Origin of the sequence: Eubacterium sp. AF36-5BH, from assembly GCF_003460505.1 — a bacterium.
Taxonomy (GTDB): Bacteria; Bacillota; Clostridia; order Lachnospirales; family Lachnospiraceae; genus Eubacterium_G.
In genome coordinates this window covers 1-57,671 of the sequence record NZ_QTVG01000010.1, presented here as the reverse complement: position 1 = coordinate 57,671, position 57,671 = coordinate 1, and the positions used below count along the sequence as shown (strand labels likewise).

Genomic DNA, 57,671 nt, shown 5'->3' with positions numbered 1-57,671 from the left:
TTCCAAATTCCATCTTTTTAAAACATTTAGAAAAACATGTAGCGAAAGCAGAGGCGATTATATATGCCAACAAATAATTACATTGATATTATGGAAAAAAACCATATGGAAATTCCATGGCATGATTATACCAGTGATGACAGCAATACATTAATTAAAGAGTCAGGTTTGATTGAAAAAGCATCTGTTATTGGCAGAGTTGGTTTAATTATGCTTTCCTGTGGCACAGGTGCATGGCGTGTAAGAACTTCAATGAACAGACTTTCAAAGGAACTTCATGTTACATGTACAGTTGATGTTGGACTTATGTCCATTGAATTTAACTGTTTTGACGGAAAAGACTGTGTTTCACAGTCTCTTAGTATATCTAACACAGGGGTTAATACTTCAAAGCTTTACAGAATGGAACAATTTGTTGACAACTTTCCAAAGGAAGACGCCCATTTAACCGGTGAAGAAATTCACAAACGACTTGATGAAATAGAGAAAATTCATACATTGTATTCTCCTGTTAAATTAGGTCTTGCTGCAGCTCTTGCCTGTTGTGGTTTTACATTTCTTCTTGGAGGCGGGCCAATTGAAATGCTTTTTGCGTTTATTGCAGCCGGTGTTGGAAATATTGTCCGTACAAAGCTTATAAAACATCATTTTACATTATTTTTAAATATAGCAGCATCGATTTCAATCGCATGTTTGGTTTATGCCATTTGTTTTAATGTTGCTGAGTCTGTGTTTGGTATTGCCCATGTACATGAAGCCGGATATATATGCTCCATGTTATTTATAATTCCCGGCTTTCCATTTATAACAAGCGGTATTGACCTTGCTAAGCTAGATTTACGTTCAGGTCTTGAACGATTAACATATTCAATAATAATTATATTAGTAGCAACAATGTTTGCCTGGATTATGGCACTTCTGTTAAAGCTACAGCCACAGGATTTCACAACAATACACATGAGTATAATTTTACTATTAATATTAAGAATAATAACAAGTTTTTGTGGTGTATTTGGTTTCTCAATTATGTTTAACAGTTCTATACCAATGGCTACAACAGCCGCCTGTATTGGTGCAGTTGCAAACACACTCCGTTTAGAACTTATAGATTTTACACACATGCCTTACTCTGTGGCAGCTTTTATTGGTGCCCTAACAGCCGGGCTTCTTGCTTCTTTCATAAAAAGCAATAATGGATATCCACGAATATCCCTTACCGTTCCTTCCATTGTAATTATGGTTCCGGGACTTTATTTATACAGAGCAATTTACAATTTTGGCATTATGTCACTTACGGAAGCTGTCTCATGGTTCTCATTAGCTATTATGATTATTATGGCTCTTCCATTAGGATTAATTTTTGCCAGAATATTAACTGATAAAACTTTCCGTTACTGCACGTAACGGTGTGTTTAAAACATAGATTGGCTTTTCCCTTTTTCAGTCAATGTTTTATTCACAAAGCTATGTGCTTTACTATATTCTATGAAACTTGTGGAGGAAATATAAATGAATTACAAAACACATGGGCAAATGTCTGAATCTATCCTAACTGCCGCGTTCCTTTCAATATCAGGCGGTTTACAGGATGCCTACACATATTTATTTAGAGGCAAAGTTTTTGCAAATGCCCAAACAGGTAACATTGTTCTTTTAAGTCAAAATATTATGGAAAGGAATTGGCACCTGGTAATTCATTATATGATTCCACTTGTTTCTTTTGCAATTGGGATTGTTGCAGCAGAAATTATTAGAACCAAGTTCCAACGAGTTCAGCAAATACATTGGCGCCAATTAGTTCTTATAATAGAAATTTTTCTACTGCTATTTGTTGGGTTCATACCTGAAAATCTCAATATGCTTGCTAACGCTGTAGTATCTTTTTCCTGTGCAATGCAGGTTCAAACATTCAGAAAAGTAAATGGCTATGCCTTCGCAAGTACAATGTGCATTGGCAATATCAGAAGCGGTATGGAATCTCTTTGCGTCTTTGGCAGAACCCGTGACAAACATATTCTATTTAAGTCACTTTGCTACTTTGCAATAATTGTTATGTTTGCATTTGGTGCAGGACTTGGTAGTGGATTAATTTCTACATTTAAATTTTACACAATCTGGTTTTCTTCCATCTTACTTTTTGTAAGTTTTCTGTTTATGTTTATTAAAGAAGAAACTTCCCCTAGAATGTAAATATATACTTAATTCCATAAGAAAATCCAACACTTTTAATTAATCAGTGTTGGATTTTTTATTTATCTTTTTTCACTTTGCTTATTTATATCACTGTGGTCTACGAGTTTTTAAATACGGAACTTTCTCCTGCCACTTTTTCGGGGGTATACAAGGCAGTTTCTTACATTTTTTCGGGGCACTTTCAACCAAAGCTCTACACTTTTTCGGGGCACTTTTGGGTAAGATTCTACACTTTTTCTGGGCATCTTAAAGCAAATCTCTACACTTTTTCCGACCAAATCTATTTATTCCAATGTAAACACTCCGTCTCTTCCTGCTATAATAGGTGTTTCGTAAAACTCTTTTACAGCCTTTAACATATACCATGTATCCTTTATTCCTGCTGTTTCATATGGTGAGTGCATTGCCAACTGAGCAAGCCCAATATCAACAGTGTTAATTGAAACGTGGCTGTTTGAAATATTTCCAAGAGTTGAACCGCCTGCTATGTCTGAACGATTTACATAAGTTTGAATTGGCACGTCAGCCTTTTCACATATTTCCTTAAACACCGCTGCCGAAATTCCATCAGTTGTATATTTCTGATTAGCATTGTATTTTATAACAATTCCCTGATTCATATAAGGTCTGTTTGTTGGATCTGCTTTTTCCATATAGTTAGGATGAATTCCATGGGCATTGTCTGCTGACAACATAAATGACTGGGCATAGGCTCTCATTAAATCTTCCTCATCCTTTCCAACGCACAAAGCAATTCTTGTAAGAACATCAGATAAAAATGTTGAATCGGCACCCTGTTTAGTAGTGCTACCTACTTCCTCATTATCAAAAATCGCACACACTGCCACGCTTTCTTCATTTACATCACTTCTGTTTATTAACGCACCCATACAGCTATAAGCACACATAACATCGTCAAGTCTTGGTGCAGAAATAAATTCATTATTTGCTCCCCAAACTGTTCCTTTTTCTCTGTTATACAAAAACAAATCACTGCTTATAATTGCCTGTTCATCTGTATTTATTGTCTCGGCAATAATACTGTTAAATACATCTTTGTTTTCGCCTTCACCTATAAGCGGTAGCATGTCCTTTTGTGGATTATATTTTACTCCGGTGTTTGCCTCCCTGTTCATGTGAATTGCAAGGTTCGGTATGGTACACAAATCTCTGTCCACATTAACAAGAATTGGTTTTAATGCTGCCCCCTCTTTTACAATCACACGACCAGCTACAGAAAGTGGTCTGTCAAACCATGGTGCCATAAGCATACCACCGTATTTTTCAACATTAAGGGACACATAATTATTGTCCTTTATTATTTCAGGATTTTCTTTTATTTTAAAAGCCGGTGCGTCGCTGTGAGCTGCAGCGATTTGGAAATTAGTAAAATCCAATTCTTCCGGCATACAAAAAGCTATAATTGATGAGCCATTTCTTGTAACGTAGTATTTATTTCCTGAAAAAAGTTTCCACTTGTCTTTCTCATTCAGCTTAATAAAGCCTGCATCATCCAGAATTTTTGAAAAATTATCTACCACGTGAAAAGCACTTGGGCTTTTTTCTATAAACTTCATAAGGTTATTTGCTATATCAAAATATTCGTTATCCATTTTTGTTTCCTCCGTAAATTTTTGCATTATATATTTTCCTGCCCACATTTTTTAACTATTATTTTTATAATATTATATATTATATTGAAAGTTTTATAAACGATTGTATAATATTCTCATATTAACATTATAGTATTTATTTAAGCATATCAAAATGATTAATGCTTTAATATTTTTTTAAACAAGCAAAAAACATACGAGAGGAGGACGATGTAGAAAATACATCAGTAAATTTTATGTTTGCAGATTATCATGTACATTGTGAATACAGTGACGATTCAGTTTACCCTATGGAAACGGTTGTAAAAGATGCTATCCAAAAAGGCATAAATGAAATTTGCTTTACGGACCATGTAGATTATGGTGTTAGAGATGATTGGGATAGCGGAAAACCTATTATTTATAGAGACGGTAGTGCTATTGTCAACGTAAATTATCCATTATATGTAAAGCAAATTAGTGAATTGCAGAAAAAATATTCAAAAGATATTTCCATTAAGCTCGGCTTGGAATTCGGAATTCAAACTCACACTATTCCACAATATGAAGCTTTGTTTAAAAAATATCCTTTTGATTTTATTATTCTTTCCATTCATCAGGTTGAGGATAAAGAATTTTGGACGGGAGAATTTCAGGAAGGAAGAACTCAGCAGGAATATAATGAACGTTATTATGAGGAACTTCTTAACGTTGTAAAATCCTACAAAAACTATAGTGTCTTAGGGCATCCTGACCTTATTGTACGATATGATGAGCAGGGTGTTTATCCTTTCGAAAAAGTTAAACCTATTATTACGGAGATTATTAAAACCGTTATAGCAGACGGCAAAGGAATAGAATTCAACACTTCATATCATAGATACGGTTTAAAAAACACAACCCCTTCTATTGATATTTTGAAATTGTACAAAGAATTAGGGGGCGAAATTATTACTATTGGCAGTGACAGCCATAAACCTGAACATTTAGGTGCTTACATTGATGAAGCGAAAGGAATTCTAAAAGAGATTGGCTTCACAAGATTTTGTACTTTTGAAAAAATGAAGCCAATTTTCCATGAGTTATAATCATTTGTTATAATTTTATTAACAATACCCTCTTTACAGTTCGCTCATCGTACGATAAAGAGGGTATATTTATATGCCGAACATTTCCCTGCAAATTTTCTTCCCTGCTTCTGTTTTAAATATTTTATTATATGCTGTTTCCACCGCTTCCTTAGATGCTCCATCTTCATACAAATTAACTAAGAAATCAGACTCGACTAATATCTGGTAATCTAAACCGTCAATGTTATTGTATGTATGATGATGACCTATTAAATACTGCACTCTTTTAGAAATTTCTTCATTAACTCCTATTTTACCAAGCAGTTCTTTTGCCAATTCCGGACCTTCCTGCTCCTGAAGTTTTCCATTGCAGTTTCCATATTTTTCTTCACATGTATGTATACCTATGTCATGAGTCAAAGTTGCTGCATCAATTATGAAATAAGTTTCAGGGCTAACTTGTTCTAATTCTGCAATTAGCTTTCCATAGGCATTTACCTTAGTAAAATGATGTATACGTTTAGCATCTCCTTGATATAATTTAATCATTTCAATGTATAGTTTTCTAATTATTTCTTTTCTATTATTTTCATTATTTATGTTTTCGTTATTTATGTTCTCAGTTTCTATAATTTTGTTCATATACATATTATATCATTTTGTAAATTAGTCTTATTTCACTTACAAAACAAAGTCTCCTTTCATAAATTATCCTTATTTTAATCTTTTAATGTTATGTTGCATAATAAGATTTGAAACAATTCCATTGCACAGAAATATTTTAAATTTTAACTACCATATATTATAAATTAAATCTTCCATATATAAATATAAATGTTAAAATAGAGAAGATATTAAACTTTAATTTTGCAAATGAAATAAATTTGTGAGATAATTTGATAAATAAAATACAATAACATTAAGAAAGTGAATAGAAAATGGATATACTAATTACAATTATAGTTACTTTTTTTGCCGGCATGGGCGCCGGTCTTGGAACAGGATTTGCAGGCATGAGTGCTGCTGCAGTTATTAGTCCTATATTAATTACATTTCTTGGAATAGACCCTTATATAGCCGTTGGAATTGCTCTGTCATCAGATGTTCTAGCCAGTGCTATTTCAGCTTACACTTATGGGAAACATAAAAATCTCGATGTTCGAAATGGTCTTATAATGATGATAAGTGTTTTGCTTTTCACCGTTGTTGGTAGCTACATTTCAAGCTTAGTGCCTTCGACTACAATGGGAAATTTTTCAGTATTTATGACATTTCTTCTTGGAATTAAATTTATTGTCAAACCAGTTATGACTACTAAAGAGGCTATGGAAAATGTCCCTGCAAAGAAGCGTGCCGTTCAATCCTTAATTTGTGGAATTTTAATTGGATTTATTTGTGGTTTCATTGGTGCAGGAGGTGGCATGATGATGCTTCTTATTCTAACTTCTGTACTTGGTTATGAATTAAAAACAGCCGTTGGAACAAGTGTATTTATTATGAGTTTTACTGCCTTTACAGGAGCCATTTCTCATTTTACCATTGGCGGTATGCCTGATTTTACAGTATGGATTCTTTGTATTGTGTTCACATTGTTGTGGGCAAGAATTGCAGCTGTATTTGCTAATAAAGCAACACCTAAAACCTTAAATAGAGCTACCGGTATTATTCTTGTTATTCTTGGAATTATAGTTATGACTTTTTCAATATTTACATAATATTTCAATTCTCAATTGCCACATAGCTTGTATTGTTACAATTTCTGCAACTACTCTGTATGTTTGGTCATACTGATTCATTTCCTCAAGACGACATTCTAATGTAATAGGCAATTCATCAATAACAGGTGCATCTACTGTTTCACTTTTTACAAGTGTCCAACCTGTCTTTTCCATTTTGTCAGGTGTATCATTACCTGATACAATTGCTTCAACACAAAATGGAATGTTTGCTCCAACTGTTGGAAGTACAACCATCATTACAGGGAACGCAATCTGATATAAAGTGTAATTCAAGCTAAACAGATATTCTGAACAACTAAAGAATACAAAGAACAATACTGGCAAAAGGCTTGCAATTGGAACTGCATGACATACGGATGATACAATATTTCTGAGTTATTCTCTATACTCTACTATTTTATTCTGATTTTTTTTGTTTTAGACCAGGCAGAATATATTTTCTTAGTTTTTCCGTTAATTTTTACTTTTCTGTAAATTCTTGCCCTAACAAAATATTTCTTTTTGCTCTTTAGTCTTTTTATTGTAACTTTAGTTTTCGAAGCCTTAACATTTACTGTTTTGGCTTTTTTAAATTTTCCGTTTGTAGAATATTGTATTTGATAATAACCACCACTAACTGTAATCTTCTTAAACTTAATATTTATCTTCTTAGATACTTTTGTTATTTTTTTAATCACAGGTGCTTTGAGTTTTATTTTTTTAGTTGTTACCTGCGATGTTGTAGTTTGCTTTATTGTGATCTTTGTTTGTTGTGGTGTTGTAACGTTAGTTGGTGTTGTCTGTAAACCTGTTGTTTGCTGTGGTGTTGTTGTCTGTTGTGATGTTTCTATACTGGTTGAACCGTCTTCAGTTTTTGACGCCTCTGCTGTATTTCCGTAGTAACCCATATTTACTTTTCCACCATTAGGTGCAGGCTCGTTTGAGTAATCACTATTTTCATCCCCTGCATCTATACAAGGACTTGATACATCATCAACTACCCACTGTGAATTATACCATCTTCCTGCTTTTGACATTAGATGAAAATCACCATTTTTAGAATCAGCAAACAATGGATCTGTGAATATGCAACCTTCTCCATAACCATAAGTGTTTCCATTCCAAGAATCATTGTAAATACAAGAGTAAGTTATGCTTGATGTATCTATTTCATTATTAAAATCAAAACCTTTCTTATTTCCTGCTATTATGCAATTTTTTATAATTGGTAACTTTGTTAATCTGTTTTTCTTTGCAATGATTCCATAATTATTGTCTGCCATTGTTATATTTTCAAACACTACTTTATCAGCCGTTTCTTCTGAAACTTCTGCCTGTAGTGCCACACCCTCATAATCCTTATAATTGAAATTATGTATTTTACAATTTGATGCTTTAAAAATATTTCCCTTAGGAATTTTACTTCCATATGATGACACAAACATTCCTGTAAAAGAATCATTTTCTATTCCTTCTATGTCTACATTTTCTATTGAAACTCTTCCATAAATATAATCATAATAGCAATCAAAGCCTATATCTAATCCAGTAGACATATTTTTGAAAATACAATCTTTTACAGAAAAAACTAATGGTATTTCTCCATTTAAGCCTTCATCTGTGCTTTTACTAATTATGTTAGCATCTAATCCAACACCATCAAACTGACAATTTTCAAAGGTTGCCTTGCCTTCTAAATATTCTGAAGAAGAATTTTGCTGCAAGGAAATCTTGTCTGCCCCTGTATCTATTCCCCTGCTACTTCCTGAAACAAATTTTATAGGTTCTTCTTTTGTTCCTTTAGCCACTAATTCTCCATTGTAACTTGTTTCTAATGAACTAATCAGATGTGAGGTCCCCGGTTCAAATATTACTTTTGATTTAACGCCATTCTTATAGCCAGTGGTACATGCATAGTACCAATACTCTAATCCTTCCACCTTTCCTAAAGTACTTTCCTCTTTTATCATACTACCTTTAAGTTTAATTAATTTTCCGTAACTTGTAGGGTAATCACATTTATTTTCTTTATAGCTTCTGGTTTCTGGGTTCACATTTGCACCAAATCTGATACAAATCGGAGTACACTCATTTACCTTTCCCTTATCAGTAGATTGACTTCCATGAAATACATTACCTTCAAGCACATAGTCACATTGTCCTTCTAAATCCAGAGCACTCTTGGTTAGTGCTCCTCCTTCCATAGTATAAAATGTATTATTAATTACCTTGGCATTTCCGCCCCATATAACAGATGGATTATATGAGCCCGTTATATTATTTTCAAACACATTATTCTCAATTGTACATTTCAGATTTTCATTGTATAAATATTCATCATAGTAAGCTGAAACACAGGCCTCAATGCCCATTGAAAGTGATTTAAAGGTGGAATTTGACACCTTAATGTTTGCCTCAACTTTATTTCCATCATGGTCTCCATAATAGAGACCTGCCCCTATTTCACTAGGTTGTAGAATATCTCTATTAACTAACTCTGTACTATCAAATTTGCAATTATCAATTGTTAAATTAAATTTAGTTTTTTCTGTTCCATACGATACATCGATAAATCCTTCCGTAAAATCTCTAAACTGTGCACTACCGTTAATGAAATTACAATATTCAAATGTATCTGTAACTTCTCCACTATCAGGAAGTGTTATGTCGATTCCATTCCACCCTGCATGTGTACCAATATTTTTAAAAGTTATAGGTTCATCCTCTGTCCCTTTTGCTTCAATACTCCCATGTTCATCAACCCAGAAAATAGGATATGGTCTATATTTCACATCTGATTTTTCTACTCCATCAAGTCCACCTGTTCCTGTTCCAAACAATACTGTTGTTCCCGGTTCAATTATTAACTTGCACTTTACTGATGGAGCTACAACAGTGTTAACCGAACATATTACATAAGTTTTATCCTTTGTCCATCTCACTATACCTGTTCCATCTTCATCTTCAATATCACTTGATACAATAGTTAAATTCTTATATTTTGAAAGATCCACTGTTTTGCCTGTCTCTGTTTCAGCTGTCTCTTCTCCATATGTATCCGCTACTGGAAGCACCTGTGGCATTCCTCCCAATATTAAACTTAAACATATAATCCAACTAATAAATCTTTTCATAAGTCTCTCCTTTCCTTGCTTGAATCATGCAATCATTAACCTTTCCAAGCTATAAGATTTATGCTTGGAAATATAAATTCATAACCGCATATATGTTTCACTTTCATTCTCCCCAAAAAAGAAAGCACCATATATGAAATACTATTTCATATATGGTGCTTTCTAACAAGTTGACATTTGTCTCAACCTGCATTTATGCTAACATTCTGCCATCTAAATACGAACATCTTAAATAATCCGGATTACTATAATATACGTTAGAATTAAAATTCGAAATTTCATCACTAATAAAAGATGAGAATACCTCTTTAATAGTTTTTTCAATTTCTACATTTGAACTCACAGACACAATTAACATTTGATATACTCTTCCTCAAAATAATTAATTACATCTTTCCTATGATTCTTTGTTTTTCTTGAAATATATTCTATTAATGTACAAAAATAAAAAATGTCATCTTTCAACTCATTATCCATTAACTTTTTCACTCCTTTCAAAAAAGGAATGAACACTTTACTGTTTCATTCCTTTTTGCGTTTCTATGCTAGTAGTTCTCTTACCATTTTTGCATCAAATGTTACTGACTTAACATGATTTACTTCAATCTGATAAAGTGTATTTGCTGTAATATGTTCTGCTGCCTGCTCTAAATCTCTAATACCACTTGTATTTTTATAAATGTCTACAACAGCATCTATAGCCTCTGGTGTCATAATACATTCATCTTCTTTCAAACCAATTCTCTTTAATGTTTTTGGTAATGCAAATTTTGAGAAAATAATTTTCTTTTCTTCTGCTGTATAATCAGGTAATTCAATTACTGCAAATCTTGACATAAGTGGTGCACTAATCTGTGACTTATCGTTAGCTGTAGCAATTGGATAAACGCCCACTGTTGGAATCATACATTCCATATAGTTATCTGTAAAACCAAGATTATCAAGAAGTGTTAATAACACATCAGCCGGATTTCCTTTTCCGTTGCCTGATGTAGCCTTGTCTAATTCGTTAATAATAAATACCAGATTTGACTCCCCTGCTACTGAAAAAGCATCCATAATAATACCAGGTTTTGCATTTGTGTATATACGTGAACTTCCTGTTAATTGCTCTGGATCATTAATTGAACTCATATCTAAAGTTGTCCAAGGTAATTTCAAAATACGTGCTACTGCGTAAGCTATCTGAGATTTACCTGTTCCTGCAGGTCCTACTAAAAGTAGTCCATACGCCGGAAGTGTATGTGTTCTGTTAATCTGAATAATTGTCTCGATAATTCTCTGTTTAACTTTTTCCATTCCGTAAAGTTCTTCATCAAGAATTCTTCTTGCTTCATCAGGATCAATTGATTCGAAATAATTATTTTTCCATTGAACATTCATCATAATGGAAAGTGCTCTTTGAGCGTGATGTCTTTCTTCCTGTGAAACTTCATTAGAACGGGCTACTGCCAAATTTCTTCTCGCCCATAAACGAATATTATCAGGTAAAGTCTTTCCTGCACAATTCATAAAATCAGTAATGCTCTGAAGACTTGTCAGTTTCATGCTGTCTCCCTCTTCCTCCTGATCTTCATCTTCCACTTCTTCTGCAGGTGGATTGCTTGCTAATAGTCTTTCAATCATAAACTGAAGGAAGCCGTCCTCAGCAGAAAGCTTTGTTCCACCGCCAAATGCAATTTCGCGAATTTTATACACCGCATATCCTTCTTCCTGATTTTCACCTGACAATCTTACATTTATATGATTTTCACCAAGCCATTTAAGTAGGCTTACAAATCTTGAATCTATTTTCAAAATATCAGCGCTAACTGTTCCGTCCTCTTCATTAAATTCAAAAGAAGTTTTTTTGATAGGATTTGTGAACACACCACTGGAATGATGCTTCCACTGACGATTCTTATTATCCAAAAACATTATTGGATGTTCCTTTGAAGCTATGCTCTCACTTGAAGCAAACGTTGTGTATGTAACTTCACCTTTTTTATTTTCATCTGGTGTACTGTTAAAATCAAATACTGGCATACTTTTCTCCTTTATGCAAATACAAATTAATATTTATGTTTTTTATCCTTTGATATTTTAACATAATATTAGAAGTGCAACAATGTTATAAAACATAAAGTTAAAAAAGTTTATTTAACTACCACATGGCATTTAGCTACTTTTCCACCTATGTTGATATACACATCTGTTTGTCCAACTCCCACAGCCTGTATATCAACTAAATCTCCCATATCATTTATAATTTGTACAATTGATTTATCTGCAACTGTCCATTTTGTAGCGTAATATTCATACCACTTATTTGGTGTTACATTTTTTATGTATAGCGTATGAATTTCCGACTGATTCATAATAATGTTTGTCTCTGTTAATGATATACTACTGATTTTAGGTTTCTTAACTAAAACGCTACATTTTATTTTCTTTCCATGAACCTTTGCTATTACTTTCGCTCTACCTGTTTCGACTGCCTTGATTTTTCCTTTCTTTACTCTTACAACATCACTATCACTTGTAATCCATTTCACGTGATGCTTACAGCCCTTAATTTTAACCTTGCTACTTTGTCCAACTAATAATGATATATTACCTTTATTTAGTTTAGGATCTTCAACTGTGACTTTACATTGTTTTTTCTGACTTCCCACCTTCGCAATAATTGTGGTTTTTCCTGCCTTTTTTGCTGTAACCTTTCCACTATCTGAAACTTTAGCTACTGCAGTTTTAGTTGATATCCATTTTACCTTTGATGTTACATTTTTCACTTTTAATTTTCCTGTTTTTCCTTTAAGTAAAAACATTGTTTTTTTATTAATTTTTATTGGCTTAACTTTTACCTTTGTGACTTTTGTCACCGTCTTTTTATGTGTGCCTTTAGAACTATTTTCCGAAGGTGCTCCATTGGGAAAACATTTACTACATGGTGTTAATCCACTTGCTTTTGCCGCTGATAATGTTGAAGGCTGATAATTGCCTCTTCCACATGCATGTGTATGATATTTTGAACCTGTTGGTGTTACATATACTATAATATCCGCTTTAACTGATATAGATGTTCCGTAGGTTCCACCGCCTAACACCAAAGTAAAAATCATTATCCATGCCCAAAATTTAGTTTTAAAATTCCTACAATTTTTTTCCATAATGTTCTCTCCTTTTTTTGTTTATTTTTAACTGTGTCCTTACAATTAATTTTACTACCACAATTAATATGTTTCAACTTAAAACAAAGAATATAGCTTGCGACATTCTAAGCACCGAGTGCGTGCCCTCCCGCAATTATTTTCTTTTCTCACGAGTGTGCATCCCTAGTGGAACGTTTATTTATGTAATAAGAAATTACGGAGAATTTTCTTATTACATAATAAAAAGAAGTTTACCTTTGTTGTTCTTTCAGTTGGTGTTACTTTTGCGGGTACCTTTTTGTTGTATGCTTTTGAACCTGCTATATTGTATTCGCTTAAATTGTATGTTCCAACATTTCCTGTTTCTTCAGTTACAGTGAATTTTGCCTTGTCAAGAACACTGTCACCTGAGACAAATCAAGTTCACCACCATAATATTTGTTAAATGTATCAGGTGTTAAGTTAACGTATACTCTGGAAATACTAAAATTTCGTCGCCATCATTTTTAGCATCCTTAATGTATTTTTTATGTAATGGAAATTCAAACGAATCTTCCCATTACACAAAAAAGAGGACAACAACATCTTTTTGTAGACGTCCTTGTCCTCTTGCCTTTTGCTTAAATGGCATTTTATGTATAAACAGTTAAAATGTCAACGAATTGCTTTTCAATATTAACAATAAAAGGTAGGTTCCTGAATTTATTAATATTTCTGTTTTTTTAATAATGTTATTGCCTTACTATATATTGTCAACACATTATTAAATACCGTTACCTTTTCTGTAGTTTTATGTCTTACCATTTTAAATCGATTACTAACGCATCTGCTTTATCGTACTGTAAAAGTGTACTCTGGTCATTTACGTCATCATAGCAGAATCCATATGCGAATCCTAAAACTGAATGTCTATGGAAGAATCCTGCGTAGAAGTTGTTTACGCTGTTCTTGTAGTATTCACTTGGTTTGTAATACTTGTCAGGTTCGGTAGCAACACCTCTGTTAAATGCTGCACATAACTGAGCTTCAATTGCCTTCTCTGTGCCGTTACCTTTATCGAATGCACCTTTTCCTTCTAATACATCCTGTGTAGTCGGCTTATCAATTGTGTAAACTGTAGAATCATTTGCTTTTGTAAACTGCATCTGATTTCCTACTACTCTTCCTGTAAAGTTTCCTGCTTCTGTGCTAAACTGCAAAGTTTCCCTTGAATATTTATTCCAGAATTCATTTATATAGTTGTCAAAATAATTTCCATATTTTTCTCCAACGTTAAATTTAGACTTACATGGTGCCATGATTCTGTCATCTCTTACTAATGTTTTGAATGCTTCCGGAGCTTCATTCTTAAATGCATTAAAGATTTCGTCCCTTGTTCCAATGTCTCCTACAACCTTGTCGTAACCACCATATGTGGCACTTCCTACAAGACGTGTAATCATTGGGAAGCAGAAGTAATCAACTCTTGTTGTATTTCCCCAATAGAATTTGCCTTCTATTGTAAATTCTGCAAATTCAAACAAAGTGTTTGCATTTACATCGCCTGGATTGTTAAGATCCGGTCCCGCATATCCTGTTGTTCCTACAAATTTAAGGTAAACCGGTTTCCCATAACTGATATACATTCTTCCTGAGCGGATTGTCGGTGTATAAACATAATCTGCTTCTGCAAGTGTATGATAAATATTTGCATATTTGTCATTGCCTACCTGAACTGTATTAAGGCTCTCTGAAGCCGGAATCATATTTCCGTCTTTATCTAAATAGCAAAGCTGATTATTAGCGTTTTTTCCAACTATACACCAGTAAATCTCATTATCGCTGTACTTTCCATTTGTTTTATTATTAAGTTCTATTGCAATTCTGTCATTCTTCATAGGAACATTTTCCTTTAATTGTGGCTTAAGTTCTTCAGGACATGTCTCAGGTTCTGTTTCTCTTTCGCCTACTCCTGTAATGGCAATTGTTTCTTCTACCCTTACAGACTCTCTGTTTCCAACTACAGTTGCTACCGCTACTGTATGAGTTCCTTCTGTATATACAGGAAGTGTGAAACTGCCACATGACACACCTGTACGTCTTCTTTCACCATCTACATATACATTGTAGCAGTCTATATCCCCACGGCCCCATACTACTCGGAGATATCCTGTACCTGCTGCTTCAACCTTCATTCCAAATGGTTTTGCAATACTGCTATCTGTTGTAAAAGTAAGCCCTGTTGTTGGATTCTCTGATGATGGCTTAGTTGTTGTTGCAGGTTTTGTTGTTGTAGGCTGTGTTGTTGATGGTTTCGTTGGTTCAGAACTGTTTGTTGTTGTCTGGTTATCTCCACTTCCACCAAGGTCCACTTTAATATCTACACCTTGACTTTCTTTTCCATTAAGATATCCCTTAATAGTAATTACATGTTTTCCACCTGTAGCAAATACATGAGTAATTGCTGTAGGCTTTACGCCCTGTTCTCCTAAAACTCCATCATAGTATATGTTGAATGTCTGACCACTACTTATAATTTCGTTATCATTTCCCCAAACAAATTGTACCGATAAACCATCTATTCCTAAAATTGACTGTCCAAAAGCTTCTTTTGGTCCCGGCTTTCCATCGTCAACTGTTGTTGTAGTCTTAGCTGTGGTTGGTGCCTGTGTTGTCTGTACTGGTACTTTTGTTGTTACCGGTGCCTGTGTTGTCTGTACTGGTGCTTTTGTTGTTTCTACCTTTGTTGTCTGTACAGGTGCTTTTGTTGTTTCTACCTTTGTTGTCTGTACAGGTGCTTTTGTTGTTACCGGTGCCTGTGTTGTCTGTACTGGTGCTTTTGTTGTTACCGGTGCCTGTGTTGTCTGCACTGGAGCTTTTGTTGTTGCAGGCACTGTTGGCTTTACAGTTGGTTTAGTAGTCTGTTTCTTTGCAACTACTTTAACCTTGCATTTTAATTTTTTCTTGCCGACTTTTGCAGTTACAACTGTTTTACCAGGTTTGATTCCCTTTATTTTTCCTTTTTTTGTAACTTTAACAATTTTCTTGTTTGCTGATTTCCACTTAACTTTTTTCTTAGCCTTATTCTTTTTAACTTTTAATTTTACTGTCTTTCCAACAGTAATTGTTACCTTTTTCTTGTTAAGTTTTGGACTTGCGGCTGATACATTAAACACTAATCCGTTTGCCATACTTAGTGTAAGAACAAGTGTTAATAGTATCGCCATAAATTTTGATTTTTTCATTCTCTCTAAATCCTTTCTTATTATTAAAGTTTATTGCTATGTAGTTTGACTATTTAACTTTGGTTAATTAATCTTAACTACTTTAACTTTACTCCATTTGCCGTAGCTTATAGTTCCCTTTGTCTTGCTAAAAGCTCTTGCCTTAATGTAATATTTCTTAACTACTTTGAGTTTTTTAATGTTAATTGTGTTAGTAAGTTTTTTAATAGTTTTTGTCACTGTTGTTTTTTTCTTAAATTTCTTTGACGTGGAAACTTTAACCTGATAGCCCTTTGCTCCTTTAATCTTTTTAAGCGTTAATTTAATCTTCTTAACATTCTTTTTCTTTGAAGCTTTGGCAATTTTAGTTTTTCCTAACTTAACCTTAGTTGAGTCAACCTTATTAGCTGTAGTTGTCTGCTGCACAGTTTCAGGTGCTTTTGTTGTTCCTAATGTTGTTGAAGTATTTGGTTGTTTTATTGTCGTCGTTACTTCCTGCTTGTTAGTTGTTGTCTGTTGTTTTGTTGTCGTTACTTCCTGTTTGCTAGTTGTTGTCTGTTGTTTTGTCGTCGTTACTTCCTGTTTGCTAGTTGTTGTCTGTTGTTTTGTTGTCGTTACTTCCTGTTTGCTAGTTGTTGTCTGTTGTTTTGTTGTCGTTACTTCCTGTTTGCTAGTTGTTGTCTGTTGTTTTGTTGTCGTTACTTCCTGTTTGCTAGTTGTTGTCTGTTGTTTTGTTGTCGTTACTTCCTGTTTGCTAGTTGTTGTCTGTTGTTTTGTTGTCGTTACTTCCTGTTTGCTAGTTGTTGTCTGTTGTTTTGTTGTCGTTACTTCCTGTTTGCTAGTTGTTGTCTGTTGTTTTGTTGTCGTTACTTCCTGTTTGCTAGTTGTTGTCTGTTGTTTTGTTGTCGTTACTTCCTGTTTGCTAGTTGTTGTCTGTTGTTTTGTTGTCGTTACTTCCTGTTTGCTAGTTGTTGTCTGTTGTTTTGTTGTCGTTACTTCCTGTTTGCTAGTTGTTGTCTGTTGTTTTGTTGTCGTTACTTCCTGTTTGCTAGTTGTTGTCTGTTGTTTTGTTGTCGTTACTTCCTGTTTGCTAGTTGTTGTCTGTTGTTTTGTTGTCGTTACTTCCTGTTTGCTAGTTGTTGTCTGTTGTTTTGTTGTCGTTACTTCCTGTTTGCTAGTTGTTGTCTGCTGTTTTGTTGTCGTTACTTCCTGTTTGCTAGTTGTTGTCTGCTGTGATGTTGTTGCTTCCTGCTGCTTTGTTGTAGTTGTTTGCTGTGATGTTGTTGTTACATCACTACCTTCAGGCATTGACTTATTTGTAATTGTGATTTTTGCAACGCCACCTGCATATGTTATTTCAACGTTATTTGTCCTTTTTGTAAGCTTTGACAAATAAATCCATGTGCCTGCACCCTGAATAGCGGTTGCATCCAATGCTACACCGTTTACCTTAACATCGCTGATACCTGCCGGAACGTTCACATAAATACCAGGTTCTGTAGCATTTCCTGCCTGCTGAATATTTACTACTTCTTTAATATTCTCCATTGAATCTTTATCATAGTAATATGTATTTTCTGCTCCACCTTTAATTTCTGTTAAATTAGAAGGAGTTACAGTACCACCTGTTGTCTGATTTTCTTTGGACGTTGATGTTACCTGAGATGTTTCTTTACTTGTATCCTGTCCATCTGAAACCTCAGTTACTGTTACATTTGAGAAATTCAATGTTGTTCCTGAATCAACGTTTTGTAAGTTAAATACTAATTTCATAGTGTCAGAGTTTGCCGTAAAAGTTCCATGTAAAACATTTTTTCCTGCAATAAGTCCCTGATTAAACAACTCTGTTTGGCTACCATCTTCTTTCATCAGAATAGCCGGAGTTACTCCGTCAGAATCCACATCTACACTAACATTATACTTTTTACCTTTCGTTACTGAAATATCTTTTACAAATGCTTGTATTCCCCAATTTTGCTTCTTGTTATCAATGATTTTTATTTTAAAATTATCTAAACTTTCGCCACCTGAATACTTGGCATAAGTTCCATCCCAAATATTGTAGCCCCAATCTCCAAGAACAACTCTACTGTTTTGACATACTGTCATTCCATCACCTCTAGTTGTTAGCTCAGGATTTGTCACACCTTCAGTTGACTTTGCTCTTCTAAATGAGCTGTCTGTTCCCTGATATACACGAACATAATCCACATACATTGTTGCATCTGTGAAACTATCGCTGATTGTTTGTCCAAGTGTAAATGGTGAATTTTTACTACCAATTGCTAAATTTAAAAGAATAAAATGATCTTTTTGGAATTCTTCCATTTCATCACTTGATATGTTAAGTGTTTCAAAGCAAGTGTCATCTACAAAAAACTTGATAACGTCTTCGTACCATTCAACAGCATATTTATGCCACTGATTCATATCGCCAATATAACCATATTGACCATTGATTTCACTACCAATCCATTGGTGAGCGTAACCTGCTGATGTACCTGTTCCACTATTATAATGTAGTGTTCCAATAACATTCTGCTCTGCATTTCTGTGTTCCATAATATCTATCTCACCACAATATGGCCATGGTGCTCCACTTTCGATATCATTTCCCATCATCCAAAATGCAGGCCACACACCTGACTGCATTCCGTTTTCTGTTCTGATTTTTGCTTCTATTCTTCCATATCTTAAATATTGTTTATTTAATGATTTTAATCTACCTGATGTTATACTATCTCCAGACTTGATTGCCTTAATTGCCAGTGCCCTTCCATCTGAAGAATTTGAATCACCTGACACATCTGCAATATATACATTATCTGTACTGTTTGTATAATACTGACGTTCTGCATTTCCCCAGCCACCATTTCCTACTCCTATATCGTAAGACCATACTGACTGATCAGGTGCACCTCCAACAGTTTGATTGAATTCATCATTCCATACTAACTTCCATGTCTCGCTTCCCTGTGATGACTGTACTGCCGCGTTTACCTTTTTTGCCGGACTAAATGCTATTCCTGAAAATAACATTGTAACGCTTGTAGCTACAGCTATAATTTTCTTAAACATAATGCTTTTACGTAATACTTTCTACTAAGTATTATGCGCTCCTTCCTCTGTTAATCTATTCGGTCAAAAATGAATAAAAACAATTTTATTCGTCTACATTCTATACTAACATACCCCCATTTTTTCAACAACAAAACCTAAAATTTAGCCACCATTCTAAAAAAATGACACCTGAACAGTATTATTCTTTCATAAAACCATTTTTAGTGTTCTTTTAAATTTCATATTTTTTATTCAAAATATCCAATGTATTTTACATGATGTTTCCCCTTTGGAAACAGGTATTTGTATAAGTCTACAAAGTAGTCATCTGTCATGCTTGCAATATAATCAACTACCTTTTCATTTGCCTCGTTTTCATCATAATCTTCATTTGTATAATATTTTGCTCTTTCATTAATGTAATTAATGTGATGTTTATACAATACCGAATTCTTATTATGAGCCTTTGCATCCTTCAAAAGCTTCTCGTAGATTTCTTCCATCATCGGATTGATTTCTTCTTCGTAAACCTTTTTAACTTTTGAATTACCATAAATTAAAGAATAGTTTTCTCTCTTTCCCTGTGAAAAAGCTTCAAAGAAATCTTCATCCATTTTCAGGTAGTCTTTGCCATAACTATTTTCCACAATATTTACAATCATGTTGTTAATAATCTCGGAATTGGTAGTTCCGATTTTACCTTCGTAGTATTTTGGCGATGTCTCAAAAAGTCCCAACTCCTGAGCGTCCTGTCTGTCTTTTCCAAGGTATGCAATAATATCTGAAATTCTCATGACACATGCCTCTAGGGTCGCCGGTATTAACTTGGTGTTAGCCTCTTTATTTACATAACACTCTTCAACTTTCTTATCGTAAATATCAAAATCTCTATACGCAATCGGCTTGTATTTTTCCAGCTCCATCTCACCATTGTGGCATAGTATTCCGTCCAACGTTTCCATACTAAGATTCAGATTAAAAATCTGATCAAGAACTCTTACGCTATGAACATTGTGATTAAAATATCTTCCGGTGTTTCCATTGTATAATTCATTTAGTTTGTGCTCTCCTGCATGACCAAATGGTGTGTGACCAATGTCATGTCCTAATGAAATAGCTTCTATTAAATCCGTATTCAGCCCCAGCAACCCACCAATGTTTCTGGCTATTCTTGATACCAACTGCACATGACTGGAACGCCTTGAAATATCATCATTTCTGTATAATGAAAATACCTGTGTTTTGTCAGCATAACGATTATACATTGGTAGATGTAGGATTTTCTCACAGTCACGTACAAACGCCGGTCTTAGAAGTTTGTTTTTATCCCAGTCCATCTTTCTACGAAGAGCATCCTCATTGCGAAAAGCGTATGGATTTACCACGTGATTAGCTCGGTCCTGTTCTATTTTTTCCTGTAATTCTTTTGATAAGTCGTTGTATTTTGGCATAGGTCCTCCATGATTTTTGATTAATCCGATGCCTTAAAATTATAAATTGGTTTGATAACCTCAATTATGTCTACGGCATCTGCAATATCATCTATTATATCATCAATTGCCTTATATGCCATAGGTGCTTCATCTAAAGTATACTCATTTATTGATGTAGTATAAATATCCTTCATTGCGTCTTTGTACTCATCTATGCTCAATGTATTTTTCGCCATTGTTCTTGACATTATCCTGCCTGCTCCATGTGGTGCTGAATAATTCCAGTCAGGATTCCCCTTACCATACGCTAAAACACTTCCGTCTCTCATGTTAATAGGTATAAGAATTTTTTCACCTTTGTGTGCTGCAATTGCTCCTTTTCTTAAAATCATTTCCTCTGTATCAATATAGTTATGAATTGTATGAAAGGGAGTATCCATTGCCGTCAAATTCATTTTCTCCAAAATAATTTCTGCCATTTTTTCACGATTTCTTCTTGCAAATCTCTGACAAATTTCTACATCATGTAAATATCTGTCTAAATATTTTCCTGATAAATAGCATAAATCTTCCGGTATAGTAGTCTCTTTGTTCTCTCTATCCCATTTCAACTTGGCAAGCGCCTGTTGTATCTCTTTTCTTCTTCCCTGCTCTTTGTACGTTCTAATTATTTCTTCCCGTTTATCTAAATATTCTCCAATTCCCCTGTCCAAATCCATGGCTAATTTCTGATAAATTTCCGCAACCTGTTTTCCCAGATTTCTACTTCCTGAATGTATTACCAAGTATTTAGTTCCATCAGCAGATTTATCAACCTCTATAAAATGGTTTCCACCACCAAGGGTTCCTATACTTCTTACAAGTCTTCTTGTATCTTTCAACTCTCTAAAGCAATATAATTCTTCTAAATTAAACTTTTCCTTTTTGCCTTCCCATACTTCTTTACCTGATGGGATATAATGACAAATCTCATCTAATTTCTTTAAGTCAAGTTCTCCCTTTCCTAAATTAACAGTGTACATTCCACAGCCAATGTCTACACCTACTACATTTGGAACTGCCTTATCTTTTATAGTCATGGTTGTTCCAATCGTACATCCTTTTCCTGCATGTACATCAGGCATAATTCTAACTTTTGAACCTTCCGTAAAATCATAATCACACATTCTTCTTATCTGATCAATTGCCATATCCTCTACTACCGATGCATAACATATGGCAGTTGCCACTTTTCCTTTTATTTCAAACATATTCTCACCTTCCCTTTTGCTGTATGTATCTATTTACTATCTGCAAGATGCTCAAAATAAGAAAATCTGTATATTACCAATTGTCTTTGCTGTTAGCATCTTTACACTTGATAATATACAGATTTTGGGAAAAATAATCTTGGAAAAAAAGTTGCGAACTACCAATTAAGCATTTCGATTTGCTTTTTTAACCTATTTTTCATTTCACTTTTTAACTCTGACGGACTTTTAATATTAACCAAACTTCCAAAATTCATAATCTGAATTAAAATATCCGTTTCATCTTCTTCGTTGTAATCCATAGTCATTAAATATTTTTCATCATCTACTCTTTCTACTTGTTTTTTATAGCAGGCAAATTTCATCATCACCCTTTCAAGAGCATTTCTCTCATCAATGATTTCAAGAATCAACTGATTCTTTTCTTTTTTACAAATTTTTTCACTGGAATTAAAATGCTCATCTAATACTTCCAGTTCAACTATTCTATCTATATTCAATGTACTAATATATTCGTTTTGACCACATATAACTCTAAACTTGTCATCTTTATCCGAATATTCTATTTTTATTGGACAATATTTTCGTTTTCGAATAGCATTTTTTCTGGTTTTATATTTAACCTTTACCATTAATTGATTTTCAATTGCATAAACAATATTTCTAAATTCTTCAATATAAACGGGATTCTCGAAATCATCACCATCTGTATATCTGTCAAAATAAACAATGTCATCCGGATTATATAATGGTTCAATATTATCCATTTTCTCTGTATTTTCATTAAATAATTTGAATTTAGAGTCATTTGATATTGTTTTTAACCAGCGCTTTTCAATCATTGTTAGCGGCATCCTTGGTTTATTCAAGATTGGTGTCTTCATGTTCTCGTCTATTAATTGCCATTGTTGATTTTTTATTGAAGGAACTATGGTAAGATTGCTTTCTTCGAAAGCATACTGCTTTGATAAATCATTTAATTTTCTGTCAGTTAACTCTCCATCTATTGCGTTTTCTATTATTTTTGAAACTGCATTATAGTAGCAACCGTATACTTCATTAAAAATCATCACATCACCTCATACCACTTTGCCATTTTCACAATATCAAATTTCAACTGATTTACTACCTCAGGATTATCGCACTTTATCTTTTTTATTCTTCCTATAAAAGTTCTTATCCACGTAATCATTTCATTCGAATCGTATACATCTGCAGTAAATCTATATGTGTTATCATCAATTTTTTCTATTTTTCCACATCTCTTTTCTCTACTGAGACGCTTAACAATATAGTCCTCTCCCTGCTCAACATTTATATCTATTTCTATATGTTCATAGTTTTTGCCCTTGTCACAAACAACACCCCACATATGTTTTACTCTGTTTTGATAATCTCTTAAATACGAATCATAATTTTCAATTATTTCGCCTAATTGCACACTTTTAATATAATCGATTCTAAAAGACATTTGCTTTCCATACATATTTGAACATATCAAGTAATTCCTTCCTCCTTGCGTACTTACATACAACTTTAATGGAACCACTTTCCATTCTGACATAACTTTATTTCTTCTTGATTGATTTGCAATCATTAATTGTCTTCTCTCATAAATCCCCCGAAGTATCTTTTCAATTATTTCCGTATCATAAGCATTCATTATGTAGTGATTTTTAAAAGCCAGATATTCTTTCTCCTGCTCCATTTTGTCTTCTAAATAACTTCCCACAACACCCAGCATGTTTTCTTCTGAAAAAAATCTAATTGCCTCTTTATATTCAGATATATCTAACTCATCTTCTACAATTTTATATAAAACCTGACGGCCTTCTTTTTTTGATTCTATAATTCCTAATTGAATGTATTCCTTTAATTTCTTTCTTAAAGTAGATTCATCAAAACACATTGGCTCCTGAAAATTATATAGGTAATCATTATCTATACTTGTCAGTAACTCTTTTAACGTATAATAATTACCATCAGCTAAAATATCTAAAATTATAAAATGTAATGTTATGTCCTTATCAGTAAAACTTTTTGATTTAAAAGCCTTATACAGTGGATTGTGTGTATTTTCCGTTCCGTCCATGGATATATACACATTTTTTCCTGCTTGAGTTTGTCTGAAACAAACATATTCTCCTAAATAGCTTTCTATACGTCGTCTTTCATTGTCATAGCTTCTTGCACTTTTTTCATCGAATTCTTCTCGCGTCTTAAAACCATATATATAAAATTCCTTCATGTAATCTCTTATTTTAGAAAAATTCTTAATTAACTCCGAATAAGCCATACTGTCCTTTCATTACATTAACCTTAACTGTTTTCGATTATTTCTTCCAAACTTTTATCTAACCCTACCTTCTCTATTTCATTAAAAATAGGATTAATTACTTCTATATCTTCTTCCAAATCGTCTGCTATTTCTTCTACAGTTTTTCCTCTTTTGATTTTCTTATATACCATTTCAATAAGCTTTCTGCGTTCTCCAAATTCAATGCCCTGAGCTTTGCCAATTTCTATCCCCTTTTCTTTACCAACTTCAACGCCATCGTTATACGTGTTTTCCAATGTCTGCTTTTCGTTATACTCTGTCAAGAACATTTTAACCACCTCCGCCTTATTTTCCAGCAGAAATTCTCACAACACATCTTCATTTATACATTCATCCACAGCCATTTTCACTGCTTCCTCGTCACTGAAATCCTTACCGGAATACTTACTGATATACTCTCTCATCCTACTTGTTAGTATAACATATTCCTTTAGGACTTTACACTTTGAAATCAAACTATTATTATTTCCCGTATTTATATTTATCACTTTAGCAGTCCATTCAAACTCTCCCTTATCCTCAGGATGAGCAAATGCATCTGACAGTTTTAGTTCTATTACCTCATCCTTTTTTTCTGTTCCATTGTATTCAAGTGTTTGTTGTTGCAACCTCTACTGTCTTCTGCCTCTGAAGACTGTACGTTTCCTGCTTCATATACACCTTCACTTGCCCAACATTCCTGCCATGTAAGTCCTGCATACACATATTTGTTTGTTTTGACTTATTTTTATTAGTTTCATCTAATCTTTAGGGTAAAAAAATTTGTTTTACTTTTTTATGGCAACTAATACTCTTTTTGAAATTATACCTATTATTGCACCTGTGATTAAACCGGCAACCAAAAGAGCCGGTACATAATACAAAATACTTGTAGTTTCTACGACTATCATTGCTACCGCAATCTGTCCAAGATTGTGGCATACTGCTCCTATCATGCTAACTCCCATGATGCTGAAACCATTAATTTTTTTCACAAGCATCATTACGATTAAGCTTACAATAGCCCCTGCCAAACTATAAATAATCGACATACCACTTCCAAACATAAAGCCGATTATCAGTATTCTTAGGATTGAAATAATCCACACATCACTTAGTTTGAGTGTGTACAAAGCTATTACAATTACTAAATTTGCCAACCCTAATTTTATTCCGGGAATACCAAGATTAATAGGAATCATAAATTCTACATAGCTAAAAATTATTGCTAACGCTACCAGCATTGCCATATTTGCTATTCTTTTTGCATCCATATTAACTCCTTCCTGAAATATTAAATTACTTTTCCAACCTTACAAATTTTCGCAAAATTTAGTCCTTTTGCTTCTGTATGTGTTTTATCATTTTAGTTATTTAACTATTGTTTATGTTTTAACATCTTAACTATTTAACTATTGTTTATGCTTTATAGCTTAGCTATTTCACTACTGCATCTATTTCATCATTTTTCATATTGTCATTAGAATCTGTGCCTTTACTTGTCTTTTCTATTTCAACCACAACTTTATGTGGCAGACACACTATTGTCTCACCAACATTTTTGATTTTGCCCTGCTTAACACAATACTTATCAGGACAATCTGCCTCTTTCATCTCCACCTTTCCTTCTTTAATGATAAGAATGTTCTTTCCTTCTGAAGATTTAATTTCTATTGTTCTATCTTTATCTAATGAATAAGTCCCCTGCACTTTGCCATCAACTGATACCTGTGCCAAATGACCTTCGCCCGACCTCATAAAATGCATCATGCTATACGAAACTCCGGCTATTAAAAGAACAACAATCACCAGAATAATATCTTTTTTCTTCATTAAAATGCTCCTAGTTTACCAATCTTAAATACCAGCCCACTTCATTATGATTATAAGAATGGCTGCTCTTATTAAAATAAAACCAATGCCATTTCCTTTTATTGTAGATGTTTTAACATTTTGTTTTGGGCATATATTCATACATTTTTGACACATAAAACATTCTCCTGATTGAATGTTCTCACCACTATTTGGTAGTTCTATTCCTGAAGGTAGTCGCCTAAACTGCCAAAAGCATATGCAAAGCCACAAAAGAATCTGCCAAAAACTATCGTGTATAAGCATAACACAATTAATATTGTAACAAAAGATGTTAATTCCACCTGCTGTCCATTTCCAATTTGGGTGAAAATGTACTTAACACCTGAAAAGGCTGTGGTGTAAATTGATGGCATAATTGTGAAGAATATTAGCAGAATTATCATTCTGATATATTTTTGAATTTTCCTTTTGTTTATCTTCTTCATTTGTATGTTTCCACCTTGTTTTCTATTTTGCCTTTTGTAATTTTTCAGTCCTGTTTATATTTATAAATTATTTTTATCTGCTTAGTTTCTGATTATCTTTTTACAAAGTTTTATAACATTCGTCTTTTTTAATTTTATTTACTTTTATTACTTATCCTTAGTAATTTTTATTACTTTATTATCAGATGAGTAATCTTTGTAAATTCCTTCCGTAACGTACTGTTTGTTATCGTCTGTTAAGAAAATCACATCGAACTTATCACTGTTTTCTCTCCAATAATTCTCGGCTTTCTCAAGCCCCATAATAAATAATGATGTTGACAAACCATCTGCAAGTGTTCCATCCTCACTAACAATTGTCACTGATTTAAGACCTGCATTTGCCGGATAGCCGGTTGCCGGATCAATTATATGGTGATAAACTTTTCCGTTTTTTTCGAAATAACGTTCATAGCCACCTGATGTAATAACTGCTTTGTTCTTTATATTAAGCACTCCAAGATAGTTTTCCTCGCTGTCAGGATTTTGAATTGCCACTTTCCAACTGCTGCCATCAACCTTGCTACCTAATGCCTGAACATTACCACCAAGACTAACCAGACCACTTGTCACACCGCAGTCCTTAAAAATCTTCATAACTGCTGCCGATGTGTAACCTTTTGCAATTCCTCCAAAGTCAATTTCCATTTTCTTATTTTCAAATGTTGCGACTCTTGAAGACTTATTATATTTGATTTTTGAAGCATCTGTATTTTTTAAAGTTGCCTGCAAATTTTCCTTTGATGGAACTTTATATTTTTTTGTATCAAATCCCCAAGCCTGCATTACAGGATAAATTGCCGGATTAAAAACACCCTTTGTACTTTTGTAGATTTCCAAAGAACGTTCCACAATGTTTCCTACATCCTCTGAAAGTGTTAAAGTTTTTTCACTGTTTAACTTGCTGACTTCACTTTCCTTCTTGCCTGTAGAAAGCATGCTGTCTAGCTGATTTATTCTTTTTTTTGCCTGTTCTACTGCCTTGTTTGCATTTTTTCCGTAAGCTGTCACCTGCATGTATGTGTCCATTGCAAAAAGATCCACTGTAATTTTTTGTTCCTCTGATTTGGAATCAGCCGATACTCCTCCTGCATTATTTTCTGATATATTATTTTTACTGCATCCACATACAAGTAACATCGATGCTAAAAGAATTGCTAATAATTTTTTCATATAAATGCCTCTTTATTATTCTTCGCTTACTTGTGTTAGTTTGTGCTAACTTGCATGGTCTAGCACAATGATTTTATATTGTCAATAATTGTCGTGTTGGTAATTTGTGGGATGTTATGGTTACCAATACTCCAGTATTTCCACAAGATTATCTTTTATAGCTACACCACCCATAAATAATTCCTTCTGATATGCATTGATGTACCATTCAAAATTTTTCTTTAGTCTTTCAGCCTCATCCATACTCATAACTTTGTTAATTTCAACAGAACTTGAACTTGTTTTCCATGACCAGGTTTCCCCTTTATTAATTGATAATTTTTTACACAACACATTTAAATCAATTGTTTCTTTTAATAATACAAATTTTACCCAAAGTCCCCTTGCACAAATTTCCTTATTTGCTGTTAAGCTTTTTGGAATTTCGCAACAATTGCACCTATATTTCCTTGCATATAACTGTGCCTTTGAGCCAGCAGGGCAACATATTGTCAAATCAATTGTTTTTTCACCATACTGTTTACCAAAAATATTTTCTTCCATAATCTCCACATTTGAATGAATAATAATTTTTTTCAGCGACGGTATATCAAATGCAAATCTACCTATTGAGTATAAATTCTGCGGAAGCTCAATTTCTTTTAACTTAGAATCCTCAAAGGCTCCATACTCAATATGCACAACACTTTCCGGTATTGTTATTTTTTCAAGTTCAGTGTTAGATAACATACCTGCTGTAATGCACTTTAAGTTATCAGGTAAAATAATATTTTCTAAAGGTGTATATGAAAAAGCACAGTCTCCTATTACTTTCACATTTGGTGGAATCGCTATCTCTATAATTTTTGTTTTAGAAAAAGCTCCATCTCCTATTTCTAGCAAACTTTTGGGAAGAGTGACTTTTTGCAAATTACTACAATTAGTAAAAACATCCTTTCCTATATATTTGCAGCCTTCCTGAAACACTACTTCCTCTAAATTAGTACATTTTTCAAAAACATTATTCCAAATACCTATTACCGTTTGACCATTTATTTTTGACGGAATAACTATTTTTTTGTCTGAAAAGCCATTGTATTGTGTTATCAACACACCGTCTTTGTCATTTTCAATCTCAAACATATTATGACTTTTGTTTTCAATTTCTACCTGAATCTTTCTCTCAATTTTCTTACCACATTTAGGACAATATACAAAATTTTTCTGCAATGTTGTATAACAAAATGAGCATTCCAAATTTGTATTAACGTATTTTTTCTCATATTCATTGTTGGCATTTGTTAAAACTGCAACATCCATTTTTAATTTTTTTATCTCATTAATTTGAGCCTCTTTCTCACCGCTTAAAGCTTCAACTTTTTTGTTAAGCTCCTTTATGTTTCTTTCAAGTTCCTGTTTACTACTAAATATACCCATATGCCCTCCTATTAAATTTCCGCTAAAACTAAAACTTTCAAGCCGACTTTATAATGTATCTGCTTGTTGACGGTTTTGTGGTCTGCCATGCCACTTTACTTTTTTGTAAACTAAATTCATATCTACCCAGTTAATTGCTCCATTGTATAATTTTGGCTGTGAACTTGCTGTAAATTCCATGTTTTTATAAGTCTTTTTGCAAATTACATTACCCTGATTATTTACTACAATGTAATGTAATGTTGATTTTGATTTCTTTACAGTAGTGTACATAATTACAATGGCATCATCTGAAAGTTTAACAGTTCTTACTTCTCGTACTGTTATTTTTGACTTCTTAGGATTGTAAGTAGTAAGCCATTTTATTTTAGATTTTAATGTATTTTTGTCTGTAATTGTCATAAATACATTCTTTTTATATTTTCCACTATTTCCTGTTACACCGGCAACTTTATAGTTCTGTGTGACTGATGTTCCAACAGTAATAATGTTGTCCAAAGTAGTTTCCACGCATATCCATTCTTACATTACCTGATGTAAAAGGCGTCACTATTCCGCCAAACACATTCCAGGCATCACCTGTAATGCTACATGTTTTTTGAAGTTTCCATGATGATGAATATTTCAAAACTTTAATTACTGTTTTTGTTTGTCATTAGAATAACCAACTGCTACATAGAAGTTTCCATCCGGTGCACAGTAAACACCACCCCAATAATCATACTTGCAAAGTTTAAACATGAACGTTCCTTTGAATCCACTGAATATTCAGGAAATACATATTTTATTTTATATATGTAAGATTTTCCTGCCTATTGCTTAAATGTATGGGTTCCAACTGTTGCCGCATTTGCTTTTTGCCATGTAACCTTAACAGACTTATAATCCACTGCTTTAACCGAACTCATTTTTGCACCCATGTAAGGTTTTACGATTACCTTGAAACTATATTCTTTGTCTCCTATCTTACCTGTAATAGTTGATGTTCCCGGTGCAATGGTTCTTCAGTATATATAAGCCCTCCGTTTTCATCTTTTGTAATCTTGAACTTGATTCATGCCAGCCATCGTACCAATTCTCAGCTTTTGCTGTGCCTGCAAAGCCAATTACCAATACTGCTAATAGCATTGTAAATATTAGATATTGTACTTTTTCTCCTTTTGTATTTTCTGTCAATATATTATTCCTGTCATATTTTTTAGTAACGTACCTTTATAACTAGACTAACACATTTATCTGCCTAATAAAACTTATTTTATTTGTAAATTACTACTTTTTTCCTGTGCACCGTAAATTGATTTATTTCCATTAACAATGTATGCAATACTGCACACCACCACAAACAATGACATGTTACTTCCACCAAACACTTCTATTCCAAGCATTATTGGCGCAATCAATGTATTTGTAGCACTTCCAAATACTGCTGCATAACCTAGCGCTCCACATAATATTGGTGATATGCCTAAAAGTTGTCCGAGAACTGCTCCTAAAGTTGCCCCTATTGAAAACAGTGGTGTTACTTCACCGCCCTGAAAACCAATTGATAAAGTAAGCACTGTTAGTAACAGTTTCAAAATCCAGTCAATGCCATAAACCTCTCCACCTGAAAAAACGCTGGAAATCAAGTTAGTTCCAAGTCCGCTGTATCTTCCCTGCCAAAGGAAAATCAACACTATTGCCAATGGTATTGAAACAACACCAATTCTTATGTACGGATTTATAAATTTTTCTGCCATAATTTTTTTTAGCACTTGAAGTAACTTTGAAAACAATCTTCCTACAATTCCAAATGCTAATCCTAAAATTATAACTGCTACCACAATTTTAATATTTGAAAAATCAACCGTTCCTTTTAGTTCTACAGCAAATTTTTCAAGTCCAAGAAAGTGGGACGTATATGAAGCTACAAAGGCTCCGATTATTGCAGGTAGCAATGCCTGATAATCCATATAACCTGCAACAATTACTTCCATAGCAAAAAAAGTCGCCGCCAAAGGAGTTTGAAACAAGCCACCAAAACCTGCTGCCATACCTGTTATTAGCATAACTTTGCTGTTGTCTGGTGTTTTCATTTTTCGGCCCAAATAATGTGAAAGTGTTGCCCCTATCTGAACAGCTACACCTTCCCTGCCGGCACTACCTCCAAAAAGATGTGTTATCCATGTTCCAACCATAACCAGTGGTACTAGCGCAAGTGGTATTGAATCCCTTTTCTCCTGCCCAACTTCAAATACAAGTGTCATACCTTTTAAACTTAATTTGCTAAAACGTAGGTACAGCCATGTAATTAAAAGTCCTGCTACCGGTAAAAACGGAATAAGATATTTGTAATTGGCTGTTCTGAAATCAGATATTGCAATTAAGCCTCTTCCAAAAACTGTGTCTACTATTCCCACAACAACACCGATTATAATTGAAAGGATAATATATTTGATCGTTAGAATTGCTTTTTCGTATATTTGTTGTTTGTTCATTTGTTGTCTCCTTATGTGGAATTTATATTACATAAAAAAAGCTGATTCACCTGTGCATTGTTACACAGAAGTCATCAGCTTTACTAGCGGTTTTGATAAAATCAAGGGAGAACCTCATTCCCTTTATTTAATTTTTTAACTATGAAAAAGATAGCATATATAAAGGTATGTGTCAATTTAAGTTTATTACAAATACTTTTTCATATTATCTAAAATAATTTTATATGCATTGGCATACATATGTATTCCGTCCATAGTGTATTCTTTCTTTAACATTCCTCTACGGTCCGTTAACCCCTGATTCACATCAATATAATAACATCCCATTCTCTGTGCTAATTTCTTCACCTCTTCATTAGCTACTGGCACCGTTTCATTATTTCTATGATAAAAAACAGTTTGCTCAAAAGGGCAATCCGGAAGCATATCAACACTATTTACTGGATAAAAAGCCATTGTATACACAGATGTCTTTGGTAATTTATCTTTTATCTGACCTAATATTTCTTCATAATTTTTCAACATTTCTTTTAAAAGAATGTCAAAATCTGTATTAGGATCACTAATATCATTAGTTCCAATATTTATAAAAATCTTGGAAGGTTTGACTCCAAAAATTTGCTCATCCATACATTGAAGCATATCAGCAGTTGTAAATCCGCCAATCCCTCTATTGTAAATAATTTCCTTAATTCCAAAATCCATTTGTAATTCATTAATTGGAAATTGTTCCATTAGAGAAGAACCAGTAAATAAAATCTGTCCTTCTTTTACCATTGTATTAAGTACACGATACTTTTCTACTTTTACCATTTGTTCTCCGTTTATCATAACTATATTCCTTTCAATTTCTCATATCATTATACACAATTTTACATTTTTATGAGGATATTTCTTAACATTTTTACACTTTTATGAGCATATTTTTCCACAGTTTTCACACTTTTATGAGCATATTTTGCCATAGTTTTCACACTTTTATGAGGCTATTGCATTTTTTTCATTATTAAAGTAAAGTTACTTATGAAACTTTGTTTACTAAGTGTTTTGTACGAAGAAATACTATTTCACTAAATCTTACAAGCAAGCTCGAATTGAAGTAAATTTCTAGCAACCCATAAATTTTTTATTAAAAGGACTTTATATATGGAAAAATCAGTTATTAATCAAATATGTGCTTCTATGGATACTTTTTTTGAAACCGAAAAGAAGATTGGCAATTTCATCATTCATCATCCAAAAGAAATCGTGGATATGACCGTTGGCGAACTGGCCAAAGAATGTCAGGTAAGTGAAGCTTCCGTTTCACGTTTTTGTAAAAAAATTGATATGAAGGGCTTTCACCATCTTAAAATTTCTATTGCAAAAGAAATGGTTTCCCAGTCGGAAGACGATGAATTGTCTAATCATATTTCAGTAGATGATTTGGAACAATCATTGAAAAATATATTGGCAAATAAAGTTGCCGAACTTACTCAAACAGTTTCAATGATGAATTCTGAAAATCTGCAGGACATTTTAAAAAGAATAAATAATGCCCACAATGTTCTTTTTGCTGCTGTTGGCAACACTGTTCCTGTAGCAATGGACGGAGCCTACAAGCTTAACCAGATTGGGATTTCCGCAGTTTCAACTCCTGTTTGGGAAACCCAGCTTGCCTACAGTTACAACCTTTCACCTGATGACGTAGTTATTGCAATTTCAAATTCAGGGGAGTCAACCGGTGTCATTAATATTTTAGAAGCTGCAAAACAAAAGAAGGCAACTACAATTTCAATAACCAATAGTGAGAAATCGACTATTGCTAAAATCAGTGATTATCATATAACAACAGCAACCCGCGAAAAATTATTTCTTGATGAATATCGTTTTTCGAGAGTTTCTGCCACAATGGTAATCGAAGTGCTTTATCTTTTCCTTACATCTATGAGAAAAGAAGCTTATGATTCCATTATTCAGCATGAATCATCTATAGCTTTCACAAAAGAATAATTTTTCTATTGACGAAATTTATATGTCATGGTATCTTTGTGTTACGAAATTAATTTTCACAGTGTATTTATTCGTAAAATTAATTTTTATGCGTGTTTATCTATTAAACCGCTTTTTACAATATGCTTTGTGAAATTTTACGTGTTTATCTAACCACAAGGAGGTTTATTATGAAGGAAATTAAATGGGCTGTATTAGGTACCGGAGTTATTGCCAACCAAATGGCACAGACATTAATCAAAAATGGAAAAAATATTTATTCTGTTGCAAACCGCACACATCAAAAGGCTGTTGATTTTGCCCAAAAATATAATATCGGAAAAGTATATGACAATATAAATGATGTGTTTACTGATCCAGAAGTTGATGTTGTTTACATCACAACTCCACATAACACACATCTTGAATTTATGAAGAAAGCAATTGAGAACGGAAAACATATACTTGTTGAAAAATCCATAACACTTAACAGCAATGAATTAAACGAAGCAATTTCTTTGGCAAAAGAAAAAGGTGTTATTATCGGTGAAGCAATGACAATTTTCCACATGCCAATTTACAAAAAATTAAACGAGATTTTGGAATCCGGAGCACTTGGAAAAGTGAACCTTATTACTATGAACTTTGGAAGTTTTAAAGAATATGATATGACAAACAGATTTTTCAACAGAAACCTTGCCGGAGGTGCAATGCTCGATATCGGTGTATACGCACTTTCATTTATCCGCTGGTTTATGGATTCAAAACCTAACAACCTTGTATCTCAGGTAAAGTCTGCTCCAACAGGTGTTGACGAGCAGGCTGGTTTACTTCTAACAAACGAAGAAGGTCAGATGGCAAGCGTTATGCTTTCACTTCATTCTAAGCAGCCAAAACGTGGTATGGTTTCATGCGAAAAAGGTTATATTGAAATAATGGAATATCCTAGAGCTTGGGAAGCTACCATAACATACACTGACTCTGGCAAAACTGAATTAATCAAAGCCGGCGAAAATGCAGACGCTCTCGCCTACGAACTTGCTGATATGGAAAAAGCAATTAACGGCGATGTTGACTGCATGCACTTTGACTATACAAAAGACGTTATGGATATGATGACTGAATTTAGAAAATCATGGGGCTTTAAATATCCTGAAGAAGAAAAATAGAAATTAACAGAGCTGTAAGTTTTAAAATCTACTTACAGCTCTATTTTTATATAATCTTATAATCCTTTGCACATCTAACCACTCCGTCAAGTGCATCACTGAATTCTATACCATATTTTCTGCCACTTCTTTCAGATATGTAATTCCTCTAAATTCCTGTGAACTAAAATAAACCGTCTTTTCTTTATTTAGCAATGTAAAATAATTATCTTTTGTGGTTTCCATATCATACATCCATTCAGCCCTTAACATAACTGCTGATGGTTCAATATCCAACACCCTCTGCTCCATTTCCAGTTTATGAGTTGCATAAACATTTGCCGGCTTTACATTTTCTTCCGCATAAGGTCCATCATCGTCACAACCACTATAAACCTGATCCGAGCTGAAACAAATAAGTTTTCTTCCTTTTGCCGCCTTTGCCAAATACATCGGTACCTGCACATTTGCAAAATAAGATTCCTCTGGATTGTTTTCACAAATTCCCATGTCTGCAAGAGCGTTAGCCCCAACTCCCTGTCCAATTACTTATAAAACCGCTTACCTCACTTTAAAAGATTTTACACGGCTCCATTTGCCTTTGTCTTTTCCAACTATTGCTCTCACTCTTACATAATATCTTTTTCTAACACGCAATTTTCTTAACAGATATGTATTCTTTCTTGTACGTTTTGTTCTTACGTTTTTCTTAAATTTTCTGTTAGTTGAATACTGTATCCGATATATTTTAGCCTTACTTATCTTTTTAAAAGTAATTCTCACTTTTCTATTTTTAAGTTTTTTTACTTTTAGAATTTTTGTTTGCTTTAAACTCTTTTTATTTACACCGTCAACACGAGTTGTAGTTTTTCCGTTAGTTGTTGGTTCATTTTCCTTTGTTACAACCTGTCCAAAAGTTGTAGTTGATTCTTTTTCTGATGTTGTTTCGTCAGTTGTTTGATTTTCTCCAGTAGTTTCTGATGTTGTATTTTCTGTAGTCAATATTTCAGCTGTGGGTTCTACTGTGACAGTTGTCTCAGTTTGTTTCTCAGTTGTTGGTTCTGATGTAGTTGTCACTTCCGTTGTTGGCTTTGGTGTTGTTGTCACTGATGTAGTTGGTGCTTCTGCTGTTGGTTCTAATGTAGTTGTCACTTCCGTTGTTGCCTTTGGTGTTGTTGTCACTGATGTGGTTGGTGCTTCCGTTGTTGGCTCTAATGTTGTTGTCACTTCCGTTGTTGCCTTTGGTGTTGTTGTCACTGATGTGGTTGGTGCTTCTGTTGTTGGCTCTGATGTTGTAGGCACTTCAGTTGTGGTTTGTGCTTCCGTTGTAGGCACTTCTATAGTTGGATTCTCCACTTTGTTCTCCAATTTTGTGTATACCTTTATTCTTCCCACATAATTTTTAAGTTGTGTCCATCCACTACCGTTGTTTATATATGACATTTCCCTGCCATTTTTATATGAAGTCATTATTTTGGCGTCGCCCTTTTCATTTGAAACACTTACTATTGCAGAGAACCATTGGTCTTTTTCGATTTTTACCGGCTGATTCAGTTCTATTGTTACATATCCGCTATTTTCAAAATATGCCGTTGTAGTATTTGCCAGATAACCACCTGAAACTGGTACATTTTCCTGTCCACCATAAGGATAATCTACATTTTTATATATCTCCACTTTAGCGGTTACATTTTCACCACCAATAGCCACATTTACTGCTTTTATATATTCGTCTTTTAGATTATCAGATTTTTTTGCTTTAAATACATTTGCCACTGACTTATCTTTTCTTAATGGGAAATCGTCCATGCTTCCATCATAGTAATAATTAAAGTCATACTTATCCTTTGGTGCAAATGAAAATGCATAAGAACAACTGCTTGTATTGTCATATGACAGCCAAAAATACTCCAATGATTTGTAACTGTTTTTTACAAGCCAACCACCATTTTTGGTAGCACCATTTGGTACAAATTTGTCTGATGGAATATTGTCATCCCATCCAATGATTGTGCATGCATGGGGAGAAATTGTACTGCTATGTTCATTCTTTGGATTGTAGTATAACGTTTCTCTTGCATTATTGTACTGAAATGTTACTGCCCCATATTTTGCTATGGCTTTTTTTATTGACCTAATGTATTCTTCCGGATTTGATTTGTTTTCAGGTATATAAATTGCATTTTCAAATCTATATGACGGATTATCATATGGGTTTGTGGTAACCACATTACCCGATACCGGTGCCCACCACATTGAATATAACTTGGCAATTTTTAACGGGTCTCCTGACTGCATCAAATAATTTACTGATTGCCAGTCTCCATCTGTATTTCCCAATGGATCGCTTTCTCTCTTAAAAACTCTATAAGCTGCCGCCATCGGATTTAATGATAATGTATCTTTTGTTACTGTAGGATCAATTCCACTTTTTAAAATGGATGATTCTGCTGCTGCAATGCTTGAATATGCCCAACACAAATTGGTATCTCCCTGATCTTTTACTGGTGTTACTATGCCATCGTCCCTTCCATCGTATTTTTCCCTGTCTGATATCTCTTTAGTTTCAGTCTGTTGTTCTTCAAAATCACCTTCTATTTTAAATGTTAATTGATTATCAGTTATATTTGTGACTTCAACATGCATATCATCAGTTATTTCCAAGCTCTGATTCAGTTTTAATGGTGCATCAGATTTTGTTGCATATGTACCACCTAATGTTTCATAATTCCACTTTCCTGCAACGCATCCCATGTTGTTTGGGAATTTTGTATCTTTGTCCACCAAATAACAAACAAGTCCTGAACCAATTGTCAATCCTTTTAGCTTCGTTCCATCTGTTTTATACAATTCTTTTGACTGACAATCATACTTATTACCACCTGTGCCAAAATTTCTATATTCTAAGTACAGTGTTTTATTGGTTCCTTTTAAATTTAATTTGTATCCGACTATCTGTGAATCTCCTCTAGTCGATGCTTCCTTTAAGGTATACTGTCCATTTTGATAAATTGTTTTAACATTGTCAGATGTAAGCCACCCCTTTGCTTCTCTTTCTTTTACAGATATAAACTGTGGCACAGGTGACATATGCTTTGCCATTGCAGACATATAATATACCGGCGAACTATTTGAACTATTGTACAAGTCCTTAAATCCTAAAATGTGCCCCATTTCATGAGTTGCCACTGCCATAGGCAAAATCACGTTTTTCCGATTATCCTTGTATAAATAATTATAAGAATTTGTCACCTGTACATAGTTTTTACTTGTAATTGTTTTTCCATCTGCATTTATTTTTACGTAATCTGCATAATCCTTATAATTCCATAAAGGGGAGGACCAACCCACAGAGATACTCTGAATTGTATTTTTATAAATAATGGTGATTGCATCGATTACCCCATCATTGTTTTTATCAAGTTCAGAAAAGTTGTACTTTTTTGTACCATCATAATTTGTAATCACATTGCCCGCTGATATAGCTCTGTTTATAGATTCAGACCAGTCTGTTTTTAATTCGTACATACGCTCTGCTCTCTCTCCGTTGTCCCTGTAACCTTCAGGATTCTCTTCACTATACTCTGCATAGTATCCTCTTGGATGAGATAACTGCACTGAACCACCTTTATTAAACAAATACACGCTATTTATCTTAAGACTTCCCCTTGACGTAATTTCATAATAATCCGAAACATTAAAATATGCACTGTTATAAGTATTATCTGTAATTTTTCTAACAGATTCCCCATTATAAGAATTATCTATAAATTCATCTTCGTCTAAAAATCTTGCAAATACTATAAGATTTGTAAAATTACTTTCTTTTGTTTTATTTTCTGCATTTTCATTCGTATCATCAGCAAAAGTTACGCCACTAAAAAGCATTGTCATAACCGTAACAAACGCCATGATTATACTAAACCCTTTTTTCATAAAATCTCCTTTTCATCATTTATTCTTTTAAACCTTAATTATATATTCATTATAGCATTTATCAGATTAACTTTGTGTTCTAATTTTTTAAAAACTCCAATCCTCTTGGTGGTAAATCTTTTTTGCAATCAGTAGCAAATATATGACCTGCACTTATATAGGTTGCTCCTAGTTTTTGTGCTTCAATCGCCTCTTCCACAGAATGAACTGAAGTTCCTATTGTTTTAAATTTTGAAAGTTTCTCATAATTTTCTTTAAGTTTAAAAAGGGGCAAATGAATAGATTCACAATTTAATTTTTCTGCTACTTCGGAATAAAAATGTATTATAAGTTTCACTTTGTTTTGCTTACAAATCATGGAAACTTCTTTAGTTTGTATGCTATCACTTTGTATGTTATCATTTCGTACGCTACCTTTACGTAGCTTAATTGTCAACAATTATAATTCACATACACAGCAAAAAGCCCATGGAATTCTATTTTTGAGGAACCCCTCTATAAATCCAATGGGCTTTTTAATGTTTTATTTTTTTATGTTTTACTTTCAAAAAAGTTATTATAACTTTATGTATTTTGCAGACATATATCCTACTACATCTTTATTCTTATCTTTAATTCGAACTTTGTACCAGCCTTTTGAAGTATTTCCTATAATGGTTACCTTTGTTCCTCTCTTGTAAGATGAAATAATTGGATATTTCTTTCCTGCTCCTGAACGTACTCTAAGTTTGCCTTTTTTAGTTATTACGGTTCCTTTGAAAACTATTGATGTTGACTTAACGTAACCTAATTTTCCGTTGTACTTAATTAAGTACCAACTCTTTTTAATGTCAACAATAGTAACTTTTTTACTTGGAACTAAGTTACTAACAACCTTTGATGATGTACTCTTTTTCTTATACATCTTGTCCTGCACACTTACTTTAGCAGCTTTTTGCATCTTATATGGAAGTTTAGCAATAACCTTCTGGGCTACTAAAATCTTTCCACATACTTTACACTTCTTACCGCTTGTTAAGCCTGTTCTCTCTGTTGTGGCTTTTACTGCTCGAAGTTTAACTACTGTGTGGCCTTTGGCTTTTACTATCTGCTGCTTCTTAATAACATATCCACATACTGAACATTTAGTTCCTGCTGTTAATCCACTCTTTGTACATGTGGCTTTTACTGCAGGAATGGCAACTGCCTTATGTTTCTCCACAGTTTTTACAATCTTTTCTTTACAGTCCTCATATACACAATTGTGCCAATGAGTATCTGCATCAAAATCCCACTTTGTGTCATTTACGTGAATACATTTAACTACTGAAACTGCGCCATCATTTGCTTTCAAAGTTATGTCTTCGCTGTCAACATTAATTGCCTGTGTAACATTGACTCCGATAATATATGGTTTAAATTCTGCTGCCTCATTAACTGTAAAATTCAATGTTACAATAGTACCATTATCTGTATTGTTTTTAAGGCTGTTAAGATAAGCTAGATATACAAACTCTTCTTTATCTAACGCACTTGGTAACACTGTGTCTTCATCATCAAAAACTGTTCCGTTTTTTACTGATGTTAAAGTTAATGCTGTATGGTCATAAGAAACTTTAAATTTAAGCCCCCATATACCCGGGTTATTTTTTATGTCCACTATAATTGAAAACTCATTGCCTCTTTCAACTGTTTTTGATGATGCGGCAATTACGCATTCTTTTGTTTCATTTTCTGTCTGTGCAAATACAGGTACACTTACAGATATACCACTTATGCATATTACTACAATACATAACATTGCAAGTAATTTACGAATGTTTATTTTGTTAAAACTATTCATACGGAGAACCTCCTTTTCTATTACCTTCCTGTAATATTTCTATTACTTTCCACTACACTGTTCCTAATCAGCAATAGGACTAACCGTAAAGCTTCCTACCTGTGAGTATCCTGAACCACCGTATTTAGCAAATACATTAACAACATGATTGTCTTCTGTTAATTTGCTACCATCAATAATAAAGTAATTTCCATCTACTTCTACACACGGATCACTGTTAGTACCACTACTTGATGTTGAATAAGTTAAACCTGACACCTTATCGTTATTTCCGTATGTGGTAAGTCTGACTTTTATCTTTCCGTTCTTAGTTACCTCATAATTTCCAGGTGCATAATTTACAGCCGGATAACTACCAAGTCCCCAAGTGTATTTCAATGTGTTTGCCCAATATTCTTTGTATCTGTCTTTAATAGACTTAACGTTACCTGTAATATCAGTTACTCTTGTTGTAACCCATACATGCTGACCAACCATTCTGCCACTTGATTCCATATGTATCTGTGTTGGATATGTAGCATATTTTGTTGTTGAGCCACTTCTTGTCTTTGTATCCATATTTATTGAGAATGAAGAGCTTGTTCCATTAGCCCATGATACAGTGTTATTTAATTTCTGTGAGCCACCAACTGAATCTCTACAGTCAACGTAAACATTGTAATATGAACAATTCAAGTCATAAGGTTTAATTATTAAAACGCTCTCATATAAATGTTCAAACTTCAAATAGTATTGATCTGCCGGACGTGTTATTACAACATCGTATACTCCAATATCTGATGGTAAGTTATCTTCATATTCGTCCTTACTTTGAGATTTGTACTTAATTGTAAAGCTGTCTTCGCTAAATGTTTCTCCCTCGTTAAGGTCTTCCTCTCCCGGTAAATTAAAGCTGTAATCTGCAATTCTCTGAATAAATGAATCAAAGAAATATGACTGCTTTGTAAATGTAAATGTTTCAGCAGGTATAGCTTTTAATTTTCTCCAGTGAGCATATAATGTTACATTTGATGTAATTAAAACTTTATCGTCAGATGTAATCTGTTCTCCGCCTTCTAATTCCATGTACCAACCAAGGAAAGCATAACCGTCTCTAACAAGTTCAGGGATTTCTCCATAAGTTTCTTTGTATATTACTTTCTTCTTATTATTCTCTAACTCATTTCCACCATTAACATTAAATGTAATTGTGTATACAGCCGGTTTCCATTTTGCATAAAGTGTTATGTCTTCTGTTGGAACTCTGTTAGATGTAAATGGATTTTCACACTGTGCATCTGTGCACCAGCCATCAAATACATAACCTTTTTTAACCGGTGTTTCAATTGTTGGAAGAATTGTTGTTTCCTTTCTTGTTATAGGATCAATTGTATTACCACCTCTTGTATCAAAAGTAATTGTTACAAGCTTCTTAACAACATTCTTGCATTCAATGTAATATGTTGTTGGTGATGATATTTTATCTACTTCAGGTGTTATGCCTATAATGTCTGTATTATTTTCTTCAGCTACCTGTAAGTAATCATAATCAGGAATTGTTCCTCTCTTAACTTTAACAACTGTATTTTCTACATCAATTCCGTTAAATACAAATGTTGCTGTTGTACTGTCGTCTACATAATTTGCTTCTGCTTTAACACCATTTGACAAGGCTTCTGCGATTTTGCTGTTAATTGGTTGTGTTAAATCAATAACCTCATCAGTTCCATTTACATTTATGGTTGCTGTTGTTGTAACTCCTGCAAATTTGTTGTAGGCACCCCTTCTGTTAGATCCTGTTGATTCTAATTCTGAAAAATCAAATCTTTCGCCATATTTTGCGTAGAATGTCTGACTTCTTGTTGTTCCGTTTGCATTTTCAATACCTGTTACTGTAATTGGATATGTTTTGTAATCCACATAGTAATCGTAAGTTGTATTGTCTACAAGGGTTACATTCTCGGTTTTCTGACCATTATAGCCTTCTGTTAAAGTATATTTATAGTCATTCCAGTTAAGTATTTCCTTTAATTCTTCCTCTGTTGGTAAATTAAATTCTTCGTTCTTTAAAACTTTTTTGTTCCATACAGTCTTATAACCGTCTTTGTCATTACCTACTCGAACAGATGCTGTATAGTATTCACTTAACTCTTCTGTTGTAAGGTTTGTCCATACTACCGGAACTGTTACAGTCATGTCGTATTGACTGAATGCAACCTTACTATGTAAATAAGTAATTGTCATTTCACCTGACATATAACGTGTATTCTCAGGAACATTAACATTTATTTTTCCTGTTTTATTGTCTACACTAAAGTTTCTGTTTGTAAATCTAATGTTATAATTTGAAGTTGAAAGCGACTCTACCCCCTGAATACCTGTGCTAAGTTCCACATATTTAAGTGCTAATACGTTCTTTGGCACATCCATTGTGATTCCATTAGTTCTGTCTCCGTCTTCGTCTCTTACAACTATTACTTCATCGTCACTAGGTTCATACGCTGTATTGTAATAAAATACATTTCGCCCTGCCTTCAGCAGTGGTATTTCCTCATCTACAAAATCATTACTATAACTAAAAAGATTTCCAATGGCATTTGCTTCAAAACTCATCATAAAATATAGACCAAACTCTATACTAAGTGCACCTGCCATTCGCTCCTTACTTACTGTATTGCTTGTATTTGCAGGACGATACTTGGAATATTCATATATAAAGAAACCATACAGCTTAACATATGGTCCAAGTTCTGCGGCAACACCCACAGAGGCGAATTTACCACTACCAATACCTGCGTAAAGTTTAGCTCTAATACCTGCCTTTAATCCAATCTTACCCATTACATAAAATTGGAAGTCAAAATGCTCATCTAACAAATCCATTGTGGAAGAGCCAGCCTCCGGTTTAAATAAACCTACCTTAAACCAGAAACTATATCTCTTTCCTACTTCGTATTCTAAATTAGAACCAATGGCTATATTCATGTCTGTTCTAACAACGAAATTTACCTGTGTACCAATAACTACACCAAAATAGCAAACTTCTGTGGAACAGATTTCCTTATTAACTAATGTTACCCAGTCTGTTTCCTTCTGGAGTGTTTCTGAGTATTTATCCATCAGTGCCTGCATTCCATCTAAGAATTCTGTGCCAAGTTCTGTTTCAGTGCTTAAATCCATAACATCTAAAATATCACTTGCAACATTTGATTTTTCAAATGCCTTGCACATTTCATTCCATTCCTCTTCATCGGTACCGTTCATTTCCATTACCTGCCAAAGAGCTTCTAAATCTTCTTTATAGCCTTTTATTTGTTCTGCTGTATCATTTGCCTGTTCTATCTTTGCCTGAACTTCTTCAATCTTGTCCATAACATCTTTTACGGAACTAAGACCTGCTTTAAGTCCATCCGGCAAATTAGATAAACCCATTGCTTCTGATGGGTCTTCTGCAATAGCTTTAAACTGTTCCCAAAGAGACTGTTCCTCTTCTGCCACAGTGTAAATATTTGCATTAAATGAAAATGCAGTAAAGTTCTTTACATCCATAGTTGTATTTACACTAATACCAACCGGTATAGGAATAAAAAGAATCTCTTTTGTAACAATGCTACCTTTTACTCTTGGCACTAATTCACATTCCTCTACAAATGTTGCAGAAAGGTCAATATTTACTGTGCCATCATCAACTTCTGCTTCGAATTCTGCTTCAACTCCAACTGCAAGCTGGATACCATTATTAAAATGAAGCTGTTCGCCTTTATTTATAACTTCAACAGTAAGTTTTACATCATCTGTTAGTTCAAAGCTTTTACCTATATTCATTTTCTTAAGTTTTTGCTTTGAAATTTTGTTTCCCTTTGAATCTCTTACAACAACATTTTGAACACTTACATTATCCTTAAAATCATCTGTCTTTGTTACCATATCAAAAAGTGTGTCTGCTGCTGCTTCTCCAAAATCACTTTTTTCTATCTGTTGTGTTAAAACATTTTCTAACTTCTTACTTTCTTCATCGCTTATAATGTCGCTACCTGAAAGTGAAATTTCAGAATAGAGGTCCATACTTTCCTCAATGTCCGATTTAGTTACTTCCTTATATGTAATTAATTTTGTAGTTTTGTTGTAATCCGTAATCTCGCCATAATAAACGTCTTTTCCTGATTGAATCTCATCAGTTGAAACATATAATGTAACAAAATCACCAACTCCAATAGAGTCTACTGCATTTTCGTATGTTCCGTCCTCGCCCATCATGTTTGCGTACATGTCTAAATCCAACTCATCAAAACTGATTGTACCTGTTTCCTCAGTTGGTAGCTCCTGTACTGTTAATGGAAAGTTGTCAGGCATGTTGTATATTTCAAGCTGGTCATTTTCATCAAGTGGCGCAAAGGTTACTTTGTTTCCATCTGTAGCAGCCACCTTAACATATACAGCCGGATCTAAAAGTTCAGCGCCCTTATCTGCATCTCTTTCAGTAGGTTTTATGCCAACATAAACACAAAGAATATCGTCTTTTTTAAGTTTTGATGCATTGTCATATTCAAAACTACCGCCTCTTTCATTTATCTGGTCTGAAGTTAATACATCATAACTTTCTCCGTCAACAGAATATGAAATTTCATCTGTATCCTTTATGTATACTACGTCATCATTCATTTCAAGGTTTTCAACTTCCTGCATGGCTATTGAAAATGATGCCGTTCTTATTGTTTCTTCTTTGCCATCAAATACCCAACCGTCGGAGAGATTTAATTCATAAGAACAACCTTCGTTAAAACCTTGTGGTGCGCTTACTGTGTATACACCGTCGCCGTCAGTATCTTCAACCTTTAATTCAACATTGTCTGAACCATCTTTTACAACAAGAGTTGCTGCATCTTTTGCAGCCACATCGCCTGATGTTTTTTTAATGTTAAATGTTATGTCCTTTGGCTGGTCCATCTGTGCAAAAGAAGTAATGTTTAATTCTTCCTTACCACCCATTTCCTGATACTTGGCATATACATTCATGTTTTCAGTTACTGCATCTTCTGAATAAAATGGAACTGTACATTCCTTATCAGTGTAGTAACCTATTAAAATAGCATTATCTTTTGTGTATTTATCCTTGGAAGGTAGTTCCCCTAACGGATAATCCTTTTCTGCAGGTAATGTTTCTATTAATCGGTCTCCATCGTAAAAAGACACTGTGAGCAATTCAGCTCCTAAATGAACATCCCACTCTGCAAAATATTTTTTCAGAATTAGGAAGTCCTTCAAATCTACCTTCTGATCTGCATTAATATCTGCATTGGCAAATACAACTCCCTCTGTCTCCTGCTCAGAGATATATTCTTTTAACAATAATAAATCGCGTAAATCAATTACCTTATCACCATTAACATCTCCGTACATATTACCGCTGGTTTTTGCGTATGTTTGTGCCGGTACCTGGGAGACAGTGAGCGCAATTGCTAAAAGTAAGGTTAATAATCTTTTTTTCATTGTTTCTCTCTCCTTTTTCTTACTAGTACAAAGGCAATTCCAGCGATAACAACTGCTGCTATGACTACCACAACAATTATACCGTTCTCCTGTCTTGCCCCATTAACAGTTTCTTTTTTGTTTGCTTTGCTGTTTTCTCCCCCTTTGTTCTTATTTACAATCTTCTTCGACGCATCCGTCTTTACAATAAAATTTGTGTTGTACGTTTTCTGTCCTTTTTGTACGGTAACTTTGTACTTGCCGTCTTTTAAAGTGTTTAAATACTTCTCAGAAATTTCTACATTTCCATCTGAATCAACGGTGTAATTGTCCTTATCAACTTTCTTATTATTTACTACAACTTTTTTGACTTTTCCCTTTGATTCTTTTGAGCCTTTTGATTCCTTTGAACTGTTTGTTCCTGTTGGTATTTTGATGTTTTCACTCTTTGACTTGTCGAACACTATGTCATTTTTCTTAACTTCATAATAAACAGTAACATTGCCGTCCTCTGTGTCCATATCAACAACGTTTCCTTTGGCGTCTATAGCCTGCACCAAAGTTACCTTGATTGGATAATCGCCTTCTAACGCATAGTCTACAATTTTGAAATTAAGTCTTACTACCGTCCCACTGTTTTCTATATTCTTAACACTATTTGAACTTGCTAAAAAAACATATTCATCTTTGTCCAGCTTTTCCGGTTCAGTTATGTCACCCTTTGAGAACACTTCCCCGTTCTGTACTGATTTTAACTTTAAAGCTGAATGGTTGTATCCCACTTTAAACTTCAGTGCCCAAATTCCGGTGTTTCCTTTCAAATCAATATCTACAACTGCCTTGTCCTTCTCCGTTACTGTTGATGATGCTTCAAGCACTGCTCCGCCACTGGCATATATTATATTATTTCCAAAGCCAACGCATAAAAACATAAACAGCGTAAGTAAAATTAATCGTAATTTCTTCAAATTATCACCTACCTAACCCCTTATTCAATTTTTTGCGATTACTTATTTAATATAACTTCTATTAAATAAAAATCTTTTTTTGATACCATGCATCTCTGCTTTTTTATTATTTTCCGACTCTCAAATATAGGTAATATTTTACCATATTTTGTATGCGTTGCCTATAGAAGTGTCCTATATTGTATGATTTTTTTACATAAATTAATTATGTTAAGTTGTTGAAACATTTTTATACAAGTGGCACATATAAAGCAGCCTTCACTCAGATTTACCTATTACAAAAAAGAAGAACTCACTCCACATGAATTCTTCTTTTTTCATTTTTATTAAATTAATAATTGTTTCATTGTTATCTCCCTTCCAATCAATTATTCTACCCATAAATATATCCAACCTAGAGCCATTTAATAAAGTAAATGCCGAAAATCCGCATAAATACAGGCTTTCGGCATTTTAATCCATTATTCAAACTCCTACTCGTAAAAATTTACTCCTTTATAAAGCAGGATATTTATTGTATTTAACAGTTCATTTCTGTACTGCTTTAGTATTTTTGCATATAGTCTAAGACGAAAATATTGTAATTTTATTGTCACGAGTCAATACCGTTGTAGTCGTTCTTGCATGTATGACAAACTTGAATTTCTATTTGTGTTGCCATGTCATTACATAATCTTTTTCTCCGGTAGCCTCATCTAAGCCACTATGCTGAATCTCAAATCCTTCTCTCTTATAAAAAGATATTGCCCGTGCGTTCTTTTGGTATACGTTCAAGTGCAACTTATTCCTTTTATCCTTTGCATAATTCAGCAGAATTTTACCTATACCCTGCGATTGCATTTCACCAGAAACAAAAATGCCCTCAACATATTCATCATTTAACCCTATAAAACCCTGTATTTCTGTATCATACTCATACACATAAACCTCTGCTAGTAACAACGCTTCTTTTACTGATTTGAAATTGCTTTTCCAGTATTCGGCGGGGATAAAATTATGTGCCTTTATATTCGTATGCAACCATATATCTGCAACTTTATTTATATCATCTCTTTGAAATTCTCTAATCATAACGGTGACTCTCCATAAACTTGAAGTTAGAAGTTACTTTTTGACTTCCTTTGTGATTTCAGTTGTCTTTAATTGTACCTGATAAGTGTTTTCTTCTCCACTCAAATTGGTTGTTTTCAATCTTAAATTCTATTTTCTTAATTTTATAAACTGGGATTTGTTAATTAGAATTGCTCTCAAAGCAACAATTATCTTAACATTCCCCAAATACACTCCAGTAATGTTAGTGCAAGGATAATGTTAATAACACGGAAATGCCGTAGATAAAACTTCTGAATCAGTGCGCCCAAGCCAGTCCAAGTACAGGTTGCGATCGTTCCGATTGTTGCAATAACCAGCTCAAAAAACAGCAAAGCCGGAAAAGAGGACATATATCCTACAACATAACCCGTTAGTGCGGTAACTCCGAACATATAGATCTTCACATTGACAAATTGCAGCATGAAGCCTTTCAGAAACGATGCCGATTGCTCTGCGTTTTCTGTTGACGGCTTACTGAAAGCAATATGAATCGCAAGCCACAGGATATAGGCTGCTCCGATGTACTTCAGCACTTCCATTACATTTAGAAGCAAAGAATTAACCCCATATACAAAAATTGCGCAGTACCGCCATAGGCATAATCATCAACCACCTTTCTGCTGTTATTATATCAGCAAACAGCGGTACATACATAACACCTATTTTATATGATTATCCATAGCATACGACTATGAATTGGCTGGAGCATATTTCCATAATTCTTCCAGATAGCTTTTTCCAAGATCATTTAATTCCTGATTTTCATTCAGCACATATCCAATATGCATTGTTTCATTTTCTGCAAGCGGAACGGAGATGATATTTTCTCCATTCAAATATTTCGGGAAAATGCCACTTGAAATAGTATAGGCATTCATTCCTTTCGGGCCGTCGTCACAGGTTTTGCAATCGACTTGCGGTAAATGATAAGGGAAATGACCGCGGCGATCACTTCCGTGACCCAAAATGCATGCCAGACGCCGACGGCACCGAAAAGCCTGCTGAGCCAAAACGCAGCCGGTAGGATGATCACCACATACCGGCAAAGGGAAATCAGCAAGGAGGGCGTGCCTTTCCTCAGTCCCTCCAATGCGCCGGAAGAGGTAACAGAAACCGCCGAGACGATAAATCCGGCCCCGATGATGCGCAGGGCGGTTTCCCCGGCCTGGATCGTCGCTTCTGTGTGGGTAAACAGCCCCATCAACTGGCCGGGAATCAGCAGGCATATCGCGGTCCCAAGCACCATAATGATACCGTTCATGCACAGGACGATCTGATAAATCTGACTGACCCTTTTACTCTCGCCCGCGCCGTAGTTATAGCCGATCAAAGGGCGCATCCCCTGCACAATGCCATTCGCCGGCAGATAGATGAAGGTCTGCAATTTGTAATAGATTCCCAAAACCAGGATATACACCTCTGAATAGGTGGCCAAAATCGCATTGAGCGCCGAAATCAAAAGTGACGGAAGTGCAAGATTCAGGGTTGCGGGAATGCCGATGGAATACAGCTTTATGACCATCTTTTTGCCGGGCAGAATGTGCTGCCTGCGGATATGCACGCGAATGGGCCGCACAAAGTAGATGACCAGATAAATCGCAAGCGTCAGGACCTGCCCGATGCCGGTGGCCAGCGCTGCGCCTTCAATCCCCATTTCCGGGAATGGGCCATAGCCAAAAATCAGAACGGGGTCCAAGACAATGTTTGTGATGCACCCGCACATCAGGCTGATCATGGTCGTTTTCATGTTTCCTACTGCCTGGAACAGTTTCTCAAACATCATGCTGACGGTAACAATGAGTGTAAAGCCGAACGCAACGGCAGAATAGCGGACGCCAAGTTCAATGACCGCTTCGGACGCAGTGAACATCCGCAGAAAAACCGGCATAATTGCGATACAGCAGACTGTCATAACAACGCCATGAATCACGGCAAGCACAAGTCCCTGTGTGGCAGTCTGATCTGCTTTTTCGTGATCTCCCGCGCCCAGATAGAAGGCAATCACTGCGTTGATTCCAACACCAAACCCAATTCCAGCCGCATTGATAAAATTTTGAACCGGGTAAACCAATGATAACGCCGTCATCGCTTCCTCGCTGATCTGCGCGACAAAAAAGCTGTCCACAATGTTGTAGAGGGAGTTGACCAGCATAGATAACACCATCGGCAGGGACATGGATAAAATCAGCGGCAATATCGGTTTCTCTTTCATGAAAGTGTCGTTCATAATTCCTCCTTCGCAAAACACGTTATGAGATATTTTTGCGTCGATGCCATGCCATCATCACAAGTGCAACGAGCAAAGTGGCGGTTTCCGCAACCGGAAATGCAAGCCAGATTCCGTTCAGCTGGAACAATTTGTCCAGACACCACAGGGCAGGCACAAGGAAAAGCATTTGCCTGCATAATTGGATCGCTATGCTGGACCCTACTTTTTCTGTGGTCTGAAAATAGGTGGAAATCATCGTAGAAAGGCCGCAAAACAGATAGCTTGCCGCCATGATCCGCATGGCGGAGATTCCAAAGGAGCGCATGGCTTCCGACGCCGTAAACAATCCCAGAATCTGCGCCGGAAAGAGGAGGACAGCCAACGTCCCCAGTATCATCATGCCGGTGACCAAAACAGTTCCATATCGGAAAGCTGAATGCAGCCGTTCGCTGTTGCCTGCGCCGTAGTTAAACCGCATGACAGGCAAACAGCCTTGAATCAAGCCGTTTACCGTCATAACAATCAGCTGCTGCACCTTAAAATATGCGCCGAAGAAAGCGATCGCCGTATCGGAATACGCCACCAAAAAAAGATTGACAAAGGTCACCACAAACGAACTGAGGGCGTTCATGATAAAAGATGGCAGGCCAAAGGCAAAAATACGGTAGATCATCTGCTTTTTCAAATGAAAGCCTTTGATTTTCACCTGCACTTTCTGCTTTTTGCCCAGCAGTAAAGCAAATGCCAAAATCATGGACAGCAGATAGCCTGCAACGGTAGCTACCGCAGCGCCGCGGATTCCCATAGCCGGGAAAATACCAATCCCAAAAATCAGAATGGGGTCGAACACAAAGTTAACGACCACGCCCGCGATCTGGAACCACATGGGAGCGACCATGTTCCCGGTGGCCTGTATCATCTTCTGGATGGAGATATGCACCATATTGGGAATTTGCATGAAGGAGCACACACTCATATAGGCGATGCTCAGCTGATAAATTTCTTCATTATTGGTGAATGCCCGAAAATAGGGTTTCATAATCAGTAATGACATAAGGTTGAGCAAGGCACCTATTCCAAAAGCCAGTAACAATCCATGTGTGACAGTTGCATTTGCCTCATCCTGCTTTTTCTGTCCAAGATACCCTGCTATCAGCACATTCACGCCGACACCGATCCAGATAGACGCTGCATTCATCAATGTTGTAATCGGGAATGACAGAGAAACAGCGGTCAATGCATTCTCACTCAACCGCGCCACAAACGCGCTGTCTATCAGATTATAGGAATATTGCAGGAACATGGAAATCAGCGGCGGTATCGACATTTGCCAGATGAGCTTTCCAACAGGAGCGACCGCCATTTTATTATTGGTCTGCATACTTTCCCTCCTCTCCACAAAGTGTCCGGCAGCTTCCATCCTCCGTTCTGCCAGATTTTCCAGGATGCAGACAACAAAAAAGCCACACGGCTATCACAAGATAGCTGTGTGGCAAAAAGATGACCGAATCCGGAAAAGTCCACTCAAATTTTACGCTCAATATTATAGCATTCTTTCAGGAGACTTTCAAGCATTAATCATTACGGAATTGTGGCGGCATATTTATTGTTTTATATGTTATTTCTCTATTAGTTCTGCAAACTGGAATTTGTTTGTACAATGTTCAAGATATAACTGTTATTATGTCTTGATTAGAGTACAAACTCATATAAGAAGAACTTCCTCGGTACTCCAATATCAACATATGTGATTTCAACCTTATCCACATACTTAAATCCAAACGACATATACATTTTCTGTGGAATATCATTTCCCTCTATGCAATCAAGACGAATTGATTTAAGGTTTCTTTCCCTTGCTGTGTCTATTGCGTGTTGAACTAACTGCTTCGAGTATCCACGACCTCCATATTCTGGAAGGACACGCAAGGCATGAAGAACTACTGTCTCGTTATCATTTGCATCAATAATCCATTTAACTGCGTGATACGCCTCATCACGATCATGATTCATAATATACGCCGCAACAATTCGACCATCTTCAATACCGATAAACTGATTTTTCTCTTTGATTGCATCTTTGATCATTTCATCTGGAGGGAAACCACCTTTATCTCCCTCCGGCAGAAAATCTTTTCCGCTCAAAACTTTACACATACCGTCATAAAACTGTCGCAATTCTATAAAATTTTTCTCTTCTGCATATCTGATAATCATAGAAATCTATCCCTCCAAATTCCGATTGAGATTTCACCTGTTTAAAGAAATTTAATAACTGTTATATTTTGTTATTAAATTCTCCGCAAACCATTGAAAACACTGGATTTGTCCCAGGTGAGCTTTCCCTTATTGTTTTTCTTGTGTTATATCGTCCCACCAGCGTTTACGAACTCTGATAAGGGAAAATACAAGGGCACAAGAAGTCCGGTGGACCTCTGCTCTGTGCCGACCGAAGCGGCAGCGGAGACCAAAAAAATTATATAAAACAGTATAACACAAAATAAAAGTAACATGGTGAACTGATTGAAATGCTTCTGATTTTTGTAGCAAATAATTGATTGAACGATAAGGAGATAAGATACGATGAGAACAATATTTGCAGAATATAATCCCGGACGAAACAGCATTGATGTTTATACCGGTGCATACTATATGCTTCGCATTGACTGCTGGGAAGCAGAAAAGAATTTGAGAACCACACCCAGATCAAATTGTGCATTAAACACACTTGCCATTGATGAACCACTAGAATATGCGAGACTGTATCTTGATGGGAATTTACAGATGTGGGTAGATGCAGAAGATTCCTTTACATTATAGTAATGTTCAAAAAAGCTCTCTGTGCAATGCACAGGAGCTTTTTATATGCAGACCTCTATTTATTTGTGCTGTCTGCATCAATTACAGACTGAATCTGCTTCATAAGGGCATCATAGTTGTCCTTGTTATCAATTCCGCCGAGCATTGGTTTGCCTACAATATTGCCATTTCTGTCAACAAGTATAGTTGTTGGAAAGGCCATGATTTCTGAGGCATATTTACCGGCAGCACTAGAGGAATCAATTGACAGATTACGATATTTGACACCCTGGCTTTCAAGAACAGAGGCAGCCTCTTTGATAGCTGTTTTATTGCCATCGAAGGTCTCTGTGTTGATGCCAACAACTTCTCCGCCCATTGATTTGATAGCATCATTTAATTCGTTAAGCTTGGATAATTCAGCGACACATGGTTTGCAGCCGGTAAACCAGAAATTGACAACTGTTACTGCATTACCGGAAAACAGGCTGTCATCAACCTTATTGCCATCAAAATCCTCACCGGAAAAATCACTGAATACAGATGAGGCTTTAGAGCTGTCCTTCTTGTTATCGTCTGATGATGTATTTTTGTTTTCAAGCTCTGCTATCTGTTTCTCGATTTTTCGTATGGTTTCAATATCCTCATTAAGTGTTTTAAGCTCATCGTCTGTGAATGAATTCTTGTTTGATTCTACGGTACCGGCAAGATAATCAGCATAATTTCCGTTTGGATCGGCGTCACTTTTGTTCATCATGCCAAATGCCTTGTTCCACACATCAGCGTGATCTGCAAAAAGCTGATTTTCCTGCTGATATAAATCATCACGCCTGGAATCTGATTTGCCGGATGCTTCTGAGCCAGCTTCAGTCTGGGTGTTCTTAGAATCTGTTGTGGAATCCTGCTTTACACCACATGCTGTAAGTGATAATGCTATGCAGAGTGTAAAAATAGAAATAAATGATAATTTGTTTTTCATGAGTAATTTCTCCTTTAAAATAATAGTAAAATGTTTAATAGCTATCTGTTGTCATTTTTTTGACATGTTTTTCCCATAAACCGGTAGCAGATGGCGTCCTTCGTACAGGCCTTTATGCAGGCACCGCAGCGTATGCACTCGGGGTGATCCGGTGTCTTACACACATCCACATCCATCTTACATGCCTTTGAGCATTGACCGCATCCGACACATTTGCTGCTATCAACGGTGATTTTGAGCAAGCTGACCTTATTAAATAATGAGTAGATTGCTCCAAGCGGACAAATCCATTTACAGAATGGCCTGTAAAATAAGATACTTAGTACAATCACTGCAATTAAAATCATACACTTGAAAGAAAAAAGCTTTCCCAGCGCAGAACGGATAGCAGCATTTCCAATAGATAACGGTATAGCACCCTCTAAAACACCCTGAGGACAGATATATTTGCAGAAGAACGGATCTCCCATTCCTATAGAGTTCGTTACAAGCATCGGAAGAAGTATAACGAAAACAATAAGAATGACATATTTTATGTACCTAAGAGGCTTTAGTTTGGCTGTGGATAATTTCTTTCCGGGGATTTTATGAAGTAAATCCTGAAACCATCCAAATGGGCACAAAAAACCACATATAAATCTGCCGAGAGTTACACCGAGTAAAATAAAAAATCCGGTTATGTAGTATGAAAACTTAAATTTTGATGATCCCACAACTGCCTGAAATGCCCCTATTGGACAGGCTCCTGTCGCGGCAGGGCAGGAGTAGCAGTTTAATCCAGGTACGCATACTGTTTTTGCATTGCCCTGATATATTTTACCCTTAAATAAATTTGGAATATGAATATTGGTCAGCAGCGTTGCTGCGGCCTGTATCCAGCCACGTATTTTTGCCAGTTTTCTTGATAGTAATTTCTTTTCCTTATCCAATTCCGACACACTCCAGACATAGTTTTATTGCTTTACCAAGCACTGTAGCCGCCTCACCTCTGACTGCACCATAGCTTATCATGGATACACCAAGGATAAGCAGAATGATTTGACATGTTTTTTGGTATTTCAACATAATGTTGCTCCTTTTTGTTGTATTGTTGACCAGCTGACTTTGGTATTATACAATATAGGTTGTAAAATTATTGTTAAGAAGCAGGAGAACATTTTGAGATTATTAATTGTTGAGGATGAGAAACAAATATGTGATATGGTTGCAAAGAGTCTGTATTCTGCCGGTTATGAGGTGGATACCTGTTATGATGGGAAAGAGGCTCTTGAATGTATACTGTCGGAGAATTATGATCTGATAGTTTTGGATTTGAATCTGCCAGGGATGGATGGCATGGAGCTTCTTAAGGAGCTTAGAAAATACAATGATGAAACTAAGGTTTTGATATTATCTGCAAGAGGTCAGATTGCTGATAAGGTAGAGGGACTGGATGCAGGAGCAAATGATTACATGGAAAAACCATTCCATCTGCAGGAGCTTGAGGCACGTATCAGAAGCCTGACAAGAAGGAAATTTGTACAGAATGATATATGTCTTAAATGCGGAGAAATAAAGTTTGATACGATTAAACGCGAGGCATATGCAAAGGAAGAGCCGGTTCCACTGACAAGAAAAGAGAATGGTATTTTGGAATATTTACTTATCAATATAGGCAGACCGGTGAGTCAGGAGGAGCTGATAGAGCATGTGTGGGATGCCACAGCAGACAGCTTTAGCGGAGCAATCAGGGTACATATGTCTTCACTTAGAAAAAAGCTTAAGGCGAAGCTGGGATATGATCCCATTCAGAACAAGGTAGGTGAAGGCTATAAAATACGGGAGGAGTCTGACAGATGAAAAGAATGTCGCTACAGTGGAGACTTACGTGCATTACTACATTGTGTATTGCTATTATATGTGGCTGCCTGACTATGTTTGTCTATAAAAATGGTGTGCATTACATCGATTCTCTGCAGGATGCGGTAGAGTCACAGGGGAATGAAAAAGGAAACAAATCAGATGAAATATATATCAGCATACCGGACGATAAGTGGGATGAGTTTGCGGATGAATTTTCGGTTCAGGTGTACAATAATAAGGCCGACTATAAAAGAAACAGTCTGATAATCACGGTTTTGCTGGCCCTTTTGGGAGGTGCCGTCACTTATTTTATAAGCGGGCATGCACTCAGACCAATCAGGGAGTTTTCAGATAAAATTGAAGAGGTACAGGCTCAGAATCTGTCTGATTCAAGAATAGAGGAAAACAATGTTAAGGAACTGAACCAGCTGGGTATTTCTTACAATAAGATGCTTGAGCGTCTGTCGGAAGCATTTGAGATACAGAGACAGTTTACTGCAAATGCAGCACATGAGCTGCGTACTCCATTAGCATTAATGCAGGTACAGCTTGATTTATATAATTCTGCCTCTCATCCGGGAAATGATGCAGACACTTTGCAGACCATAAAAATGGTTACGGAACAAAATGATAAATTAAACAGGATGGTAAAGACTCTTCTTGACATGAGTGAGCTTCAGACGGTGGGAAGGGATGATAAAATTATATTGGATGCTATTGTTGAAGAGGTTTTGGCAGACCTTGAGCCTCTTGCCGTGGAAAAGAATATAAAGCTGATTGGAAAATGTGAGAATGCCACTATGATAGGCAGTGATATCCTTATTTACAGGCTTGTATACAATCTGGTTGAGAATGCCATCAAATATAATCATCCACTGGGACAGGTTACAGTAACCGCATATCAGAGAAACAAGCATGTTTATCTGTCTGTAGAAGATACGGGAAGCGGAATACCAAAGGAGCTTAGGGAGAGAGTGTTCGAGCCATTCTTCCGTGTGGATAAATCCAGAAGCCGGGAGCTGGGTGGCGTAGGGCTAGGTCTTGCTTTTGTCCGTGAAATCGTTAGAGCACATGATGGCAGTATTTGTATCAAATCAGGCAAGACTGGGGGAACGATTTTCGAGGTGACTTTTGCACAGCATTCAATGTAGCGTTCCATTTTACACATTTGTCAACGCTATTAAAACAGATTTGCTAAATGAGAAAAATAGAATAATTTGTTATTTGAGTGTGTGAAATAAAGTCTATAAATAGACATTCTATGATAAGTGATGGAGCTGTAAGTTCATGAAATGAGCTTGCAGCTCTTGTTTATATAACTAGCATATAAAAATACCCATGTCAAGGACGCCCATTTTATAACGGGCGTATATTCATCCTTGATATTGGGTATTTTTTATGCTATTCAGGCAAACGGCCTTCGTAAATAATGCTCAGTTCTCCATACACCTGAGCCCAGTTTCTTAAGGTCATTGTCCATTTCTTCGTTGCTTCAAAGGTTGAAAGGAACAGAGCTTTCAACAATGCCTTGTTGCTTGGAAATACACTTCTCTGACGATTAACTTTCCTGTATGTTGAATTTAAACTTTCAATGGCATTGGTTGTATATATTACTTTTCGGACAGTATCTGAAAATTTGAAAATAGGTGATATTACGTCCCAATGGGAAAAAACTAACCGAAGCCATATATACAGAGGTTGCTTTTTCACTTGTTGCCTTTCTTCGTGCCCACAGCAATTTTCCGGAAGGGGAGATTTCTCGGATGTGGAAAGAAACATTTTTCTTGATTTATCTTGTTTTTGTTGCTTTTCGGCTTCGAATTTCTTGCTGGGAGCCAATTTTTGCCACACAGTTTGTTATTTTCTTGCTTCTTTGTTGCTTTTAAGCAAAAATGACGGGTTTAATGATACTCCCCTGTCTATCTGACCGGGGCGTATCATAATGCCCGCT

General features: G+C 35.1%; 54 protein-coding genes, 1 pseudogene and 1 riboswitch (1 of these 56 running past the window's edge). Of the genes and pseudogenes, 10 read left to right on the top strand and 45 right to left on the bottom strand.

Annotation, left to right across the window (positions count from 1 at the left end; all coding sequences use genetic code 11):
* From DW006_RS10550 to DW006_RS10540, 3 genes are all read left to right on the top strand, one after another.
* On the top strand, window positions 1–77 hold the final stretch of the coding sequence (locus DW006_RS10550; protein WP_118000438.1) for a DUF4866 domain-containing protein. The gene continues 685 nt to the left of window position 1, outside the view; the window shows 77 of its 762 coding nt (coding positions 686–762); the start codon falls outside the window, past its left edge; its stop codon occupies window positions 75–77.
* The gene (locus DW006_RS10545; protein WP_118000436.1) at window positions 64–1,404 is read left to right on the top strand and encodes a threonine/serine exporter family protein; all 1,341 of its coding nucleotides are present in this window, start codon (window positions 64–66) and stop codon (window positions 1,402–1,404) included. Before DW006_RS10550 ends, DW006_RS10545 begins: the two co-directional genes overlap by 14 nt.
* A 105-nt stretch (window positions 1,405–1,509) precedes the next feature.
* Window positions 1,510–2,190 carry a YoaK family protein gene (locus DW006_RS10540; protein WP_118000434.1) on the top strand — a complete coding sequence of 227 codons (681 nt, stop codon included), beginning with the start codon at window positions 1,510–1,512 and terminating at the stop codon, window positions 2,188–2,190.
* 287 nt (window positions 2,191–2,477) lie between these two features.
* Here DW006_RS10540 and DW006_RS10535 read toward each other — a convergent pair whose 3' ends face one another.
* Window positions 2,478–3,806, bottom strand: a complete 1,329-nt coding sequence (locus DW006_RS10535; RefSeq protein ID WP_118000486.1) for a M18 family aminopeptidase — start codon at window positions 3,804–3,806, stop codon at window positions 2,478–2,480.
* Between the two features lie 236 nt (window positions 3,807–4,042).
* On the opposite strand from DW006_RS10535, the gene DW006_RS10530 reads away from it, so the two are divergent.
* A complete protein-coding gene (locus tag DW006_RS10530) occupies window positions 4,043–4,873 on the top strand; it encodes a histidinol-phosphatase HisJ family protein (protein WP_118000432.1) in 831 nt (276 codons plus the stop codon).
* A gap of 69 nt (window positions 4,874–4,942) precedes the next feature.
* On the opposite strand, the gene DW006_RS10525 is transcribed toward DW006_RS10530, so the two are convergent.
* Window positions 4,943–5,497, bottom strand: coding sequence for a phosphohydrolase (locus tag DW006_RS10525; protein ID WP_347475136.1), 555 nt, complete (start codon window positions 5,495–5,497; stop codon window positions 4,943–4,945).
* Window positions 5,498–5,793: 296 nt separating this feature from the next.
* Between DW006_RS10525 and DW006_RS10520 the strand changes: the two genes are divergently transcribed.
* Window positions 5,794–6,570, top strand: a complete 777-nt coding sequence (locus DW006_RS10520; RefSeq protein ID WP_118000430.1) for a sulfite exporter TauE/SafE family protein — start codon at window positions 5,794–5,796, stop codon at window positions 6,568–6,570.
* Here DW006_RS10520 and DW006_RS10515 read toward each other — a convergent pair.
* The 26 genes from DW006_RS10515 to DW006_RS10405 all read right to left on the bottom strand — a co-directional run bounded on the left by DW006_RS10515 (window position 6,556) and on the right by DW006_RS10405 (window position 32,337).
* The gene (locus DW006_RS10515; protein ID WP_118000428.1) at window positions 6,556–6,867 is read right to left on the bottom strand and encodes a hypothetical protein; all 312 of its coding nucleotides are present in this window, start codon (window positions 6,865–6,867) and stop codon (window positions 6,556–6,558) included. The genes DW006_RS10520 and DW006_RS10515 overlap by 15 nt on opposite strands.
* Before the next feature lie 119 nt (window positions 6,868–6,986).
* A complete protein-coding gene (locus DW006_RS10510) occupies window positions 6,987–9,707 on the bottom strand; it encodes a hypothetical protein (protein WP_118000426.1) in 2,721 nt (906 codons plus the stop codon).
* A gap of 193 nt (window positions 9,708–9,900) precedes the next feature.
* A complete protein-coding gene (locus DW006_RS12460) occupies window positions 9,901–10,065 on the bottom strand; it encodes a hypothetical protein (RefSeq protein ID WP_347475135.1) in 165 nt (54 codons plus the stop codon).
* Window positions 10,059–10,184, bottom strand: a complete 126-nt coding sequence (locus DW006_RS12455; protein WP_347475134.1) for a hypothetical protein — start codon at window positions 10,182–10,184, stop codon at window positions 10,059–10,061. The genes DW006_RS12460 and DW006_RS12455 overlap by 7 nt, the downstream gene beginning before the upstream one ends.
* A 63-nt stretch (window positions 10,185–10,247) precedes the next feature.
* Window positions 10,248–11,732, bottom strand: a complete 1,485-nt coding sequence (locus tag DW006_RS10500; RefSeq protein WP_118000424.1) for an AAA family ATPase — start codon at window positions 11,730–11,732, stop codon at window positions 10,248–10,250.
* A 110-nt stretch (window positions 11,733–11,842) separates the two neighbouring features.
* Complete coding sequence (locus DW006_RS10495) at window positions 11,843–12,856, bottom strand: Ig-like domain-containing protein (protein ID WP_118000422.1); 1,014 nt, start codon at window positions 12,854–12,856, stop codon at window positions 11,843–11,845.
* A gap of 779 nt (window positions 12,857–13,635) precedes the next feature.
* A complete protein-coding gene (locus DW006_RS10490) occupies window positions 13,636–16,062 on the bottom strand; it encodes a glycoside hydrolase family 64 protein (RefSeq protein ID WP_118000420.1) in 2,427 nt (808 codons plus the stop codon).
* A 63-nt stretch (window positions 16,063–16,125) separates the two neighbouring features.
* Window positions 16,126–19,119 carry a glycoside hydrolase family 16 protein gene (locus DW006_RS10485; RefSeq protein WP_118000418.1) on the bottom strand — a complete coding sequence of 998 codons (2,994 nt, stop codon included), beginning with the start codon at window positions 19,117–19,119 and terminating at the stop codon, window positions 16,126–16,128.
* Window positions 19,120–19,349: 230 nt separating this feature from the next.
* Window positions 19,350–20,552: an HD domain-containing protein gene (locus tag DW006_RS10480; RefSeq protein ID WP_118000416.1), complete on the bottom strand. Its 1,203-nt coding sequence runs from the start codon at window positions 20,550–20,552 to the stop codon at window positions 19,350–19,352.
* A 20-nt stretch (window positions 20,553–20,572) separates the two neighbouring features.
* Window positions 20,573–21,784: an RtcB family protein gene (locus tag DW006_RS10475; RefSeq protein WP_118000414.1), complete on the bottom strand. Its 1,212-nt coding sequence runs from the start codon at window positions 21,782–21,784 to the stop codon at window positions 20,573–20,575.
* 158 nt (window positions 21,785–21,942) lie between these two features.
* The gene (locus DW006_RS10470; protein ID WP_118000412.1) at window positions 21,943–22,854 is read right to left on the bottom strand and encodes a WYL domain-containing protein; all 912 of its coding nucleotides are present in this window, start codon (window positions 22,852–22,854) and stop codon (window positions 21,943–21,945) included.
* Window positions 22,854–24,032 carry a WYL domain-containing protein gene (locus tag DW006_RS10465; protein WP_158561119.1) on the bottom strand — a complete coding sequence of 393 codons (1,179 nt, stop codon included), beginning with the start codon at window positions 24,030–24,032 and terminating at the stop codon, window positions 22,854–22,856. The genes DW006_RS10470 and DW006_RS10465 overlap by 1 nt, the downstream gene beginning before the upstream one ends.
* A 71-nt stretch (window positions 24,033–24,103) precedes the next feature.
* On the bottom strand, window positions 24,104–24,391 hold the full coding sequence (locus DW006_RS10460) for a hypothetical protein (protein ID WP_118000408.1): 288 nt from the start codon (window positions 24,389–24,391) through the stop codon (window positions 24,104–24,106).
* A gap of 36 nt (window positions 24,392–24,427) precedes the next feature.
* Window positions 24,428–24,730: a hypothetical protein gene (locus DW006_RS11980; protein ID WP_147337652.1), complete on the bottom strand. Its 303-nt coding sequence runs from the start codon at window positions 24,728–24,730 to the stop codon at window positions 24,428–24,430.
* The gene (locus DW006_RS10450; RefSeq protein ID WP_118000404.1) at window positions 24,679–24,825 is read right to left on the bottom strand and encodes a penicillin-binding Tp47 domain A-containing protein; all 147 of its coding nucleotides are present in this window, start codon (window positions 24,823–24,825) and stop codon (window positions 24,679–24,681) included. Before DW006_RS10450 ends, DW006_RS11980 begins: the two co-directional genes overlap by 52 nt.
* A 64-nt stretch (window positions 24,826–24,889) precedes the next feature.
* Window positions 24,890–25,375, bottom strand: coding sequence for a Gx transporter family protein (locus tag DW006_RS10445; RefSeq protein WP_118000402.1), 486 nt, complete (start codon window positions 25,373–25,375; stop codon window positions 24,890–24,892).
* 163 nt (window positions 25,376–25,538) lie between these two features.
* Window positions 25,539–25,934, bottom strand: coding sequence for a NusG domain II-containing protein (locus tag DW006_RS10440; RefSeq protein ID WP_118000400.1), 396 nt, complete (start codon window positions 25,932–25,934; stop codon window positions 25,539–25,541).
* Between the two features lie 24 nt (window positions 25,935–25,958).
* On the bottom strand, window positions 25,959–26,090 hold the full coding sequence (locus DW006_RS12385) for a hypothetical protein (protein WP_022165394.1): 132 nt from the start codon (window positions 26,088–26,090) through the stop codon (window positions 25,959–25,961).
* A 44-nt stretch (window positions 26,091–26,134) separates the two neighbouring features.
* The gene (locus DW006_RS10435) at window positions 26,135–26,401 is read right to left on the bottom strand and encodes a 4Fe-4S binding protein (protein ID WP_118000398.1); all 267 of its coding nucleotides are present in this window, start codon (window positions 26,399–26,401) and stop codon (window positions 26,135–26,137) included.
* A gap of 147 nt (window positions 26,402–26,548) precedes the next feature.
* Window positions 26,549–27,613: an FAD:protein FMN transferase gene (locus DW006_RS10430; protein WP_118000396.1), complete on the bottom strand. Its 1,065-nt coding sequence runs from the start codon at window positions 27,611–27,613 to the stop codon at window positions 26,549–26,551.
* Between the two features lie 120 nt (window positions 27,614–27,733).
* Window positions 27,734–29,029 carry a leucine-rich repeat domain-containing protein gene (locus DW006_RS10425; RefSeq protein ID WP_118000393.1) on the bottom strand — a complete coding sequence of 432 codons (1,296 nt, stop codon included), beginning with the start codon at window positions 29,027–29,029 and terminating at the stop codon, window positions 27,734–27,736.
* Between the two features lie 48 nt (window positions 29,030–29,077).
* The gene (locus DW006_RS10420) at window positions 29,078–29,527 is read right to left on the bottom strand and encodes a hypothetical protein (protein WP_118000391.1); all 450 of its coding nucleotides are present in this window, start codon (window positions 29,525–29,527) and stop codon (window positions 29,078–29,080) included.
* Window positions 29,481–29,657: a hypothetical protein gene (locus DW006_RS12095; protein WP_158561118.1), complete on the bottom strand. Its 177-nt coding sequence runs from the start codon at window positions 29,655–29,657 to the stop codon at window positions 29,481–29,483. Before DW006_RS12095 ends, DW006_RS10420 begins: the two co-directional genes overlap by 47 nt.
* Window positions 29,658–29,995: 338 nt before the next feature.
* Complete coding sequence (locus tag DW006_RS10415; protein WP_118000389.1) at window positions 29,996–30,205, bottom strand: hypothetical protein; 210 nt, start codon at window positions 30,203–30,205, stop codon at window positions 29,996–29,998.
* Between the two features lie 74 nt (window positions 30,206–30,279).
* On the bottom strand, window positions 30,280–31,506 hold the full coding sequence (locus DW006_RS10410) for a chloride channel protein (protein ID WP_118000387.1): 1,227 nt from the start codon (window positions 31,504–31,506) through the stop codon (window positions 30,280–30,282).
* Between the two features lie 58 nt (window positions 31,507–31,564).
* Window positions 31,565–31,637, bottom strand: a riboswitch (Fluoride riboswitch).
* A gap of 55 nt (window positions 31,638–31,692) precedes the next feature.
* Window positions 31,693–32,337, bottom strand: coding sequence for a GDSL-type esterase/lipase family protein (locus DW006_RS10405; protein WP_118000385.1), 645 nt, complete (start codon window positions 32,335–32,337; stop codon window positions 31,693–31,695).
* Between the two features lie 315 nt (window positions 32,338–32,652).
* Here DW006_RS10405 and DW006_RS10400 point away from each other — a divergent pair, with 315 nt between their 5' ends.
* Both DW006_RS10400 and DW006_RS10395 read left to right on the top strand, forming a co-directional pair.
* On the top strand, window positions 32,653–33,498 hold the full coding sequence (locus DW006_RS10400) for a MurR/RpiR family transcriptional regulator (protein WP_118000383.1): 846 nt from the start codon (window positions 32,653–32,655) through the stop codon (window positions 33,496–33,498).
* Window positions 33,499–33,668: 170 nt separating this feature from the next.
* Complete coding sequence (locus DW006_RS10395) at window positions 33,669–34,646, top strand: Gfo/Idh/MocA family oxidoreductase (protein WP_118000381.1); 978 nt, start codon at window positions 33,669–33,671, stop codon at window positions 34,644–34,646.
* 105 nt (window positions 34,647–34,751) lie between these two features.
* Here DW006_RS10395 and DW006_RS10390 read toward each other — a convergent pair whose 3' ends face one another.
* From DW006_RS10390 to DW006_RS10335, 13 genes are all read right to left on the bottom strand, one after another.
* Window positions 34,752–35,135, bottom strand: coding sequence for a sugar nucleotide-binding protein (locus tag DW006_RS10390; protein WP_118000379.1), 384 nt, complete (start codon window positions 35,133–35,135; stop codon window positions 34,752–34,754).
* A gap of 51 nt (window positions 35,136–35,186) precedes the next feature.
* Window positions 35,187–38,561, bottom strand: coding sequence for a lectin like domain-containing protein (locus DW006_RS10385; RefSeq protein WP_118000377.1), 3,375 nt, complete (start codon window positions 38,559–38,561; stop codon window positions 35,187–35,189).
* Window positions 38,562–38,640: 79 nt separating this feature from the next.
* On the bottom strand, window positions 38,641–39,000 hold the full coding sequence (locus tag DW006_RS10380) for a thiamine phosphate synthase (RefSeq protein ID WP_243002615.1): 360 nt from the start codon (window positions 38,998–39,000) through the stop codon (window positions 38,641–38,643).
* A 117-nt stretch (window positions 39,001–39,117) separates the two neighbouring features.
* Entirely contained in the window at window positions 39,118–40,383 is a 1,266-nt protein-coding gene (locus DW006_RS10375) for an SH3 domain-containing protein (protein WP_118000373.1), read from the bottom strand.
* Between the two features lie 63 nt (window positions 40,384–40,446).
* Entirely contained in the window at window positions 40,447–45,852 is a 5,406-nt protein-coding gene (locus DW006_RS10370; RefSeq protein WP_118000371.1) for an InlB B-repeat-containing protein, read from the bottom strand.
* The gene (locus DW006_RS10365; RefSeq protein ID WP_147337651.1) at window positions 45,849–46,799 is read right to left on the bottom strand and encodes a cohesin domain-containing protein; all 951 of its coding nucleotides are present in this window, start codon (window positions 46,797–46,799) and stop codon (window positions 45,849–45,851) included. The genes DW006_RS10370 and DW006_RS10365 overlap by 4 nt, the downstream gene beginning before the upstream one ends.
* Window positions 46,800–47,057: 258 nt before the next feature.
* On the bottom strand, window positions 47,058–47,180 hold the full coding sequence (locus tag DW006_RS12380; protein ID WP_278286631.1) for a hypothetical protein: 123 nt from the start codon (window positions 47,178–47,180) through the stop codon (window positions 47,058–47,060).
* A gap of 264 nt (window positions 47,181–47,444) precedes the next feature.
* Entirely contained in the window at window positions 47,445–47,870 is a 426-nt protein-coding gene (locus DW006_RS10360; protein WP_118000367.1) for an N-acetyltransferase, read from the bottom strand.
* A 188-nt stretch (window positions 47,871–48,058) separates the two neighbouring features.
* Window positions 48,059–48,469, bottom strand: a complete 411-nt coding sequence (locus DW006_RS10355; RefSeq protein ID WP_278286633.1) for a LysE family transporter — start codon at window positions 48,467–48,469, stop codon at window positions 48,059–48,061.
* 111 nt (window positions 48,470–48,580) lie between these two features.
* The gene (locus DW006_RS10350) at window positions 48,581–48,769 is read right to left on the bottom strand and encodes a hypothetical protein (RefSeq protein WP_347475133.1); all 189 of its coding nucleotides are present in this window, start codon (window positions 48,767–48,769) and stop codon (window positions 48,581–48,583) included.
* Window positions 48,766–50,118, bottom strand: coding sequence for an MATE family efflux transporter (locus tag DW006_RS10345; RefSeq protein WP_118000365.1), 1,353 nt, complete (start codon window positions 50,116–50,118; stop codon window positions 48,766–48,768). Before DW006_RS10345 ends, DW006_RS10350 begins: the two co-directional genes overlap by 4 nt.
* A gap of 22 nt (window positions 50,119–50,140) precedes the next feature.
* Complete coding sequence (locus DW006_RS10340; RefSeq protein WP_118000363.1) at window positions 50,141–51,481, bottom strand: MATE family efflux transporter; 1,341 nt, start codon at window positions 51,479–51,481, stop codon at window positions 50,141–50,143.
* Window positions 51,482–51,792: 311 nt separating this feature from the next.
* The gene (locus DW006_RS10335) at window positions 51,793–52,317 is read right to left on the bottom strand and encodes a GNAT family N-acetyltransferase (RefSeq protein ID WP_118000361.1); all 525 of its coding nucleotides are present in this window, start codon (window positions 52,315–52,317) and stop codon (window positions 51,793–51,795) included.
* Between the two features lie 366 nt (window positions 52,318–52,683).
* On the opposite strand from DW006_RS10335, the gene DW006_RS10325 reads away from it, so the two are divergent.
* Window positions 52,684–52,920: a DUF6061 family protein gene (locus DW006_RS10325; protein ID WP_118000357.1), complete on the top strand. Its 237-nt coding sequence runs from the start codon at window positions 52,684–52,686 to the stop codon at window positions 52,918–52,920.
* A 55-nt stretch (window positions 52,921–52,975) separates the two neighbouring features.
* Here DW006_RS10325 and DW006_RS10320 read toward each other — a convergent pair whose 3' ends face one another.
* Genes DW006_RS10320 through DW006_RS12325 form a run of 3 tightly spaced genes read right to left on the bottom strand, consistent with a single transcriptional unit; the run spans window position 52,976 to window position 54,943 of the window.
* On the bottom strand, window positions 52,976–53,878 hold the full coding sequence (locus tag DW006_RS10320; protein ID WP_118000355.1) for a TlpA disulfide reductase family protein: 903 nt from the start codon (window positions 53,876–53,878) through the stop codon (window positions 52,976–52,978).
* 41 nt (window positions 53,879–53,919) lie between these two features.
* The gene (locus DW006_RS10315; RefSeq protein ID WP_118000353.1) at window positions 53,920–54,807 is read right to left on the bottom strand and encodes a 4Fe-4S binding protein; all 888 of its coding nucleotides are present in this window, start codon (window positions 54,805–54,807) and stop codon (window positions 53,920–53,922) included.
* On the bottom strand, window positions 54,800–54,943 hold the full coding sequence (locus tag DW006_RS12325; protein WP_009263530.1) for a CD1871A family CXXC motif-containing protein: 144 nt from the start codon (window positions 54,941–54,943) through the stop codon (window positions 54,800–54,802). The genes DW006_RS10315 and DW006_RS12325 overlap by 8 nt, the downstream gene beginning before the upstream one ends.
* A gap of 93 nt (window positions 54,944–55,036) precedes the next feature.
* On the opposite strand from DW006_RS12325, the gene DW006_RS10305 reads away from it, so the two are divergent.
* Both DW006_RS10305 and DW006_RS10300 read left to right on the top strand, forming a co-directional pair.
* Complete coding sequence (locus tag DW006_RS10305) at window positions 55,037–55,717, top strand: response regulator transcription factor (protein ID WP_199521907.1); 681 nt, start codon at window positions 55,037–55,039, stop codon at window positions 55,715–55,717.
* Entirely contained in the window at window positions 55,714–56,871 is a 1,158-nt protein-coding gene (locus DW006_RS10300) for a HAMP domain-containing sensor histidine kinase (protein WP_118000349.1), read from the top strand. The genes DW006_RS10305 and DW006_RS10300 overlap by 4 nt, the downstream gene beginning before the upstream one ends.
* Before the next feature lie 250 nt (window positions 56,872–57,121).
* On the opposite strand, the pseudogene DW006_RS10295 reads toward DW006_RS10300, so the two are convergent.
* Window positions 57,122–57,385, bottom strand: a pseudogene (locus DW006_RS10295) (transposase); the annotation flags it as partial.
* Window positions 57,386–57,671: the final 286 nt, after the last annotated feature.

Bases quoted from the DNA above. Each gene is read 5' to 3' on its own strand.
- DW006_RS10345 (WP_118000365.1), bottom strand. From the start codon at position 50,118: ATGAACGACACTTTCATGAAAGAGAAACCGATATTGCCGCTGATTTTA.
- DW006_RS10440 (WP_118000400.1), bottom strand. From the start codon at position 25,934: ATGAAGAAAAAAGATATTATTCTGGTGATTGTTGTTCTTTTAATAGCC.
- DW006_RS10540 (WP_118000434.1), top strand. From the start codon at position 1,510: ATGAATTACAAAACACATGGGCAAATGTCTGAATCTATCCTAACTGCC.
- DW006_RS10385 (WP_118000377.1), bottom strand. From the start codon at position 38,561: ATGAAAAAAGGGTTTAGTATAATCATGGCGTTTGTTACGGTTATGACA.
- DW006_RS10530 (WP_118000432.1), top strand. From the start codon at position 4,043: ATGTTTGCAGATTATCATGTACATTGTGAATACAGTGACGATTCAGTT.
- DW006_RS10350 (WP_347475133.1), bottom strand. From the start codon at position 48,769: ATGAATGCCTATACTATTTCAAGTGGCATTTTCCCGAAATATTTGAAT.
- DW006_RS10410 (WP_118000387.1), bottom strand. From the start codon at position 31,506: ATGAACAAACAACAAATATACGAAAAAGCAATTCTAACGATCAAATAT.
- DW006_RS10370 (WP_118000371.1), bottom strand. From the start codon at position 45,852: ATGAAAAAAAGATTATTAACCTTACTTTTAGCAATTGCGCTCACTGTC.
- DW006_RS10400 (WP_118000383.1), top strand. From the start codon at position 32,653: ATGGAAAAATCAGTTATTAATCAAATATGTGCTTCTATGGATACTTTT.
- DW006_RS10535 (WP_118000486.1), bottom strand. From the start codon at position 3,806: ATGGATAACGAATATTTTGATATAGCAAATAACCTTATGAAGTTTATA.
- DW006_RS12385 (WP_022165394.1), bottom strand. From the start codon at position 26,090: ATGTGTCAAAAATGTATGAATATATGCCCAAAACAAAATGTTAAAACA.
- DW006_RS10340 (WP_118000363.1), bottom strand. From the start codon at position 51,481: ATGCAGACCAATAATAAAATGGCGGTCGCTCCTGTTGGAAAGCTCATC.
- DW006_RS10325 (WP_118000357.1), top strand. From the start codon at position 52,684: ATGAGAACAATATTTGCAGAATATAATCCCGGACGAAACAGCATTGAT.
- DW006_RS10470 (WP_118000412.1), bottom strand. From the start codon at position 22,854: ATGATTTTTAATGAAGTATACGGTTGCTACTATAATGCAGTTTCAAAA.
- DW006_RS10395 (WP_118000381.1), top strand. From the start codon at position 33,669: ATGAAGGAAATTAAATGGGCTGTATTAGGTACCGGAGTTATTGCCAAC.
- DW006_RS10525 (WP_347475136.1), bottom strand. From the start codon at position 5,497: ATGAACAAAATTATAGAAACTGAGAACATAAATAACGAAAACATAAAT.
- DW006_RS10465 (WP_158561119.1), bottom strand. From the start codon at position 24,032: ATGAAGGAATTTTATATATATGGTTTTAAGACGCGAGAAGAATTCGAT.
- DW006_RS10375 (WP_118000373.1), bottom strand. From the start codon at position 40,383: ATGAATAGTTTTAACAAAATAAACATTCGTAAATTACTTGCAATGTTA.
- DW006_RS10490 (WP_118000420.1), bottom strand. From the start codon at position 16,062: ATGAAAAAATCAAAATTTATGGCGATACTATTAACACTTGTTCTTACA.
- DW006_RS10445 (WP_118000402.1), bottom strand. From the start codon at position 25,375: ATGGATGCAAAAAGAATAGCAAATATGGCAATGCTGGTAGCGTTAGCA.
- DW006_RS12455 (WP_347475134.1), bottom strand. From the start codon at position 10,184: ATGGATAATGAGTTGAAAGATGACATTTTTTATTTTTGTACATTAATA.
- DW006_RS10300 (WP_118000349.1), top strand. From the start codon at position 55,714: ATGAAAAGAATGTCGCTACAGTGGAGACTTACGTGCATTACTACATTG.
- DW006_RS12380 (WP_278286631.1), bottom strand. From the start codon at position 47,180: ATGGGTAGAATAATTGATTGGAAGGGAGATAACAATGAAACAATTATT.
- DW006_RS10335 (WP_118000361.1), bottom strand. From the start codon at position 52,317: ATGATTATCAGATATGCAGAAGAGAAAAATTTTATAGAATTGCGACAG.
- DW006_RS12325 (WP_009263530.1), bottom strand. From the start codon at position 54,943: ATGTTGAAATACCAAAAAACATGTCAAATCATTCTGCTTATCCTTGGT.
- DW006_RS10360 (WP_118000367.1), bottom strand. From the start codon at position 47,870: ATGATTAGAGAATTTCAAAGAGATGATATAAATAAAGTTGCAGATATA.
- DW006_RS12460 (WP_347475135.1), bottom strand. From the start codon at position 10,065: ATGTTAATTGTGTCTGTGAGTTCAAATGTAGAAATTGAAAAAACTATT.
- DW006_RS10425 (WP_118000393.1), bottom strand. From the start codon at position 29,029: ATGGGTATATTTAGTAGTAAACAGGAACTTGAAAGAAACATAAAGGAG.
- DW006_RS10405 (WP_118000385.1), bottom strand. From the start codon at position 32,337: ATGATAAACGGAGAACAAATGGTAAAAGTAGAAAAGTATCGTGTACTT.
- DW006_RS10480 (WP_118000416.1), bottom strand. From the start codon at position 20,552: ATGCCAAAATACAACGACTTATCAAAAGAATTACAGGAAAAAATAGAA.
- DW006_RS10495 (WP_118000422.1), bottom strand. From the start codon at position 12,856: ATGGAAAAAAATTGTAGGAATTTTAAAACTAAATTTTGGGCATGGATA.
- DW006_RS10500 (WP_118000424.1), bottom strand. From the start codon at position 11,732: ATGCCAGTATTTGATTTTAACAGTACACCAGATGAAAATAAAAAAGGT.
- DW006_RS10460 (WP_118000408.1), bottom strand. From the start codon at position 24,391: ATGTTCTTGACAGAGTATAACGAAAAGCAGACATTGGAAAACACGTAT.
- DW006_RS10520 (WP_118000430.1), top strand. From the start codon at position 5,794: ATGGATATACTAATTACAATTATAGTTACTTTTTTTGCCGGCATGGGC.
- DW006_RS10430 (WP_118000396.1), bottom strand. From the start codon at position 27,613: ATGAAAAAATTATTAGCAATTCTTTTAGCATCGATGTTACTTGTATGT.
- DW006_RS10435 (WP_118000398.1), bottom strand. From the start codon at position 26,401: ATGAAGAAGATAAACAAAAGGAAAATTCAAAAATATATCAGAATGATA.
- DW006_RS10545 (WP_118000436.1), top strand. From the start codon at position 64: ATGCCAACAAATAATTACATTGATATTATGGAAAAAAACCATATGGAA.
- DW006_RS10485 (WP_118000418.1), bottom strand. From the start codon at position 19,119: ATGTTTAAGAAAATTATAGCTGTAGCTACAAGCGTTACAATGTTATTT.
- DW006_RS10320 (WP_118000355.1), bottom strand. From the start codon at position 53,878: ATGAAAAACAAATTATCATTTATTTCTATTTTTACACTCTGCATAGCA.
- DW006_RS10475 (WP_118000414.1), bottom strand. From the start codon at position 21,784: ATGTTTGAAATAAAAGGAAAAGTGGCAACTGCCATATGTTATGCATCG.
- DW006_RS10390 (WP_118000379.1), bottom strand. From the start codon at position 35,135: ATGGGAATTTGTGAAAACAATCCAGAGGAATCTTATTTTGCAAATGTG.
- DW006_RS10510 (WP_118000426.1), bottom strand. From the start codon at position 9,707: ATGAAAAGATTTATTAGTTGGATTATATGTTTAAGTTTAATATTGGGA.